This is a genomic window from Brumimicrobium oceani (assembly GCF_003143775.1).
Classification (GTDB): Bacteria; Bacteroidota; Bacteroidia; order Flavobacteriales_D; family Crocinitomicaceae; genus Brumimicrobium; species Brumimicrobium oceani.
Genome location: NZ_QFRJ01000001.1, coordinates 57,672 through 115,342 on the forward strand (window position 1 = coordinate 57,672; position 57,671 = coordinate 115,342).

Genomic DNA, 57,671 nt, shown 5'->3' on the forward strand with positions numbered 1-57,671 from the left:
AAATTGGAATTGAAATGCAATCCTCCAAAAAAAGTTTTATGAAATATGGTGCATTATTAATTTCAAGATATAAAAATACTTAGGATTCATGACACAAGAAATCCGTGATTATCCGTGTTGCTTGCATCTGTGTTCCAGAAACCTTTCTGGATCGCGCCCCATTACAGCACAAACCTATTGCCAGGAAATAGATTTTAAATTATTTCGCTACTGGTAAGGATTCAAACACTACTTTGAAGTCAAAATTAGAGGAAAAGAAAGCAAATTTTGCGTTGAAAGCAGACGATAACAAAAAAAGAGCTTACAAAGAAGGAATAGAATCTGTTGTAGAAAGTGGAATTGTAGAAAGCGCAAAGCAAGTAGTAGCCAAAGAATACGGTATCGTTTTCAAATTAACAGACGAAGTTGCTAGAATGTATGATGAAGCATTTGATATGAATGGATACAATGGAGATGAATCAAACGAACTTCCTTTTGCCTCATCTTTGATCGGTGAAAATGGTGAAATTATCTATGCTTTTCTAGATGCAGATTATAGAAATAGAGCAGAGCCTTTGAGAAATAACTGAGTTTTTGAAAAATAATAAATAACTCAATCCTATAGATAAAAGGAATAGTGACTTAATCTTAACAGGTTCAATTCGGGTTTTTGAATTCCTGTCACCAACATACTGAAAATATTTGGTGACTCCGTAGATGACAAAAAAAATGTTGTTAATTAGTTTTGAGTGGAATTAATGCAAATTAAGAAATGACTAGAAGTATTGGTTTTGGTGGAATTTGATGTCTATTAACAAAAAAAGCCTCTCGAATGAGAGGCTTTAAGTGATCCCGCTGGGATCCACTATAAAACCTCCAAACGGCTTGTTTAATAGGGGTTGGTGACTTCTAAAAAAGAATGACCACCACATAGACCACGTTAAATCACGTGTTAAATGTCTTTATTTGAATGAGCGAATCAACCACAAAGATACTCTTTTTCATATTCATACAAGAATAAATAACACTAAATATTATGATTCTCAAAACAAAACTTCCTCCACCTCATCAACATCCAAACCTAAATATTCAGAACACTCTTTTATGGTAACATACTGCTGTGATTTTTTGAGGTAGTGTTCCTTCATCTTTTTGATGAGCTCTCGCGAATATCGTTCAGACTTTCCAGTGATGATCATGACGTCTTTTGTATGATGTGGATTCACTATGGAGGCTTTAGGTTGGTATATATTTGTAATTGTTTCAAAAAACAACCTTTGTATTTTCTTAATCGTTTAGCTGTTTAGAAAATGTAACTTTAAGTAATTCTCAAACTACGCTTATGGAAACAGAAAACTATACTTCTAGGCAAAAAACTTGCTATAATCGTGGCGATAAAGATGAAGAGTATAGTTACTTAATAGGACCAACATTACCTTTACCTTCTTGGAGTTGGAATGAAAGTGGAAGTTCAATTCAAACAGGATTTGGTTCTTATCAAACACCATTTTATTTGCTAGGAATTGGTTCTTACTCTTCAACCATAAATACTGGACATTGTGAGATGGAGTCTGATCCTTTATACTTTGCTCTGGAAAGACGTGAAAAATGTGAGATAGAAGATGTAAAGATCGAGGAGGTATATCAAAATCAAACGCCATACTGTTCATTTACATATCATGTAATGATCTATAGCTCAGCGAGTACATCGTTTACGGCAACAATCTCTGATGACTTTAATAACGTGACGATTATTCCTTCATCCTTCACAATCAATTCAGGGGTAAACTATCTTCAATTTACTGTGATTCCACAAGGCTCATTCTCGGGTTCAACCAATTGGACAATACAAGGATCTATTTTTATGGATGGACAATATGTACCTTGTATTTATGAGCTAAGAGTTGAAATTCCAAGGTGTGACAATGCGATGTATGGTAGCAGAATGATAAAAGTTGGAGACAGTATAAATCCTCAGCTCGATGATTTATTAACAATCTATCCAAATCCTGCCAAAGAAACGGCAACCGTTTACTATGAAATGTCGTCATCAGAAGGAGACTTAGAAGTTTACGACTTATCTGGACGAAGCGTAGCTAAACACAATTTGCGTTCAGCAAAAGGCGAAGTTTCGTTAGAAACTGGTAAATACCAAGCTGGAGTTTATATTGTTGTCCTTCGACAAAGTAATGGATATACAATGCAGCAAAAGTTAGTTATCGAATAAATAAAACTAAAATATTAACTTAAGTGAGGGTAGGCACTGCCTGCCCTTTTTTAAAAATATAAAACCATGAAAAAAATACTACTCTTAAAGTTCATTTTATTCTCCTCTTTAATCGTTTCAGCACAATGCTACGAAACCTTAACCTTTGGAGGGTCTCATACTATAGGTCAAAAGCCTGATGGAACTTTGTGGGGCTGGGGATTGGGTGCCAATGGTCAATTAATGACAACAAATACTGTAGAAGCTCATCCAATACAATTGGGAGTAGCAACCGATTGGAGTACTATAGAGAATGGTACCGAAAACACTTTTGTTATCAAAAATGATGGGACTTTGTGGGGTTGTGGAAGAAATTTATACGGTAATTTAGGAATAAATTCAACAACACTAACGAATACAATTTTTCAACAAATAACTACAGCCAATAATTGGGTAAAAGTATCTGCATCCGCATATTTTACTTTGGCCTTAAAATCAGATGGCACCATTTGGGCTTGGGGTCAAAATAATGAATATCAACTAGGGAACTCTCCAGCTACTCCAGAACAATTATCTCCTATTCAAGTAGGTACAGATACTGATTGGGTAGAGATTGCAGCGGGTACCAGTTCTACTTCTTTTGCAATTAAGTCAGATGGAACAATATGGGGTTGGGGCTCCAATCCTTCCTCAATTATTGTTATGGGTTCAAGCACCTATACGGTTGCTACTCCAACCCAAGTGGGGACAGATACAGATTGGTTATCTATGAGTGTAGGGTCACAGCACATATTGGCTCAAAAACAAGACAGTACCCTTTGGTCGTGGGGGGGGGGGGTAGGTTTGGGAGCTGGAGGTGCTCCTACTGTAACTAATACACCTCAACAAATCTCTTCTGATAAATGGATATATTTTTCTGCAGGCACAAATACATCCTTTGGCATCCAAGAGAATGGGACACTTTGGGTTTGGGGAGTTAACATAAACGGTCAACTAGGAGATGGAACTTCTACAGACCGTCTAGTTCCAACACAAATAGGAAACGATACCAACTGGTCAACAGTTCAAGCTGGTAAATTTGCAACGACCATGGCTACCAAAATAGATGGTACAGTCTGGTATTGGGGCGGTACTAATTATTACGGACAGTATGGTAATGGTTTAAGTTATGGAACTGCATACTACAATACTCCCACCCAAACCCAAGGAATTTGCGTAACATCAATAACTAGCGGCGGTCCAAACTATACAACTTCAACTATCGGTGGGGTTACAGGAAGCGATGCAAGCGGTGTAGGAACTTCAGTCGGAGATAGCGTTACTTTAGTAGGTGTTGTGCATTGTCAAAATTTCAGCAATACTGGCTATGACATTACACTAATTGATGCCAATAATGATGGAATTACTTTGTATAGTTCAACGGATATAAACGGCTACATCCCTACAGAAGGAGATGAAATTGAAGTAGAAGGAGTGATAGCACAAGTAAATGGGTTAATCCAAATAAAACCTGATAACATTAATGTACTACAACAAGGAGCAACGCTTCAAAGTCCAACACTTACCACAGTTTTAGATGAAACAACAGAGAGTCAGCTGGTAAGACTGGAAAACCTAGAACTTATTAATGGTGAAGCAATGTGGCCAACAGATGGAAACATTGAAGTCTCCAATACAGTTGATACATTTACAGTTCGCGTGACTGCCACATCAACATTAGCAGGAACACCAACACCAGGAACCTATTTTCACTTAACTGGACTTGGAAAACAAGATGATGCTTCAAGCCCTTTTGATAGTGGTTATCAGATTTATCCTTGTGGTGTTGATCCTTATTGTGATATTGATAATTCTACGACATTAAATAATGGAACAATTTCGGTTGTTGATACTGGGCATTCTTACCAATGGATAAATTGTGCAGATAGTTCTGCAATAGCTGGAGAAACAGGAGAAACATTCACTCCAACAGCCAATGGAGATTATGCGGTGATTATTACCCAAGGACCATGTGTGGATACTTCTGCTTGTGTTTTTGTTGATGTGCTGGGATTGGAGGAGGATGAATTGAAAGGAATTTCAGTTTATCCAAATCCAATTACAGATGAGTTGAATGTCAACAACGAAAACGGAGCGTTGATTTCTGTTGAAATGATTGATGCTAAGGGGAGTGTGATTGTGTCTTCACAAGTTGAATCTAAAGAAATTAAATTAAATACTTCGGATTTAAAACCAGGTGTTTATGTGTTGGTGTTGAGGTCTGAGAAGGGTGTAAGGATGATAAAGGTGGTGAAGTGATAATCAATTTTCAATTGTGAATTATCAATGGCAACCGTTAGCTATGAACTTTCGTCTGATCATGGAACACTTGAGGTTTATGACTTAGCAGGAAGAAGTATTACAGAACGTGATATAACTAATGCTCAAGGAGAATTACGTTTGAACACTAGTAGCTATGAAGCGGGAGTGTATGTTGTGGTGGTTCGACAAAAAAATGGCTACACCATGCAACAAAAACTAGTGATCGAATAAATAAACTAATATAAATCCGATATTTTCGGATCGTTGAATCGTAAGTTTGTGAAGTAGTGAAGCCGAAAAGAATCGAATCGTTTCGTTTCTTTTTAAAGCATTCCAACATCTTCACAAATTTACGATTCAGCAAAAAAACAAAATATACAAACATGAAAAAAGTACTACTAATTACATCTTTATTGTTTTTCACCCAAAGCATTTCAGCACAATGTTTTGAAGCCTTAACCTTTTCAGGTGGACATACTTTAGGAATAAAACCAGACGGCACTTTATGGGGGTGGGGACCTGGACATTATGGTCAATTAATGACCGGTAATTCTATTGAAACTTTTCCAGTACAAGTTGGAGTAGCGACGGATTGGGATATTATAGAAAATGGAATTGATAATACCTTTGCCATAAAAAATAATGGCACACTTTGGGGGGGCGGAAGAAATCAATATGGTACTTTGGGAGTTAATTCACCTTTTCAATCCTTCTCCACTTTCCAGCAAATAACCACAGCAAATGATTGGGTCAAAGTTTCTATATCAGACAACTTTACCCTAGCACTAAAATCGAATGGTACTATATGGGCATGGGGCCAGAATGATAACTATCAATTGGGTAACTCCCCAGCTTCACCGGAACAGTTTTCACCCCTGCAGGTGGGAACTGACACCGATTGGGCAGAAATTTCGGCTGGAATAAGTCGAACAGCTTTTGCCATAAAAAATGATGGAACAATTTGGGGGTGGGGGAAAAATCCTTCTTCCATCATAGTTTTAGGTTCTGGAACTGCCAATGTAGCCACCCCAACTCAAGTGGGAACGGACACTGACTGGCGCACTATGAGTGTGGGAGGCGGACATATTTTGGCTCTAAAGATAGATAGCACCCTCTGGTCCTGGGGTGGAGGTACTGGATTGGGAGTTGGTGGAACACCTCCTGTCACTAATACTCCGCAACAAATTTCAACAGATAAATGGGTTAGTTTTTCGGCGGGTGCTGGCAATTCGTATGGAATCAAGGACGATGGAACTTTATGGGCTTGGGGGTATAATGGAAATGGGCGGTTAGGTGATGGTACAACAATTGATCGATTGATACCTGTCCAAATAGGGATAGATAACAATTGGAGCACCATAAAAACTGGTAAGTTTGATGTAACCATGGCTACTAAAACAGATGGAACGGTCTGGTATTGGGGCGGTACAAACTACTATGGGGAATATGGAAATGGAAATAGTTATGGCACAACTTATATAATGACACCCACCCAAACCTTAGGAATTTGTATAACTCCACTAGTTGGCGGTGGTCCAACCTATATTAATTCCGCCATTTCAACTGTAACTTCTACTAATGCCAACGGAGTTGGAACAGCAGTTGGAGATAGCGTAAGATTAATTGGTGTGGTGCATTGTCAAAACTTCAGCAGTTCAGGATATGATATTACACTCATTGATGCAAACAATGATGGAATTACACTTTTTAGCCCAACGTATATAAATGGCTACATTCCCACAGAAGGAGACGAAATTGAAGTAGAAGGAGTGATAACACAAGTCAATGGATTAATTCAAATAAAACCTGATAATATTTCTGTGCTTCAACAAGGAGCTGCGCTTCAAAGTCCAACGCTTACTTCAGTTTTAAATGAAACAACGGAAAGTCAGTTTGTAAGATTAGAAAACCTAGAACTGGTAAACGGTGAAACAATGTGGCCAGCTAATGGAAACATTGAAGTCACCAACACAATTGATACATTTACAGTTTACATTACTGGAGCATCTGCATTAGCAGGAACACCAACACCAGTTATTAATTTTCATTTAACAGGAATAGGAAAACAAGATGATGCTTCAAGTCCTTTCGATAGTGGTTATCAGATTTATCCGTGCGGCGTTGATCCTTATTGTGATATTGATATTTCAACGACTTTAAATAATAACACCATTTCAGTAGTTGATACTGGTCTTGCTTATCAATGGATAAATTGTGCAGATAGTTCAGTTATTGTTGGAGAAACAGGAGAAACATTCACTCCAACAACCAATGGAGATTATGCTGTAATTATCACCCAAGGACCATGTGAGGATACTTCTGCATGTGTTTTTGTTGATGTACTAGGAATTGAAGATAATGAGTTGAATGGTATTTCAGTTTACCCGAATCCAATTACAGATGAGTTAAACATCAATAATGAAAACGGAGCATTGATTTCTGTTGAGATGATTGACGCTAAAGGTAGTGTGGTTGTATCTTCTAAGGCGGCTTCGAAGAGTTTTACTTTTAATACTGGAGAGCTGAACAGTGGAGTTTATATATTGATTGTGAGGTCAGAGGAGGCGGTAAGGACATTTAAGGTGGTGAAATAATAACATAATATATACTTTGTTTTTTTAATAAAAAGTCTCTCATTCGAGGGGCTTTTTTTGTAATATTTGGGAGTCTTCGAGTCTTCAAAACAAAACTTCCTCAACCTCATCAACATCTAAACCTAAATATTCTGAACATTCCTTTATCGTAACATACTGATGTGATTTTTTGAGGTAGTGTTCCTTCATCTTTTTTATGAGCTCTCGCGAATATCGTTCAGACTTTCCAGTGATGATCATGACGTCTTTTGTATGTAGAACGATACGCTTCATTTTTCTTGATGTTTTTTAGTCTTATTTGATTTTAGCCATACACTATCCATACACTATCCATACACTATCCATACATGAGCTATGCTCTTGGTATGGGGTTATTATGGGTGTTTTCTATCTCAAATACAAAATTATAGGAAAATAAAGGATATTAAAAAGGCAAAAACACAGCAAATCAGCACAAAGATTATTGAACGGAAGTGATCCCTTTTATGAAGCATGATGATGAGGTAGTTTTGAAGTATCGATTTCATGTCGCGACGAAATTTGAGGAATGCTGAGAAAGACTCAGCAGGATATTATTGTCAAATTAAAACTATGTAATCATGGCAAGACAAAAAGGAATAATCAAGCTTACGGGTAAGATTGGAGATTTGTCCTTCTACAAGTCGAAAGACGGGTATTTGGCACGTGAGAAAGGTGGTGTTGACGGAGAGAGAATCAAGAATGATCCTGCGTTTGTAAGAACCCGAGAGAACGGAAGTGAGTTCGGGTTGGCAGCAACAGCAGGGAAGACTTTGAGAAATGCTTTCCGTCCGATGATGATGCGTGCAGCAGATAATCGTGTGACTTCAAGATTAACACGATTAATGTCCCAAATTCGCAAGTTGGACACAACGAGCGATCGTGGAAAGAGATCTGTTGGAGTTGCAATCCAAAATCAAGCTGCAAAGGATTTGTTGAAAGGATTCAACTTTAACATTCGTGCAATGTTGAACGCTATCTTGTATCGTCCAATCACATTGGACCAGGCAACTGGAGAAATAGAGATCGCAGATCTTATTCCAGCAAATCACATTGCTGCATCAGCAAATGCAACGCATGTTTCATTTACAGCTGCATGGGCAAATGTAAACTTTAATGATGGTACGTATGAGTTGTCACTTTCAAGTGCAACGAATCTCCCATTGGATAGTGCACAATCGACTGTGACTGTAACTCCGTCAGGAGTGCCAGCTGGAACAGGAACGGATGTTTACATCTTACTTGTCGAGTTTTTCCAAGAAGTTAATGGTACACAATACAGCTTAAACAATGGTGGCTACAACGCCATGAACATTGTAGATGTAGTATAGTGTTAATCTAGTGAAAATTTAAAACCATTAGTATCATGGAAAAGAAGTTAAGAGACAAGTTGAGTTCCGTTGGAAAACGGTACACAAAAAACACTCCTCCATTCTTTAAGAAGCTGCGAACAGCAGGATTGGTATTGGCAGCAATCGGAACTTCGATTGTTGCTGCACCAATTGCGCTTCCAGCAATAGCGGTAACCATAGGCGGGTATTTAATACTTGGCGGAACTGTTATCACAGCTGTAAGTCAAACTGCAGTAAATGAGATTGACTTTGAGGAGTAAAACCGAATTAGCACGAGGCTAATTTGAAGAAAATTATTAAACCGGTGCTTCAGTATATGATCTGGAGGACACAAAATTTAAAAAAATGTCAGAAACAGTAAATGCAAAAGACGAATTGATCTTAGAACTCAAGAAAAAGAAAAGACCAAAATTCAAGGCAGGATCAGAGTTAGCAAGTTCGGTAAACCGAATGGTTGTTGATTGGGATAATGAATTGGATGAGGATGAAAATCTAGAAACTCTTTCGATCTCAATTCACTTGACTTCAGAGCCAGGTGAAGACTAAATAGAATTATTTAGAAAATTAAGCCACCAAGCAATTTGCCTGGTGGCTTTTTTAATTTCAAATAAGATAAATATGGAACATTCAGATGATAACACAACATTAATTGGGACCTTATCAGGAACTATTTTGAGTATAATAGCAACGTTTGATCTTTCTGATATTGTAAAGACTGTGATTTTAGCTGCGGTTGGAGCTACGGTTAGTTTTTTGGTGAGTAGGGGGTTGAAGTGGTTGTGGGGGAAGTGGAGGGAATGATGTGGTTTTGTTGTGAGTTTTCTTGAAATTGGTATCTTGTGAAGAAAAATAACTATAAAACTGTATTTTTACCACTTAAATTAATAAATAGCTTTGATTTTTTTGGTTAAACAATTAATCTACCTGAAAGTACAATGAAAAATGAAATAATTAAACTAATCCAAAACTGGAAAGAAGAAGTATCAAAAGACCTAAGGATTGATGGCGTATTGTTATTCGGTAGCGCTATTTATATGGAAGGGAGGATGTTTAAGCCCAGTAAAAGTGATTTAGATCTTATTGTCTTGATACCTGAAAATGTCCATGACGCTATTGAAAGAAGAAATTGGATAGCAAAACTTAAAACTTACAAAGAAAAATTAGAAAAGGATGCTCTGTTTTTGCTGAAGAAAGAAGATACCAATGAACAAATTGTAAGTATTGTTCCGCTAACAAGAACGGAATTAGATTATAATATTCATAAAGGTGAAACGAGAAATTTTTTTGAAATAAATGAATTTTTAGATATTGATACAGGAACTATATTCAAAGGTTCCGAACAATACACATTCAAAATCTGTGAAAGTGAATTCATTATTCAGGTGCTAAAAAGTGTTCAAAAGGCACGAAACAGCTATCTCACAAATTCTGCAATGGTTGATTATCAAGAATTGGAATGGGAAGGAGAAGATATTATTCCAAAGACGCTTGCTAGAGAAGCTGCAAAAATAGCTTCGTTTTTCGAAGAAAACTGCAATCCTGGAGATGAGCTAAATACGTCATTTGGTTGTGACTTCATTAAGCAAAGTCTTAAGCTAAATAGAAGTGTTGAAGAATACCTAGATTTATATACTTGGATTGACGACAGAAATGGAGGAAGAAGTAATTCTAAAGTAAAAAACACTCTTAGCCAAAAAAGTCATCTATTATTATTTGAATTACTCTACAATTTAACAATCCAAGCTATGCAATTACCGATGAAAAAACATGAAACTCTGGATATAAAATTAACTAACGAATGGCAACTGTTTCTAGAAGATACTGAAATGTTATCTAAAGCACACTCGAGCAAACAATCAGTTTTGTTGAGTGATATTTATGTATCTCCATTACTTAAAGAATTTGATGATTCAAAGGATGAATTAGAAGATATCAGTTTTAGCGAGTTGACTGAAGCCCTGAGTGAGAATAGAAAAATCTTAATTGCGGGTGAAGGTCAATCAGGAAAGACTACATTGTGTAAACGTTTGTTCTCAGAGTTATTTAATCAAGGTTTAGTACCCATTTATCTTTCTGATGGTAAAAATAAATATCTTGGATCTATAGATTCAAAAATTGAGAAATCATTTAACGAACAGTACGGTGAATCTGATATTAAACTATCAGAAATTGAACCGCACAAACTTGTATTAATTTTAGACGATTTTCATTTCGCTAAGCATAAAGAAAAAATTATCGGTCAACTTATAAAGTTTGAAAAACAAATCATAATGGTTGATGATATTTTTGGGTTCAATTTTAAAAATGAGACATTAATGGACCAATATAAGCAATTTAAGATTAATGAGTTCAGTCCTTCTCAACGAAATGAACTAATAAAAAATTGGGTTTTACTTTCTGATAACAATTGGACCACCGACAACGAAATATATCAGGAAATAGATAACAAAACTGAACTTGTTGATTCCGCCTTGGGAAAAATTATCGGTAAAGGAATAATGCCTTCTTACCCCTTTTTTATTTTATCTTTTATTAGTAATTATGATACTGTTAGTAATCCATTAGACCAAAACATCACGTCACAAGGATATTTTTATCAAACCTTAGTATACATTTATCTTAGAAAAGAAAGTGTGAAAAATGACGATTTTGACACTTACTTTAATTTTCTTACAGAATTGGCTTTTTTCTATTTCAAAAAGGAAAAAACGATAATTAATAAAATAGAATTTGAAAAGTATCTTGAGGAGTATAAGTCTAATTTCAATCTTACTATTGGAATAGAAGAAGTAATTCGAAATCTTAGAAATACTAATATTCTTCACTTGGACGGTTTAGGTAATTATTCTTTTAGTTATCCATATTTATATTACTTCTTTGCTGCAAAATATTTTGCTGACAACGCAAATGAGCAATCAAAAAATATTGACAAAATTCTTGGCAATCTGCACATTGATGAATTTGCTTATATCGCAATTTTTATTTCTCATCATGATAAAAATACGACTGTTTTAGATGAAGTTGTTTTGAACGCAATGACTCTATTTGAAAAATATTCACCAGCCACTCTTAGTGCTGATGAACTGAGTTTTTTTGATGAGCGAATAGATGAAGTAGTTCAAGCAGTATTGCCACAGGCAACGGAGTCAGCTGAAAATCATAGAAATGAGGAGTTAAAGAGAAAAGATGAAATTGAAAAGTCTCATTCAACAAGTAAAAAGAATGAAATTGAAAGCGAATTAGAAGATGATGAATTAGCCATTGAGTTACGTAGAAGTATCAAAACAGTAGAAGTAATGGGTAAGATTATAAAAAATCGTGCAGGTTCACTTAAAAAAGATCAGCTAGAATCTATTTTCAAAGAAGGTATGAATGTTCATCTCAGAGTTTTGACATCATTTATAGAATTAATAAAAAATAAGGAATCTCAGAGTTTTGTTGAAGAGTTTATAGCGAGAAGATTAGAGCAGATAATTGATGCAACAGAGACGGAAGAAGAAAAAAAGAAGTTACTGGCAAATGAAGATAAATTAAAGAAAATAGCTAGGAATATATTCTGGAATGTAAACTTCAGTATTATTTACAGTTTTAATAGTAAAATCATTCATTCTTTAGGTTCTAATAAACTAATAAATGTAGTCGAGAATGTTTGTGATTTGGAAAATACTCCAGCCACTTTTATTATTAAACATGGAATTCTAATGTGGTATAATAAAAGCTTACAAATTGATGAAATTTATGATAAAATTGAATCTGATGGGTTTTCTAGAACTGCTAAACGAATAATGGAACATAAAATAGTGAATCATTGTCAAACACACAGCATGGGTTTTAGGGAACATCAAAAAATTGAACAAAGATCAAGAATTCCTAAACGTGTTTTATTAAAAAGAAAATAGTCAGGAGATAACTATTTTACAGGATATAGGACCCATTTGAAATACTAGGATGAACCCAACGGGCCAAACCTTACCCCGTTCGGGTTATTTGAGAATTAGCTACGACCTTCAAGAAATCAACCTCTCACAAAACCGATAAAGCCTTATAAATTTACTTCTCTCTATTCCTGGCGGAGTTTCAGAAATCTTCTGTTTTAGCTTTTCCATTTCTGCAGGAATTTCTTTCCTGGGCATTGATTTTAAAATGCTCTTTGTGCATGCTGGATTAATATGATACATGATATTTGATTTTATGTTCAACCCACCTCATCATTTTTGAGATGGACTGAACGGGTTAATAATTACTGCTTAATTAATTGTTGAACTAGAACTTGTCTTAATTGCTTTAGCGTGTTCTGGATTCGCTTGTAGTTCTCTTCTTGCTGCTCTAATTGTAAAAGTGATGAGACAGTCTTCTTAATTGCTTCGGGCTTGTTATAAGTGATTTTTTGAGCATCCTTAATAATTTTGATGAGGTCATTTTTCCTTATGAAAGGAATCACAGATCCTACTAAAGCAATTTGAAATTGTTTTCCTTGATGCAGGGAGTAAACAATCCAGTACAAGCTTTCTTTTTCACTTTCCGAGTTGCAGCTTATCACAAAGCAATTCGGGCAAGGCTTTTTGAGTGGTTTTCCACTGTTCAATCCTTTATTCAGGATAAAGAAGTGCGGGCCTTTATACACGCCTTTTTGTCGATAGGTAATCATTTTGAAATTAGACATAACTACTTGTTTAAAAATTAAGTGTTGTCTAAGTCGCTTCGCTCCGCCCTTAATTCCAAAAGAAAAAACCAAAGAAAACGACCAAAAAGGCCGAAAAAAAAGGAAAAAAGAAAGCTCATTCCTCAGGGCTAAAAAGCAGGTTTGTCAAGGTTTTTGACGATAAAAAATTTGACTCCTGCAGTTAAGCCAAAAAATGAATGAGCACCTTTTGATAAAAGCAAATGATAGTTAGAATGTAATCACAAAATTATTATTGCAAAACCCGGAGGGCTCGACCTTTACAAAGCTGTGGTTAGCCCTATCTTTGCTTTTATTTTTTTATTTTATTCTCTCAGAGTTAAGGTAGATGCCTTTTTATATCGAAGCTTAGATTTATATCAAAATGGTAAATGAAAGTTCGGAGGTATTACTTTTTTAAATCAAGTGTGGGTGTTTTTTCGTTGTGATGTGGTTCAACAAGCTACCAATCATATATTACTGTAGAAATATAGATTGGAATGGAGTCGAAAAATAAGCCCACTCTTGACTTGGATTATGTTTTAATGGAACGTTAAGCTTAAAGTAGCTGCTGACCTTTTGGGAGGCTGCTGCAGTTAATCGGAAATGCTAGTTGGAAAGCTGAGCTATTGCTTTGTGATAGGAGGCAAGTAATCAGACGAAGGGAAATCTTCTTTCTGTTTCGGAGGTATAAGTTTTTCAAGTGTATGAGTTTTTGAGTTTGCAGAGATATGATTTTGTAAGAGCTAATCAATGACATAAACTTTAATGCACTTTGCAGAAGGAAACACATACTCTTGGCTTCATTAATTTTAAATTGGAAGGAAATGCTAAAATACCTGCTGACTTTTTAGGAAGCTGGTAGTTTTTAGAGAAATGTTAGTCGGAAGCTAAACTCTTTTTACGAAGCTAATAATTATGATTAAAGCATCTTTTTTCTTTGCTAACGCTTAATCGTTTGGAGATAGGCTTTGGTTTGAAATAACTATTAAAATCTCTTTCTTATTAAAACCAACGGCTGATTCGGAGGTAATGTAGGAGTATTCTTTTTGTGCCAATTAACACTGATAATAAAACAGGAAATACAGCCTTGAGCCTCTACCCATTCAAGAACGAAGGATTAATGATTTATTTTTAGATAAAGCATAATTCGGAGGACGCGAGCCGCCTTGCGAGTGGAACGAAGGGGGGAATGGAGAGTGAGAAACAGAGCGATAGCGGAGTGGAGCGCGGGAATGACCTCTGTGCTTTTTGGCACACGAGGGGCGGTTCCAGTTTTTTGACTTCGAAGGGATAATGTTTTACAAGGGTGGGATTGTTTTTTAATTGTAATGTGTTTCGGTAGACTCAATATTATTTTTTTTGTAGAAACTATTAAAATAGAAAGAGACGAAAAACAATCCCACTCTTGACTTGATAAATGTAAGATAGAATGTAAATGCTTAAGTGCTTGCTGACCTTTTTCGGGCAGCTTGCACCTCCTAGGGTAATGCTAAAAAACTGGAATCGCCCTGAAGCCTGAGAGACTAGCAGGCGAGCCAGACAAGACGCTGCGGTGACACCCCATTAATAGGGAGAGGGAGAGTTTGAGGCACGAGAACTTTTCCTCACCTTTAAGGGGTTTGGGGTGGCAAAGTAGCAGCAACTGAATGAGGAGACACCCACAGCGAGAAAAATAAGTGGAATGTGGCGCGCGGAGTTTCCGAGCACGACACAATGGAACGGTAAAAACAAGCCCGGAGTGCAACGGAGCTTTGTATAGGCTTGTTTTTATATTTTTTGAGCAGTGAGGTGTTGACGATTGAAGACCTTATTTCCTGTGCCATACAATCGTCAGTTGGAACCAATTTATGCGAAGCAAGAACCAAAAAATCGTCAGTTGTTGGATAAACCACAAGTTTGGAAACTTGCGGTAGCCTTTGGAAGACTTGCGGTAGCCTTTGGAACGGTGGGGTATTTTATCAAAGAGTAATCTTTATTTTGGAAGGATTACTTTACGCCCCGTGGGAAACGGATAGCTTTTTGAACTGTTTTGCACAGGAACACACTATTACAAAGCGACCTTGGAATGCTCTTGTAATAGTGATGTTTGCGTAGCAAAAACAGGAGAAAACTAGGAGGTGGAGACGGATTAGGCGCAAAATTAAAAACATTCACTATTATCAATTATTTCAATCGATAAATCATAATACTCGGTTCTCATCTCAGTATAACATTGTATTAAAGATATTTTAGCGATGTTAGAAGAGTATTTTGAAATATCCTTAATTATATGCTTGTTTAAAAGATGACCTGTTATTGCCATTACATAGATGATTTTCTTGGTTTTAAATAGATTAATGAAACCTTCTTCTGTAAGACCATTATTTCTTTCTTTTTTTAGAAGTTGTTTAAAAATAGATTTTAGAAAAGTATTTTCATCATCCTTTAGATCGTTCTTTAGTCTTCTTGCTGAGGAGGTAATTTGACTATATAACTCTCTCATTTCGGTCGAAAAACCATATTTAACATGGCACAAGTATATTTTCTCTTTTTCTATATGAAGCACATCAGCCAGCTCAATTGAGTCAACTATTATCCTATCAAGCACCAGATAATTATCTTTTAAATATCGATCATTATAATCAGCTTCATTTTCTCTTTTTTCAAGATCATTCTTCCGCCACTTTTCAGATAGAATAGAGTTATTTAAATTATGATTTGATAAAATTTCTGCAGAACGATTATTCATTTCAACTATAAAGATCTCTCTCAATTTATACCATTTAGAATCAAGAAAAATATATGTTCCTATCTTTTTAAGATGAAGCTCAGAATTTAAATGGTAAAGTAAAGCTGTCCTAAAAATTTTACGACGATTTTTATAGGTAAGTATATATATGTTATAAATTTTGTGCTTAAAAGTGCCAAGATTATTATCGTAATTGTTGACTGAAAGAAACTCTAGTATGATTCGCAGTATGTCAGTTTTATTTGATGTAGTACCAATTTTAATATACTTATCATTATCTTTTTTTAATTTGATAATGTATTCATCAGCACTATAAAACTCCTCTATTTTACCGGGATAACATATTTCGAAGTTAGATAGCTTTCCTTTTATTATGTTTTTTCTTTCATTGAAAAGCAAATTAATTAAACCAGGCTCAAGATTTTTCGCGATAATGTTTTTATCAGTTATTTCTTTATATGAGCTAAAAAAGTCATTTGGATGAATTGTTTCAATATATTCTAAAGTTTCTATTAATAAGCATAACTCTGAAAATGAAAGCTTCTTATTTAAGTTGAAACCAGTGGAAATATTGAGTATAATGTGTGGAGACTTTGATGTGATAAAACTATCAAACAGTAAATCAGCCTTTTCGTTAGAAAGTTTTATTTTGAGCTCGGTTGGTATTTTTCCAAACTTAATATAATCCATTATTCTATAATTATCTTTAAACTGCTCTTGCATGCCAGCTCTTAATCCTGTAACGCCTCTAGTCTTTATAGAAATGATTTCATCTTTTGCAGGGCTCATTATCCTGGAATAGGTATTTAGACCATATGACTGATCTAAATATGGTATTAAATATTTATAAAACGCACCTCCAACAATAGAGAAAATACCAGAGCTAGTGTTGATTAATAAGACTAAGGACGGCATTTTATACTGGAGTGAAAATTCGTTCACATATTCTGTAGGAAAAAATTTTGACCATTCTGATTCTTTATCATCAGATTCAATAACTATTAACTTCCCTTCATTCTCATTAAAAACAATATCTTTCTCTTTATATATTTTTCCATTTGTAACCAAATGAGTTTTTATTTCCTCGTAAACTTTTTTGAAGCTGTATTGAGATTCGATTTTATAGATGGTAGGATTTTGTTTCATATGATTGGTTAATTTATTTTACTAGATAATTTTAAATCCAGAACTTCCTTCATTTGAAATATTTCAGAGTATCTTTCTAAACTTCCAATATTGATTTTGATGGGTTCAACTATTTCATTTTCGACATAAAACCTGAATTCCTTTTGATATTGATACTCTAAAGGCTTTTCAAATACATTTAATTCTTTGCTCTCTTTATTTTTATCATAATAATTTACAAATCCATGATGAAAATTAAACCCTATTCTTGTTAATTCAGTTTCAACTGCCTCTAAAAAATATTTAATATCCTTTATCATTAAACAATGTGTACCAAACCTTTGGTTCCTTTCATCTAATTCAAAAATATCAGGTTGAGAAAAACCATGTGAGGAAATACAATAAAGGGAATAAATATTACCTATAACTTCTTGGTAAGACTCAATTAGATGAACTCTTTTATAGTTAAATTCTTTGGTAATTCCAGGGATTTTAAACTTTCCAGGAAGTGAATTTACTATGCGGGAAGCGCCTTCATATTTATCTCCTCTTAAAAAATCATCATTTGTTTTTCTATGTTGTTCAATTGTGTTGATGAAAACAGTGCCGTTTTCATATAGATCACGAATATTCTTTTCACTACCAAATTTCAAAAACAAAGCTATTTCATGTGTCATAGTTTACAAATGTTTAATTAATTCCTACATCCCTCTTGTCAATTCCTTAGCCTTATCAAGTGTATAAGCCCCATCTACTGGTTTTTGGTCGAATACCATGAAGTAGGCGAAGTTATGGCCAGCTCTCCTAGCTCTAGTTGTGCTTCGGTAAATTTCATTTATAGTTTTTGTTTTTTAAGCAACCAAACTCCTTCTTTTCGACCACCTTCGCGCTCTATGAAGTTTTCTTCTCTTAATTTTTTAATGTAGGTTTGAACAGAACGCTCTGTAACTCCTAAAATTGATCCTATTTCTTCTGCTGTAATTTCAGGATAAATTATTATGAGCTCTAAGGTTAGTATTTGATTAGGAAGTTTCTTTCCTGAAACTTTCCCGAAGCTTTCCCGAAGCTTTCCCGAAGTTATCCCGAAATCCTCCATAAAATAAGTCGTAATTGACTCAAAATTCTCATGTAGAAGATTAATATTTTCTTTGGTTGATGCCTTTCGACGTTCCGAAATTGTTCCAAAATCATATTGTAATTCTGTTAATACAAGTTTTTGTTTTGCTTTAAAGTCAACTACCTGTTCTCCTAATTGGGTATTACCAAGTTGGGTATTAGCGAGTTGATGAGGTTTTTCTAGAATAGCTTTCGGGAAAGTCATTCTTAAAAAGTTTTCAGAAAATTTAAAACATTCCCTTCCATAGTATTCTAAAATTCTAGGTACACCAGAACCCAATTGCTCAACTAAGCCCAGGTCTTTATAAATACGCATTAGTTCTTTATTTCTCGGAACTGAAAACCCTTCAAAGAATTCGTCTTTACTTAATCCATTAGGCAAACCGCCTGTAGAAGTGATTTCTATTCTGTCATCGAAAATCTCAAATTTTGGTGGTACTTCAGTTGTGTAATCATTGTGTACGAATGCATTTAATATCGCTTCTCGCAATGCAATGGATGACCATGGACGTTTGTCTATTCGTTCCGTTGAAGTAATGCTTGTATCGCTTCTGTTTTCAAGTTCTATTTTGTCTAAAACTTGTTTTGTCGCTTTGATTAAAGACTCATACCCGAAATCAGGATTCTCTGCTAAATCTACTCTTGTTAAACCATTGTATTTTGCCAACTTAATTGAAGTACCATTTTCATCTGCCATTAAATAAGCGACATAATTGTATTCACCTTTTTCAGTTAACAGTTCAAGGTTCTTCGCGAAATTTTTATTGAGTGTGATGCCTTTTCCTTCATAATAGATTTTCAGTTGCTCGAAAGTGAGGTCTTGCCGGCTCGATCTAATTTTACCGATTGATGTTTTGGTTCTTTTGGCAAACAATTCATCAATCAATTTTTGAGGCATGGGATCCGCTGCAGTTCCATTACGGATGTAAGCCCCCTTTTCAGACATGCCGTATTTGCGTTTGTAATAGGGCTTTTCTGAACCACTAGCTACAGTAATCTTGATAATGTCTTTGTCGTCTTTTTCCTCCGAACTTATATCAAACAATCCCATGCAGGAAGGAATGATATTGGTTTTTAGACGATCCTTGATTTTGAGCATATCGCCATCTATATCCTCAACGCCTACAACTGTTCCCGTTTTATCAATTCCAATATAAATAAAACCACCTTCATTGTAGTTGAGGAAAGCGATTACTTCTTTCTCCAGGTCAATCTCCTTGGTGAGCTTCTCTTTGAATTCTATGCGGTTTGTTTCGGGCATGGTGTTTTTGTTGTTGCTAATATCGTGATTATATTTTAATTATGTTTGAGTCTCGTTTTTGATGTAATAAATCCTTAATTAATCAAAAAAGTCTTATTTAGATTTTGGTAAGATAGGTTGATTTAATTAAATAAACTTAAAGGTGAAATGAGTTTTTTGAAAATAGATAAAGGATAAGAAAATATCATGGTAGAGTATTAGCATTTGGATCTACATTATTGATTGAAATTAGTCTTATAGGCCTAAAAACACTATTATTGATTAGAAAGTAAATGTAAATAATGGGAACGAGTAAAAAAAAATGTATTGTTTGTAATCAAATTAAAAATGAAACTGAATTTAATCGGGAGCATGTTATTCCTGAAACTATCGGAGGGGTTTATGAAATTAAATCAGTTTGTATATTATGTAATGAAAGATTTGGTAAAAAGATAGACACACCTCTGGTAAATCATAAGGTTATTTTGATCAACAGACATGAGTATAAACTAAAAAGAGGTGGTTACCGAGGTATACCTAATCCTTTTAAAGGTATTTATGTCCAAGATAATGGCGAAAAATATACAGTTAATTTTAATCAAGAAGGAGAGGCTACTGCTGACATACTACCTAAGTTTGAAGATAATGTTCTGGAAAATAATAAGAGGGTTGGAAAATTAACAATTGCTAAAAAAGATATGGATAAAATTCCTAGAATTATAAATCGGGAGTTAATTAATCGTAAATTGTACATGCTCGACAAGATTATGCCTGAACCGATTGAAATTCAGGGTGAAGAACTTGTTTTAATTGAAAGAACGAATAACAATCCCTTAATATTTGGTGCTTTAAAAATTGCTTATGAATTCTGCCATGAAGTTGTCCCGAATTATGTAAATGATGAGTTATCGGAGAAATACAGGAAAGTACTACTTAAACCAATTGACGAAGATAATATTGGTAAATTTTTAATAAAAGATGAAGTTCTTATTAATGCGTTCTTAAATAGGGTTTTAAAAATTGATACAATTGAAAAACATCATCATTTAATATTCCTTACTCCTGTTAAGAATAGAGGGACATTTTGCTTTATAAAGCTATTTCAAATGACTGTTCTTATCAAAATGTCAAAAAAGGAAATGTTAGAGAATGAGGTTATACTATTTAATGATGTAATTCAGGGTAAATGTGGAATGCAGATTCCTGTTAATATTAAGTCTTTTGATGTCAAATTAAAATTGGCCGATGATAAATCAAAACCTAAAGGTGCGTTAACTAATGACAATGGTCAAACCCCAGTATTTAATGAGAAAGGGGAGATATTGTATAATCATTTAGATAAATTGATAGGAGCAGAATATATAGTTCCAAAACGAAATGAGTTCATTTCCAAAAGCATGAAAATTAGACAAGAATTTTCAAATAATAATTTTTATTTAAAAGGAACAGATGAAACGGGTCTTTTGAAAATTGAAGCAATAGAGTTTAAGGTGAGACTTTTAATTTAAAGTGATCTCGTTAATATTTTAGGAAAGTTCTTTTTTTAGTATAAGGACCTTTTTAAGTAATTTGAGTATCTTTAAATTAATCCACGTAAGTTTTAGCATAAAATGAAGTGCCTAATTTTTTGTTTATAAATACACATACCTCATTTGCGACGAATTCATGATAACTTACACTTTGCGAACCATCCTTTTCTCCAATAACATCTAAAGAATACCCATCACCATAACAATATGCTAATCCAAGTTCAATCATTTTCCTTAAGTATTTATCACGGGGATTATAGCAATGAATATTTGCCTCTCCGCACGCATCAGCATAATCCCCGTCTTTCATCTTGGTTAAATGCGTTGTTTTGTGGAATTCTAAGGAAGCCTTCTTTGTAATCGTCGTTTTGGCTTCTTCAATCGTTTCCATAAGCAAACTTAGTTCCTGAGGAGTTAGTGATACAAAATCAACTTTATAATAGGCCTCTGGTGGTAAATCTTCTATTCGATGTGGGTATGGAGAAGTATTAGATATATTCTGTAATAGAAGTAGTGAAATATTTTTAGGATCAAAACTAATACCATATTCATTTCCTTTTGAATCTAATTGAGCCAACACAATATCATGTAATTCATCTGCTTCACTTTGATTGCTTACTATCAAAAGTATTTCACTACAATGACTATCTTCCGAAAAAACATTTAGCGCAGGTACTTCCTCCTGATAAGTTGAGTGATGTTCTCCTATAATGTAATCGGAATCTACTTTTGGCTTTTTTAAGCGCCACTCTCTTTCATGGCTCCAATCTATTTTTTTATCAGAAAGATCAAATGTCACTAAGCGATATTGCTCATTTAAAGGAAGAATAGATGAATGTAAAGTTCTATTAAAATTGTTGTTAGTGGTGTACCTAAAATCTTGATCTTTCGACAAACCATAAATTACAGGACGAGCACCATATTTGTACATTTCTTTTTTTCTAATCGCTATACCATAGGTACTGTTTGAGTCTGAACTTCTTTCTTTTGCATATTCAATAAAGGACTTTAAGGGCATCTCGGTAAAACAAATAACAGGAGAACCTCCGAACAATGTTGTTCTTCCATTTCGAAGGGAATAATTATATCTTATACCACATTCTCTAACAATATTTTTTAAGGACTCAAAAGCTGTTAGCGAACTATGACCAAAGGGTAGTTGGTTGGAGTAGTCTAAATAATACTCTCCTTCTTCTGATTCATCTTCAATGTATATTTCAGTTTGATTTTTGCTTGAAATATCTTTGGTGAAATGGATAAGCCAATCTGTTATATCTTTTCTTTTCATCTCAAATATTTACGACATTCTCGACACCAAACCACTCTTTAGCTTTTGAGATAACTTCTTGGCTTGGGTTGTTAAAAAATACTGCAAGATTTTCTTTTGCTCTGGTACAACATACATAAAATATTTTTTGCGATCTATCCAAAACAGTAGGGGAACCCGCTTCTAAAAACAGATTTTCAAAGTTATAATTATTCCACTTACCATTATCTAGGATAACAAGAACATTATCAAATTCTGCGCCTTTAGTTTTGTGCTGTGTAGAGAATGGTGTTTTACCTTCTAAGTATTCAAACAATTTTTGAAATTCGCTGAATTTTATATTTTTTACTCGATTGTATAAATAAACGTTTTTTTCTTGAAAGTCTTTCAACTTATCATCGATTAAACATATTCCCTTTATATTAGCGTCATTAATAACCTCGTCTATTGTTTTTTCTCCAACATCGATTAGGTGTTCAATATTCTCTTTTAAAACTCTTTTACTTTTAATACTGGTTATCTGAAATCGAAAGTCCGTAACTTTTAAAAATTCATTGTACTTTTTGTTTTGATATAAAGAAATATTTTGTTGGATCTTAAATAAGTGCTTAATTAGACTGTCTCTTTTTGCTCCTTTTTTACTTTTATCTTCCTCATCTTGTTTTTTATCATCCAAAAGTTGATCTTTAGTAAAATATACTTTAGATAACTCTAAATAGTTTAAAGTTTTAGCATAATTATAAAGTTCAGTGTTGTTAGCGATAAAATCCTTCATTCCTTTTGTCGGACTAACGGCTTTTAGGTCTCTTCCTGTTTTGCCATTTTGAAGAATCTCAATTACCTCACCAAAGGTGCTTTCTGAAAAGTCTAGATCAATATCATGTTTTTTAATATAATCTCTAATTCTATCTCTAAATTTCAGAACAAGATCTTTATCATAAACGCTCATTAAGTTCTCAAAACCTGCTTTATCAGCGATTAAATTATGTGTTAAGTTAAGCTCTTTAGTCTCTTTTGCCTCCTTAAAATCCCAATCATGATTTTTAACAAGGTATTCTCTAACACTTTCGACATTATCAGTATTAGAGTGTAAAAACAAGACAGTCCCTTGTTTAACAACACCACTATCCATATTGGGTGCTTTTAAATCCGAAGAAGGGATTTGATTAATGCCGTCTGTTCTAAGCTTATTGGCTAAATCAATCACTTTTTGAGGATTTCTTCTATTTTGTTCTTTTTTTATTTCATCAATAAGGTCATCTTCTTTGTATGCAGCCAAACTTCCTATCCCTTCAGGATAAATTGCTTGCATCGCATCACCAAAAAATCCAATAATATTCTTTTTAGAACTTTTTTTAAAATGATTTAGAAATATCTCTACTACATATTTATTAGTATCTTGATATTCGTCAATAAAAATGAATTTATATTTATCCTTTACTATACTGCTTAATTTAGGATGGGAAGAAAATAGATAGTTCGCTAGAATCAAAAGTTCATCGTGAGAAATTATTCCATCGCGCATTCTAAGAAATTCCTTATATTGAATACCATCATCTAAATTATCAAAATAATTTTCAGGAACAGGGTTTATATCTTTGATTGAAATTTTAGAAACTTCAATATCGTTTGCTAATGACACCAAAGCTTTTTTCAACTCTTTTTGAAAGTGTTTAATATTATCCCACAAAAAGTCGTGAATCGTAGATACATTCAAATTCTTATGGTTTACTCTTTCTTCTATTTCCTTAACAGCTGCATTAGTATATGTCATACAGGCTACTTGAACAGACGGATTTTCTTCTATTACTTGTCGAATAACACTTACTAAAGAATAAGTTTTTCCACTTCCTGCCCCACCACTTAATAGAAAGTTTTTCTCATCATCAATTAAGTTGAAAATATCTTGAACTTCAGTCTCTAATTTTAATCTTTCTTTAACCATAATAAACCGTTTTTTATGTAAGATGGAATATTCCAATTAGAGAAGTTTTCATCACTATGATATAAAATATCTAAGGCAAAATGTGTTTTCTTCTTTACACAACTTTCAGCTAATTGATAGGCATCATTAGTATCAATGTCAAATAATTTGGGATTTTTCAATCCTTGAAAGCTACTTTTGTTTCCCTTAATAAAGTCAAGGTTAATGTGTATGAATGAATCTTCAAAGGTTCTTGCATGGTAAGAATCTTCTTCCTGTTGATAAGAAAGACTTACGATAGCTCCCCCTTGAAGAGAAATCGTTCTATCATCTTCCTGAAAATCTTTAATCTGATCCCATGAAGAGTTTTTTAAGAAGTGTTTAATCGCAGAATTACTAGTATCTGTTCCCTCCCCAACCGAACAAGTACTCCATACATCTTTTCCGTCTTTATAAGTTTTCATTTTAGGATCGATATCCGTAATTATTAAGGTTTTTATTCCCAAAAACTCAATAAAACTTTGAAATATTTGAGAATAAGCTCCAACTTCAATTATTGAAATATTCTGGGACAACAAAGGTAGAAAAGCATCTTCTTCACCTGTATCTTTCAAGCGTTGATCTTCTTCAATATCGATCTTTCTCATAAAGGTTGGTATCAATATTCTTTCAGTATCACCTTCAATCATTATAACTTTATCTGCAAAGAAAATTTCGGCCCTACTTATTGTTAAGTATTGTTTTAAAAATTGATATTGATTTGGAACATTTTCATATTTTTTTATCAGGTCTTTCAAATTTTTCGTATCAACATTATTCTTACTTATAGCTTTTAGATATTTAATATCTTCGAAATCACTGTCTGCTACTATGTGTGATGAATGTGATGTAATAACATATTGAAGCCTTCTATTTATATTATCATCTCTTTTTATTCCTTCACCGAGTAGTTTTTTTATGTTTTTAATGAATACGTACTGCATTTGAGGATGGGTGTGGGCTTCGGGTTCCTCAATAAACAGTAGGTTTATATCAGCAGGCTTTTTATTTTCATCTCTTTTGAATTCCTGTACCAGAATTTCAATTTCAAAAATCATGCTGATTAAGTTCATATAACCTAAACCATTATAATGTTCAGGTAATTGATTGTCATCATGAGTGTAAACAACAGTTGTATTTCCTTCAAGTAACTCCCGATGTTGTAAGGTTGAAATTATTGCTATGTCAGTATCATTAAGCTTAATTCCTCCAAAGTCTTGTACTTTTTTTATTACTTCTTTAAACTGTTCTTTATAAATATCACTTAACGCATCATCAGTTTCAGAAAGCTGATCTTTAAACTTTTCTGTTGCATCTGATTTTTCAGTATTGTCTTCTTGCTTTTTATAAAGAACAGAAGTTTGTTTTGAAAGCGTACTTTCTTTGTCTTTATTTGTTACATCACGTCTTGCACCAATGTACTTAAAATTGACAATTTCTTTTAAACTAATTCCTTCGCTTTCAAGATTAATACAATTGTTTTCGTTCACTCTTTTAGTTTCAACATCATATTCAAAAGAATACTTCAATATATTAAAGTAGTTTCCAATTTCTCTTTTAATAAAGTCTTTTAAGTCTTTAACTTTATACTTCTCGTTTGCATCTTTTTTGACTTTTTCATTGATCACAAAAGTCGAATAATCATCTCTTAATTTTATTAGTTTATCAAAACCTAAAACATAATTAAAGCCAAGCACTACTATGTTATTATCTGGATCTAGGTCCATTAAAACTCTACTTATATTCGAAAGGTCGTCAAGCTCATCATACTCAATAAATAATTTAAGCTTGATTCCTATAGGAAGAAATTCTTCAGTTATGGTGGGTGATTTTATTTGATCTTCTAATTCTTTTTTGAAGTCAATATTAAAGTCATCGTACGAGAACTTACTTTTTTCATTTAAAAACTTATCTAGTACTGAAAGAATTGAAGTTTTACCAGTATTGTTCTTTCCTATCACAAGCGTAAGCTCATCTTCTAAATCCATCGAGAAGTTTTTAAGAAGTCTAAAGTTCTCGATTTCTATTCTAAATATTTTCATAATTTATGGTAGGTTTGATCTTAATTATCGATTATATCTATTTTTTACTATTTCCCTTATCTCTACTCAATTTCAACCTTATCAATCTCCTTCATCAACCTATCTGTCTCCGTCAACGCCACAATAATCTTTTGATAATGAAGTATGTCCTCAAACTCTAACGTTCTATCCTTACGGTCTTTTAACCATTTCTGAGCGGGTTGATAACCTCCGATATAAAACTCCCAGGCCACCAATGGCACATTATCAAAATATTGATCATCATTTATCCAAACGCGACCTGTTGAATCATCAATGGCCTCATACCCGATTTCCGTTTTAGTAAGCTTGCGAGTTACTTTGTTATCTCCACCTATTGGATAGCTTGTAATATAATCTTCTACTTTATCGGATTCTAATAAATGAATTTGACGTATTTCACCACCTAGTTTAACAAGTTGCCAAAAAGTTGCTGCGTCTTTTGGATAGGGTACTCTTGGAAAATCTATTTTTAAGAATTCTTTGTATTTCTCTCTGTAAGTAGGAGAATGTAAAACAGCATAGATATAGTCTAAAATATCTATTGGGGCGAAAGTGTTTTCTTTTGTTTCTTTTTCGTTGGTAAATGTTAAACCTAAATTTAAAGCAATTTGATTTACAATTTCTTGGTTTAGATTAGGTCTTCTATCAGTTTCCTCTTCAATAGTTTGTTGGCCATTTTTAGTAGGATAATAATAAAGAGGAAAAACATAACCGCCACCTCTGTAAAAGACATTATAATCAACTAATGAATTAGTGCAAAATATCAGATTCCATTGCATATGCCCTATAACCTGTCCTTGTCTACCAATAATTAAACCTTCGTTTTTGTGCCCATCAAAATGAAACATTGCTTTTTGAGCTGAACGACTAATAATTTCGGGGTCATAATATGTCCATCTAGAATCAAACGGGCGGTAAACACTTTGTTTAATATGGTCAGTATTAAACTCCTTATCTCTAATAACAGAGGTGATTTTGTAACTACCAGAGTCTTTTATTTTATACTCATCAATAAAATTTTGGTCAAAATCTCCTGTTAAAAGTGAATTAAACCTATTCTTTAAATTTCTTCTGATTGAATCATAAAAAAGATTATCTCTATCCGTTTTAATACCTGAATTTGAAGCATTAAATAGGGTATTTATTTTGAACCCTTTATTATGGCTTTCTTGTTCTGAAAAATCTTTTTCAACGAAGAAAAAATAAGGATCTACAGGATTGAGTTCTTTCCAAGAAATATTTTCTAAATTATGGTCATTAAGAAATTTATATTTTTCTTTTCTTGTTCCATACTGTTCATTATAAAACACAGAATTATTTTGTTTTTTTGTTTTTGAACCTGTTTTAATGAAAATATTTATACTAACACCTTGTTGAATATCAAAAACATTTTCATCATTATCAGCGATTAAATTTACTTCCTTAAGTTTTGCAAAACCGTGCAAATCAAGTATGTAGATTTTGTCAAAACTCTCCATTAAGTTTTTTCTCATTTGACGATGGGTAATCCCATCAATAAAACTATTATTTGAGATGTATGCTAAAACCCCACTTCCATTTTTGTCAATAAAGTGTTGACCATAACGAATAAACTTAATGTAATCATCATCTAAGTTTATTTTTCTTTCGTTTAAATTTTTCTTATAATCTTTTATTAAATTTTGTATCCAATTGCCTTTGTTGGTGCTGCTAACAGCATAAGGAGGATTTCCAATCACACACATCACTGGTGTGTCACGTTTAATATGATTGGCTTCATTGGCTTCGCTACTTAACCAATTGGCAAACAAAGTTCCTGTATCTGGATGATACTCCTCTAAACTATTGGTTAGATAAACTTTTGTTCTTTGATCTCTTGTTGGTTTAAATCCTGTTTCTTTTAATAATAAATCCAATTGCAAATGCGCCATAGCATAACTCGCCATCAATAACTCAAAGCCATTCAAACGAGGGAGTAAATCATTTTCAACATAACTACTCCAAATCCCTTCTTGGCCTTTAAACTTCTTATTCACGTGTTTAATCACTTCCGCTAAGAACGTTCCTGTTCCTGTAGCAGGATCCAGAATTTGAACTTTGTGAACTTCTTTTTCTACTTGTTTATATCCAGTTGTAGAACGTTTGTCAGGGGTTTGCGTATCTATATTTATTTTTGTCTTGGAAGTGTCCGCTAGACCTTGTGGTAAATCAAATTCTGTTTTTAGAATATCATCGACTGCACGAACAATAAAGTTTACAACAGGGGCAGGAGTGTACCAAACACCTCTCGCTTTTCTTAAAGCTGGATCGTACTCTGCCAAGAAAGTTTCATAGAAGTGAATAATTGGGTCTTCCATTTGGGTAGATTTCCCATAATTCTTAAGAATTTCTTCAACGTTACACGCCAAGAATATTTCGGTAAGATTTTCTACAATCCATTTTATCCTATCGTCAATATCAGGTCCTGCAATATACCCAAACAACTTTCTTAAAAAAGGATTTGATTTAGGAATTAATTCAGCAGCTTCTTGTCTGCTAAATGTATTTATAGTTGGATCATGTAAGCGGGCTGCAAACATTCCATAAGCAATTGTCTGCGCATAAACATCAGCAAATCCTTTGGGCGTTATATCGTGAATTAAAATCTCCTTGAAAGCTTGTTTTTGTTCTCGAAGCGTACTGTTTTGATGATTTTCTTCATCGCTTGTTAAAGACTTTTCTATAATGTCAGATAAAAGACGTGCTTTCCCTGCCATCATCTCTGCTAACTTTTTAGGACTTTTAATATTTTGTCCCACATGTACACAGAAATCTTTAAGAAGATTGGTAAACCTTTCAAAATTTTCAGGTAAACCGACTATTCGCTGATCAGTAATTTCGGCAATAGCAATTTTAGTAATAAACTCACCGTCTCGGTATAAGTGAAAATCAAGGTAATCTGTAAATATCAGGTTGTTTAATGATGCTTTGTAGCGGTCAAATTGTTCTTTGTTTACAGACTTCTTTTTTCCTTCAAGGTCTTTGTCACCAATATCCTTAGCTTCAATAAATCCAACAGGAATATCTCTTTTTGTCAAGATATAGTCTGGTGCACCACAGGCTTGTCTTTTAGGTTCATTAGTTGCTCTTACTTCAGGAACTAATGATTCTATCAGATTCTGTAAGTCTCCTCTAAATGTGTGTTCTGTAGCGTTTCCTAATTTGTATCGTTGGTTTAGGTTGTCGATGTAGTTATGTATAGTCATTCTAAAAGTTCATTGGTTTAGTTGAGTAATCATTTTACGAGTTTCGTTAAAAACAATTCCGTGATTAATCAGTTTTTTAAATTAGTTGAAAAAGGTACAGATTTTAATCTAATTTGATGATGTTTGGTGTGAAATAATGTTTTTTGTAATTACTTGAATGGGATTTTGTGGTAGTGAATATGTAAAAGTTGGAGTTGTGGGGTGGGATTCGCCTTAGCACACCCATCTATATCGAATTAGTCCTTTAGTTTGTAAAGTTATTTATCCAACCTATATTTTCAATGTTTGATAATATTTTCTCTCTTGAATTCTTGTACTGGCTGCTGTATCCTTTGAATTGCTTATACGAAGTTTTTAAAGCATTTTTCATTTCAGCGTAATTATGTTCGCATTGCAAGATAAGAGGACCAGATTGTTCTACAAAAGGTAATTCAGGAAACTTTTGATTCAGTTTGTACATAGGGTTGATTATAGTGGAGTATGTGATGTGAGGATAGTTCCTTTCTTTTAATGGAAGTTTTGTCCAGTGACTCCAATACCTCTCTTGATAATCTAGATATTCAATTAAAACTTCGCCTTTTCTTGGAAGGTTATTGTTGATTTCATTCAAAAGTCTTTCATGATAGTTTTGATACTCTTGCAGAAAATAGCGGTATTGATCATGAAACTCTTTATAATTATTTTGTAAATCCAATAGATTTTTCTCTAACTGACTTTCTAAAAACTTTATATTAGATAATGTATCCCATATATTGTGGAATGCTTCTTCTTTTTTAATTCTTTTATTTTTAGAATACCATCTAAATTTGGAGTAAAATGAGTTATGAATTTCATTGAAATCAATAAGGTAAATGATTTCCAAATAAGAAATAGGCTTATGAGTATACTTCCAACCATCTGTGTTCTCAATTGTGATTGTTGGATAGAACTTTTCTGTGTTCCTTTCTTTATCTTTTAAATTATCCGCAACTTTATTAAGTAAGGATGAAAAACGCTGACGAGTGCTTTTTCGTTTTATTAAAATTTTTATGTATTCAAATATAAATTTGCTCAAACCTCCAATTATAAATACAATTAGAGAGATTAAGATTGGGACTGTGATCGTGTTGTCAATGCCTAATGCAGTGTTTATCCATTTTACTATTTCCATAATTTATTTTTACGCTTGTGTTGGTGTATTGTAAATTTAATGCTTTAAGTTCTAAGATGAAAAATCATTATGTTTTTCTAAACCTTATGTCTTTTTGCATAAGGAGTGATAAGATGCTCTGTAATAAATTATGGAACTATTACTACGTTAGCTCTGTGTTTAGCTCCCATTCAGTTATTCCCATTAAATTTAGAATTAGTATCCCACTAATTCTATACAGTAATATATTAGATCTATATAGAAGGTTTGCATCTATTTTATCTATACTACCATGGGTAATGTTATTTCGTAATTCATTTATTTCTTTGATACTAATGGGGAGAGTTGTTGGGTCTATATTTTGACTTTCTAAAAAGGAGGCCAATTGATTTTTCATCGGCTTGTTTTGAAGAAAAGACTGAACATTTCCCCAACGTTTTTTAAATTCTTCATGTTCTTCTGGTTTTATTGTTTCTAAAAGTTGGTTTAGTGCATTCTCTTGTTTTTCTTTTCTTTCCTTTTTCGTCAAAGTAGTCTTGAACTTATCATTAGGCTGTTTTTGTTTATCACAAACCTCAATGATATTGTATCGAATTAAAAAAGCAGATGTATCATCAACCAAGTGTGATTGATTAAACAATGCTACCGCTTTAAAAAGGAGTTGGTGGTTTTTTAAAGTTATCTTTTGCCAACTGGATTGTAGAAAGTTATTGAAATCCCAATGAATCCCAAGGCCCCATAAATTTCCGTCGGCTTCAAATTGTGACTTTCTTTCAATATTTTTAATTGTAATGGTCTTATCTGGTAAGTAAATTTTGCGAAGTATGTAATCTATTTTGGTATGGTGATAAAAGGATGCAAGCATCAAAACTATATCTCCATAAAGGATGGTCTCTTCTTCAGTTATTTCACTGTTATAATTGAATTGAATTTTAGGTTCTTTTGTTATAGTACTAGTTCTGTAATTTTTATTGTCTTTTGAATAAAAATTAAACTCTGGACGAAAAGTGGCCTTCTCTAGTTTGTAAAACTTTTTCGAATCATTCATTCGAACTACCTCAAATTTACCATCATTTTTAAAGAAATTCTTTGGACCTAAATTGCTATAAAATGGACTTACAATATTAAAGCCTTTGTTTTCTAGATAAAATTCAGCTGAATTTTTTCTTTCCTCATTAGCTTCCCTATAAAACTTAACTTTATCAATTTTAACTATGACATATTGCTTTTTACCTTCATAGTAGTTTGAATTAGTTGTAGCACCACAAAATTTAGCTTTTGAAAGATCAACTGCTGTAATGCGTCGGTTTGTATGGTTTGGACTAACTGAAACTTTTATGTAAGAACCAAATGTTTTATGGTCTATTGTTGAGGACCACATGGAAAGTTTATCACCGAAATAACTATCATCGTCAAAAAATATCCGAAGTTCAATTTCATCATTTCTAGAGAATAAATGAGCATGATAGGTTTTATTAACTTCTGTTTTTGCTTTCACAAAATAAGAGTCGAAATCTACATTCGGAAATTCAATATCTAAACAATGGAATTTACTCATTACAAATTAATTTTATTGAAGGTTGAGACTAAGGTGTGATTAATATTTTGAAGGAAACATCTCTTTTCAATAAATCCATAAGAACTTATCGATTTCCTTTAGGTTTGAATTATTTAAAGCGTAATGATCTGAAAATCTATTCAATTTTTTGTGCTATTTTAATAGATATTCATTTATCTCCATAGTTTGAAAATTATCAACAACTCTTGATTTATGAAAAACTCTTTGAATAGGTATAATTTGATTTGCTTGATAATAGTCCTTTGTTTCAGATACTAACTTATCTCTTAAAATCATCATTCTTTCTAACTGTTCAGTCATAATAAGCTTTACATTTAAAGGGTGATTAGAATGCATAGGGAAATATAAATTTTCACCTAGATGAACAAACACGAGATTGTTTTTAGTCGTGTATTCTTCAGGATGATATTTTATAGAAATGTTAATTTTATGACTACCACTATATGAATCAATCCAATGGCTAGCGACAGCTTGAACTTGACAATCGTCTATAATAACGCCATTAGAACTCGATAAAGAATCTAAAATAACTTTTAATATATTGTCTATATCTGGAGAGTTAGGATTTTCATAACGTTCCTGTTCATGAACTTCCCATTGAATTTCAATTTTAAGATCACCTGTAAGGAGATAATTTAATGTACTCGTAATCTTTCTAATTTCACTTTTTAGTAATTCTTTTTTAGCAGGTTTAGATTGCAGTGATACAGGCTCAAAATTAAATGAGAGATTTAGTTCTCCGTATTCAGGTGGTTGATTAATGTTTAATTGTTGTTTTTTCATATGATTGTTATAATTATGCAGTGCTATTTGTGTAAATATACTTAATTCGTTTTTGAATTTAAATATTGAATCAAATTTCAGCAACTAACCACAAAAATTACTATTCCTGTTTTACTTTACTTTAAAGTATTACTTTAGTCTCGATTTAGGTGGTTAGGTTAGGTTTATAAGAGGGAATAGGACGCTCGTTCATTCCCTCTTATTGTTTTAAATAAACTTTTAATATCAACCGCAATATAGATCTGACTCCTTATTTTCTTCCAGTAGCTTTTAGCATTCATTTAAATTATTGCTAATTGTTGTACATTCGTTATATGAAACTTTTTAATCACCTTCAATTTAAATCTGTTTTTGGAGCCAACGTAGGTGGTGTTCTCAATCCATCCACGATTAACGATTCACTATTAAATTTATGGGTAACCGGAGGTGGTGTAAGAAATGAAGTGACGAAAAGTTATTATGATGAAACCATTATTAATGGCCTTCCAACTGTTTTAGCTGCTGATATTCATACACAACGACAACGTATTATTCATGTAACTTATGAAGATGTTTTCGATGGTGATGATCAAACTTTTGAACACGCTACACATTATAGTTATGATATTCATGGAAATGTGAAAACACTCTTACAAGACAATAAAAAAATGGAAGATAATTTCCCAAGTCTTGCTTCCCAACGCTTAAAGCGTATGGATTATTCTTATGATTTATTGAGTGGGAACGTCCACAGAATGAGTGTTCAAAATGGAGCGGATGACCAGTGGCATCACGCCTATACTTATGATTCAGATAACAGAATTAAACAAGTTTATACCAATACCCGAGCACCGTTCACTGAAATGTATGACTTTACTCAGAATAAACAGGAAGAGTTTATTTCTAATTCCGACTGGCAAAACGATGCACAATATTACTATTATGATCATGGCCCTCTAGCCCGTGTAGAAATTGGGCAAAATAACCTGCAAGGAGTAGATTATTATTACAATTTGCAAGGTTGGTTAAAAGGAGTGAATTCTTCTGTTTTAAAAGATGAAAATGATCCTGGAGAAGACAGTGACCCGAATGCTTTAAATGGTTTGTTCGGGAAAGATGTGTTTGGCTTTGGATTGCATTATTATAACGGAGATTATGAAGCGATTGGCGGGGCAACACCGCTTACAAGTGTAAACAATGGAAGTCATGCTGCGCAAAACAGTCATGATTTGTATAATGGAAATATACGATACATGCAAACTGCGATTACCAGTCCACTGGATAGAAAAAAAATGCCAATGTTGAACGCTTACAAATATGATCAGTTGAACCGTTTAATTGAAAGTAGAAGTTATGAAAGTGGCTTGTCATCAAATGAATGGAATCCAACAAACTACGCAAATGAGTATTTCAATGCTTTCACTTTTGATGCTATGGGGAATATTATATATCAAGAACGTCATAAACAAGATGGAACTGAAATTGAAGATTTAACATACCATTATCAAAGAGATGTCGACAGTAATCTAGTGCGTAACCGTTTGTACCACATCAATGATTCTATAGCGAGTACTGTTGATGCTACTGATATTGATGATATGGGAATTTTTTATGATAATAACAATGCAATCAATACAGATAACAATTATTCTTACGATGCTGAAGGACGTTTGGTTAAAGATCGCCAAGAGGAAATCGACACCATTATCTGGACAGTTAGCGGAAAAGTAAAAGAAATCCGTAGAGATTTGGGAAGTGATCATAAAAATGTTATTTTTGACTATGATGCGATGGGAAACAGAATCGCAAAACACATTTACGATAATGAAACACAGATGCTAGAAAAAAGTACATATTACATTTTAGATGCTCAAGGCAATCAAATGAGTATGTATGAACATGATGTAGAATCTACAAGTGTTGATTATTACCTTGCAGAAAGAAACATCTACGGAAGTTCTCGTTTAGGAACAACCCGTGACACAATCAATATGTTCTTGCCAAATACCCTGCCTAGTTATGGAGTTGTTGGAAATAGAAATTACGAAATGAGTAATCATTTGGGTAATGTTTTGGCGGTTGTGAATGATGTGATTTATCCATTAAGTAGCGATAATGTAAATATCAAGAGTTATGAAACTGGTCTTTTACAAGTTTCTGATTATAGTCCGTTCGGAGTGCAATTGGATGGAAGGACAATTTCTAACGGGGACTACCGTTATGGGTTCCAAGGTCAGGAAATGGATGACGAGATTAAGGGCGAAGGAAATAGCGTAAACTACAAATATCGTATGCACGACCCAAGGGTCGGGAGGTTCTTTGCGGTGGATCCGTTGGTAAGAGAGTATCCTTATTTAACACCTTATCAGTTTAGTTCAAATCAACCAATTCATGCACCTGAGTTAGAAGGGAAAGAGAGTGCAAAAGAATTAGGAATGTATCTTTTGAGTCCTTATGATGGTGAATTTGTATCTGAAAATTCGGATAAAGCTCTTAAAGGTGCAAGTCGTTCAGGTTTAATTGGTCAAAGGGATGGTTTAGCTGATGCATTTAGACATGCATTTTGGAATGCTTTGAATACTAGGGATATCCCTTACATGAAAGCGAAAGCATTTGCTGATGCGCACGAGGAGGCTAGTGAACATGAAAATGATTCAAAGGCTTCAAGTATGGATTATTCAAATAATTACTATGGCCGACAATTAGGTGTAAAATTAAAAGGTAAAACTGATTTGGAAGTTGCAGAAGCTGTTCTTGAAGGTCTTGAAAATGGTGATTTAAAAGTTATTAGGGGAGATATATTCACATTTATAAGTCCTGTTAATGGTAAGTCTATTAATGCTTTTGTTGCAACAGATGATAAAGGAAATCCTATTATTGGTGAAAAAGACCCATGGAATAAAGCACTTCAGGATGCGGGTTATACTACCAATACTGATTTAAATGAAAAGAAAATTATTAAATCTAATGAGACTCAGTTTTCGACGGATTCAAATTTAGAAGGAGAAGATGTTGAATATGAAGATTAGTTTATTGTTATGTATTGTTCTAGTTTCCTTGACCACTTGCGTGGGAGGTGGTAAGGAATGTGTTATTTATCTACCAACAGGTGATAAATATTTATCACCAAAAATAAAAGAATTTTCCCCCACTACATTAACAGAAACTGGATATGTTTTTAACTTAAATATACCTTCTTTGGGTATCGATAAAGCTAAGTTGAATCCTTTTTTTTCTAATAAAGGCTTGGCGGGTGGTGATATAAAATTAGATGAGATGTATTCAGAGGATCTGCTTTTAGAATATATTTCATTAGTAACAGATAGTTCAATATTTAAAACAAAAGAAGTTATAGATTCTTTATATTCTTTAAATCACTTGGCATGGTTTTCAGCTTTTAAAATTGATAAGAAAGAGAATGAAATAAGTTATTTCAGTGAAAAAGGTTTAGTTATAAAATTGGAGAAATTAAGAAACAAATCAATTTTGATAAAATTTTACTGTAGATAGTAATGAACCAGTGCACACTCCCCCCGCTACTCCCGAGACAAAAGCATACAAAGACCTTCGATACAACGAAGGTCTTAAAATAGAGTTGATTTCAAATTCTATTAATAGAATACTTAAAAAAGTATAAATTAGTGGTGCTGAAATAGAAATCAGTTTTTAGATTCTAGAGAAAATAATAAAGCCAATAGTATAAAAAGGACTGTTATTTAACTTTTAGTTACAAACTCCACAATTCACTCTTCTGTTTTGAGTAATTCTATCCTTTTTGGCATCTAGCTTTTGATTTTTGAAATCAAGGGCTACTCCCGAGATAAAAGCGAATAAACCACTTCGTTGTAACGAAGTTTGTTGAAAAGCAGGGTGTTACGTAATGTAGGGGGATGGCAATAAAATTGAAGAAAAGATGTTCTTTGAAATAGAAAAGAGAAAGATAATTAAGGTTAAGTAGAAAAATGGTTGAGCATTTTAAAATACTATAGAGACCTTTCTAAAACGTAGTTTCTTAACTTTTACAAACATTAATGCCACAGTTCACTGATTTGTTTTGTTGGATTCTATTCTTCTTAGCTTCGAGTTTTTGCTGTTTAAAATCAAGGTTTATACTTTCGGAAGTATAACATTCCATAGGAGTTAAGCCGAGCAAAGATCCGTGAGGACGAACCGTATTGTAATCATTGATAATTTCTTCAAGACATAAAATCAAAGCTTCTATTGTACCAGGAAGTTTTTTCCTCAAATAACGTTTGATAATTTTATTTACAGCTTCCACAGCAGAATTAGAAAACTTGACATCTTTTAAAGCAAGTAGTTTAATGATATCAGGTGTTTCTATGTTAGTAAGGAAATCCTCCACTAATAAATTATGGTTTTCTCCTCCGCCATCAGTTATAAGAGAAGTTGTTTGTAAATCAGGGTGGTGTTTACAAATTGTTTTGATTGCTTTGTTAAGCGCGGTTTTTGCATTTTCTCCATCTTTTTTCAGGCTTACATTCCAACCAAGTATGGTTTTTGAGAAATTATCACAAACAAGAATTATAGCTGCTTTGATGCCATTAGGTAATGGCCAAAAAGTAGTGTCTATGTGAATAAATTCATTAGGTTTTGTTGTAATAATTGGGTTGAAATTTTCTTCAGATGACTTTCTCCATTTGCGTTTTAAACTAAGTAGATTAGTGTATTTGTAAAATGTACTCAGTGAAATAAAGAGACTGTTATTTCTTATTGCATGGTAGTAAATGGATGCAGCAGGCCAACATTCAAAATCTGGGTTTTTAAACAAGGATTTTATAGTCTCAACTTCATTTGCAGCTAATTGCAGAGGATGTCTTTTGAAACAAAGACTTGATGGAGAGATACCACACTTTACCTTTTCTTTGTTTGACCAACTATAAAAAGTATTAGGAGAAATAGATAGGAGTTTGAAGACCGTTTTTCTAGGAAATGTTTCAAACAATTGTTGAATACAATTCATTGTTATTTGTTTATGCTCTTCAGTCTTTGTTAAGATTGGTGTAACTATGCATGATAACTGCATCCAAATTTTAGTAATTAAAAACACCAATTGTTTTAACCTTTTATGTTTCTGGAAGATTTCAAACTGCTCCATTGCATCTCTTTGAAGAACACCTACCTCATGTCCAATATAGTCCGAATAGTTTATGTTTCTCCAAGTAGAAACTGTTGAATAGGGGATAGTTTTTCTTATTTTATACGGGATTAAATGTTCTTTGTTTTGGATATAGAGCCAGATTAAAAAAGAGTCGTATTTGTTACGTTGCATAAAGTAAGTTTCATATTAAATACAATTTTATTAAAAATTATTCTCTATCCAAATCTTTAATAGCATTTTAAGAGCCTGTGTTGGATAGACATTCCTCATAACCCCAACAACATCTCAATCAACCCCTCTTGCGGAGCAATATCCAACTTCCATTTATTGACATTCGCATGTGACCATACGCCAGGACTATCATTGCACATTTTCGTTCCAATAAATTCAAAAGCTTTAACTCCTTCCTTTCGGATGAGGTTTGGTAAACCTTCTCGAACATCAATATTATGTTCATTTGCTAATTTGAGTAGCAATTCCTTGAGAGATTTGAGTTGTTCGATAGAATACTTGTGAAAGTAGTTATAACCTCTAAATTCATTCTCTAATTCAACAACTTGTTCTGGATCTACTTCTTGGCCAACGTAAGTGAAAAAGCTATTTTTAGCTTTGTGAACGTATTTTGGTTTATTGTCCTCTGTTTTTTCAAAGTAACCTTTGGTAAGTGCTCCAAAGCTGCATAGTTCTATTCCAATGCTTTCACGATGTAGCGGTTGGTTACCGATTCCAAGGTGCCAAGCCCAGCCATTATTTGGAATTGCATGGAGTATTTTACCATCGTGATCTGAATTGTCATTGTGGATTGATTGGCCACCAATCACAAATTCAGTTGCAATGTTTTTTTCTGAATTTTCGTTCCAGGTATCAATCACCCGGTAAGGGTTTTGCCAACCTGCAGTATGATGTAGAAATATCCATTTCTTTTGGGTTGGTTTAGTATGCGTTTTCTTGTAGGGTAGGAAGTAGGGTGTGTACAAGTCTGTTTTTTCTTCGAGCGAATGGTGGATTAATTCCCAACCATCGTAGAGTAAAGACCAAGTGATTGGTCCTACGATTCCATCATCTTCGATGTTTTGAGATTGTTGGAAGTTGAGAACGGCAAGTTGTGTTGCTGGTCCGAATATTCCATCGGGTAAGATGTTGAGGAGGATTTGAAGTTGTGTTACTTCTTGGCCACGTGAGTGGAGTTTTATTGTTTTCATATTTTAGTTATCAAGTTTGTTAGTTTTCAAGTTTTCAAGTTGTGGTTTGGACTTCGCTCAACCACCTTTGTTCTTACTTTCGTTTATCAACTGTTTCAGCTGGGAATGATATCAAATTGAACATTTCTCGGAGGCGTGAACGAACTCGTTTGCCATATAATTCTTCAAGTTCATCAGCATTGAGATTAGTAGTAGCATGGGTTACAATTTGATAATTCCTCAATAAATCATAGCGTTGGAGAAGAATTTCACCGATGGTGTTGCACTCGTTGCCATAGAACTTACTGTTGCTTTCTACTCCCAAATCATCAATGAAAAGTGGGGTGTGTTTTTTGCCATATCGATTAATTATTTCAACACCTTCTCGCTGATACTCGAGTGCTATGTCTCGAGAAGATTTGATGTTGTAAAGCTGTTCTTTGAAAAGAAATACGCGCAACAAATTCATGATTGATGTTTTGCCTGATCCAATTGGACCAATGAGCAAGATTCCTTTGTTGAGGTCAATGTTGTATTTCTTGCATTGGCGATCTTCATGAATCATGTAAATGATCAAACGATGAAGTGTAACAACATCTGAACGATGAATTTTAAATTCCTCACCGTATTTTGACTTGCCGAGGAATTGGATGTATCGAAGTGTTTTTTTAAAATTGAAAACACGTTGATTGTTAACTATTTTGTATGGTTTTTCCATGATTTGTTTTTTTAAAGTGGGATATCGTAATCTTTGTTTTCGTTGACGTGAAGGCGTTGTTGTGCTGGACTTCTGCTTTGTGCTTGGTACTTTTCATCTCGTGTGATCCAGTTCCGAGCTGCGGCTTTCCAATTTTTCATTTTAGCTTTCCCACCAACCAACCATCCATTGGATTCAAAATGATTGAAAAACATTTCAGCAACTTGGTAGGAAGATTTATTCTCGTGAAAAAATGTTTTTACTTCTTTGAGTTCCGGAGGAACGAATCTTTTGCGTGTGGAGGGCAATTTCAAATCGCCCTTACTCGCTTTTTTGGATTTGGACGAATCCGATGATGGCAAATCGTTTTTATTGGGTGAATTCAATTCAACCCTACTGGCTTTTTTGGGCGAATGGAATTCGTCCTTACTTCCTTTTTCAAAAAAAGAAGATTCATCATTTTTAAATTGAGAGGTGGAGGAGAGGAAATTTTTATTTCCCTCTCTCTTTAGTTTGTAATGTTTATTATGTTTATACTGTTTAATACTGTTTATAGAAGATACCACTACTTGTCCCACAAGTCGGCCTGGTACTTGTCCCAGAACTAGACCCAGTAGTTGTTCACCTACTTGTCCACCTACTTGTCCTTGTACTTGTCCTTGTACTTGTCCCTTTTTTGTACTAGTGTTGGACATGTTGTTTTTATTACTTTTTTTGGACTTCTCATTGGCAAAAAAATCTACCATTTTTATTAAACTTCCTTTAAGCGGATTATTTGAAGGGAAATACTCTATGTAACCCCATTCATCAAGTTGATTAATACAACGATGATAGGTTGTTTTAGATCCAACTTTAGAAACCCTCATTACATCAGATCTGTTAATTGAAACAGGGTTTTTAAATCTATTTAAATTCCAGAAAGAAAATAATGATATATACAGACTCACATGAGTAGAACTCAGACGATCATCGTCTGAAAATCTACTTATTGCCTCAGTGAGATGAGAAATGTAATTTACATTTTGCATATCTACACATTTTGCTTGTTATCATCAATGATGTTAAGGATGTCCTGTTTATCATAGAAAATTACTCCTCCAACTTTTGAGAAAGGGAGTGTACCATTCACGCGCATATTTTGTAAAGTTCCTGGAGAGATGCCCAGCATGCGTTGAACCTGATGAGATTTTAGAAGAACGATATCATTTAACTGATTGTGATTTTTTAAATGGTCCTTTAGCATGGTTCCTACTGATTCAACAAAAAACTCTTTTAATTCTTGCAGGTCTTCCTGCGTTACAATTGAAATATTCATAAGATATTTGGTTTTAAGATTCAGTACAAATAGAAGTAATACTTATGGTATCTTGGGGGTGCAAGGGGGTGCAGATTTAGTTGCATCCCTTTGCATTTATTGAGATAGGACATGAAAAAAATATTTTATATTTTTTTCATTTAATAGAAAGAATATTGATTTACCTATCTTTGTGGTGAAGAAAAGAGAAATAGTATTGTAGTGTAAACTATTTTTGGGTAACGAAATCGCCAAATTTTAATCCCCCATGAAAATAGACTTTACGCTCATGCCAAAAGGCGTGGGCTGATGTTTATTGGGGGAAGGCTTTGGCGAGCCTACGTTATCGATGAACTTTTGGCTCACGCTCATATTGCGAGCCTCAAAACCTTAAAGGATGAAAGCTATCTTAAAAAGATATAAGCTAACAGATGAGGAAATAAATACGGTTGTCGTATTTATGCTGCTCTATGGATATAAATCTGTGGATGATTTATTAAATACTGAATCCAAAGAGCTTGTTAAGCATAAAGATTGGAATGAAGAAATTGCGGCGTGCATTCTTAAAATGAAAGATTTTAAGGCATAATCAATCAAGATTTTTATTAATGTTGTTAAGTGCTTGGATTAATCTAGTTTTTATACTTTCTATAACCACAGGGTCTTTATCATAAAAGTAATTTCTTAATTGACTTGTCGAAATATTTTCAGTGTTTTCGGTTCTTAAACAATTCGACCCAATTCTAGCTAATTCAGAATAAGATTCAGAACTGACAATTCCAGAGTCATTTAAAGTTTTAAGTAAAACAGATACTTCGGGAACGGATAATGTTGTCTTTAGTTTCAAAATGTTTTCTTCATTTACGGTTTGATTATTTATTTCAATATGTTTTATAATATTTTCGAGCTCAATTTCTATCCATTCTAAAAGCACCTGATCAATTTCCTTTGATTTTGGATCATACGTTAAATCAATAGTTGGGAAACATTGAATGATTGCATTTCTTTTATCTAATAAGTAAGTTCGTTTATCATTTCCATTAATTGTAGACTCTAATTGTAGTCGAATTTCATCCGTTATGAATTTAATGAATTTCAAGTTGTTGAATCTGTTTGAAATAAGAAGGAAGATGATGTCTTCTGTAGTATTCTTTCTCTTTTCATAAATAAGAAAGTGGTTTGTTAACCCGTTGATGTACTTTATGAAATAATCTAATTCATGATATGTTAAACGATTTTCATTATCAATGTCAGTTATCCTATTTAGTTGATGTTCAATAATATTTATTAGCGTTAGATTGACCTTTTCATTTTTAAGATGTTTTTTAATAATTTTTATTTTGTGATCGAACTTATTTTCATTTATTATTTCAGAGTAATATGGAACCTGGAATGTCTTATTGATTTGGATATGATAGTTTTCATATAAGTAATTCAGAAGATTAATTATGGAAGAGTAAATAAGTAGAAAGTAATCCTGATTATTATAAGAACTCTTCACTCTAAAACTCAACAGATTATTTTTAATCGTATATGTTTTGCTTAGTTCTTTTAGGTAAAGCATTAGAGTCTTTTGAACTTTAGTAATAAGTTTTTTAAAATCAATTTCATCAAGTTCAAAATCTAATAGTTTGATTCTGCTTTTTAAATCAAAAGAACTCTTTTTGAGAACTTGGTAATAATAACAGTACTTAGATCTGTCATAATTTATTTCATTCCAACTAGAATTTCTACAAACACCTATTGATTGGATATTTTTTTCTGACTTAGAAATTGTGAATTGAATATTATCAGTTTTGGGACTTAATTCATCTAAAATTTTCTGAATAATAACTTCATCTAAATCATTTTCAAAATTTATATTTTCTTGTGAAAAGTAGTCTTTTTTCAAAGGATGAGCATTTGAAATTGATACTTTTTCAACCACTTCAAATCTGTTTTTTAGAAACTTAACTTTGATTATCTCAAGGTCTTCACAAGAACTGAAAGTGCTTTCTAGATGGTTGATAATTAGTTTTTTATTTTTATTATCTAAGTTAGGGGGAGCTAAATCCCCATAGATAAAATCATCATAGATTTGTAGTAGAAAGTAACATTGATGCATAGTGGCGAAATTTATGTTGACATACTAAGGTAGTATAATTAACATTATTTAAAAGTAAATAATATTTAATTTAATTAAACTACTAGTGATAAATACACCAATTTTAAAATAAATACCAAGCTTTAAAGCTTGGTATTTTAGTAATAACTTATTTATCCAATTTTAAGTTTATCTGAATTATCCATTTGATTTTCATTCGAAACTTTAGTATTGTTTCCAAACAACTTTTCTTTCAGGTTTCGCATGTCTTCAGACACTTTTTGTTCAATAACTTTTGCGTAAACTTGAGTGGTTCTAATGGAGGAGTGTCCAAGCATTTTACTCACAGTTTCAATGGGTACGCCATTGGCTAAAGTTACTGTAGTCGCAAAAGTATGTCTAGCAATATGAGACGTAATTTTCTTCTCAATTCCACAAATGTCAGCGAGTTCCTTGAGGTATGCATTATAACATTGATTACTATTTACAGGAAGTAATTTATTTTCAGCAATACAATATTCGTTATCACGGTACTTTTTAATTATGTCTAAAGCTACTGGTAGGAGGGGAACACTTTCTTTGACGCCAGTTTTTTGTCGTTCAGTAGATAACCAGTATTCACCATCAATTCCTTTACTTATTGAGTTATAATCGAATTTGTAAATATCAGAATAGGCAAAGCCGGTGTAACAACAAAAGACGAAAACATCACGAACTTGATCAATACGGGGAATTGAAATGTTTTTAGATCTTAACATGTGTAATTCATCTTGAGTTAAGACTTCTCTTTTTGGAGCCACGTAGCTGCAGCGGAAATTATTAAAAGGATTAGATGGAATCCAATCAAGTCCAACGGCCATGTTCATTATCTTCTTGAGATTCTTAATGTATTTATGAGCGGTATTGATTTGGAGTTTCCCACGCGTTAAAAGATAATGTTCGAATTCTGTTACAAATCGAAGACGTAGTTCTGGCAACGGCATGTCTTTAGCTTTGTATTGATGTTTCATGAAGGCACGCACTTTGTTTTTTGTGATGTTGTATCGCTCTAGTGTCTTTTTCACTACTTGACCAATCTTGACTTGCTCTTCCATTTTTGTATTGTGGTAGTTGAAGGCCTCAAGAATAGTTTTGTGATTGATTTGAGTTTTTACTGATTTACCACTTAAAACAGCCTTAATTTTCTTCGCACTAATTTCTTCTTCAGATGCCAACAGTTTATTGAAAATTTCAAGTACTTTGCCTCTCAACATGTCCAAATATCCATTTATTTGAATGGCATTTTTCTTCCTGTCTTTTACTCTTTGCGCTTTAGCGTTCCAGGAACTTTCTTCAATAAATCGATTGGTCGAAAGTTCGGCTCTTTTACCGTCTACAGTTATTCTCATGTAGATTGGAATTTCGCCTAGTTTGTTTTTTCTTGTCTTTTGTCCCCAGAATAAAATTGAAAAGGAATTCATTTGTGATTCATTCATCATTGAAATAGTTTTGTTAAACATTAGTTTCTTTGGTGAATCTCAAAACCTATATGTCTACATCAATTGCAACGACTGGAATCTGGCCCAATTCGGTTAACAAAACTACAACAAAAGTTTGTTAACCGAATTGTTGTAATAAAGTTTGTTATTTGATGGTGAATGATGTTATTCTGAATGTGGTCAGTTTTAGCTAAACCATTATATTTAGTGGGTTTTAACAAAAAAAGCCTCTCGAATGAGAGGCTTTTAGTGATCCCGCTGGGGTTCGAACCCAGGACCCTTACATTAAAAGTGTAATGCTCTACCAGCTGAGCTACGGAATCTAATATTAATATGTCAAATCTTCTGCGACTTGTCCCGATACTTCGGGAAGCTACGGAATCATATTTCAACTAAAAATCTTAACTTCTTAAGAGGTCACAAAATTACTATTATTGTTGAAAAACTCACTATCAAAAGAGATAAAAATCAGTAAAGTTTTCCGTTCTCTATAAAGTGACAAACAATAATTCAAAGTTGTTAAAATAAAAAACCAACCTGTTGTTACAAATTGGTTTTTATTTGGTGATCCCGCTGGGGTTCGAACCCAGGACCCTTACATTAAAAGTGTAATGCTCTACCAGCTGAGCTACGGAATCATTGATGTCAATTCAATCCTTTTTATATCTAATCCAAAAACCGCTGTTTTTGTTTATTTATATCGTGATTGCGGGTGCAAATATACTGGCATTATTTAGACTGACAAGTGTAAAATTGATTTTTTTTGAATTTAAATTTTGATTTATATTGAACTCGTTGATTTTTAAGTAATAGTAAGCCTAAAATATTTTAGAATGATTTAAAAGAATTTATCAAATAGGAATCTTTAAATTTGCTTTATGCAGAATAATCGAATATTTTTAATTGGTTTTATGGGAGTAGGGAAGACTTCAATAGGGAAGAGGCTAGCCAATAAGCTGAATATTCCTTTTGTAGACCTAGATCAAGAAATTGAAAAGAAATTTAAAATAAGTATCAATGAGTTCTTTTCAAAATATGGTGAGCTAAGTTTTAGAAAGGAGGAAACGAAAATGCTTCTGGATACTATTCATGAATTCCAAAATGCCATTATATCTGTTGGTGGTGGTCTACCTTGTTTTAATCAGAATATGAAAACAATGAATAACAACGGGGTAACATGCTATTTGCATAGACCTCCAAAGGAATTATTTCATCGCTTGGTGAATAGTAAATCGGAACGCCCACTGCTGAAAGACCTGAATGATGATCAATTATTGGAATTTATTGAAAATAAAGTGGAGGAAAGAGAAGCCTTTTATAATCAGGCAAAGATTGTCTTCAATAGAGATGAGCAAGAGCTAGATTCAATGATTAAAGTTTTGAAACCTTTAATATAAAACTAAAACTCCTGAATTAAAATCCAGTCATAGGCATCCTTCGCTTTTTTGAAAATCTTTATATTCGGAACTTCATGCCGTTTAACCAGTTGTCCAAGCAGTAACTGCATAGGTAATGAGTTTACAACAAGCGAAATCACGTTTTCAAAGTTGTTTTCTGTTAGGTAGTATTCACACGCTTCATCATTAGGAAGTGCTAAACTACCAGTAGTATCAATTATCGTTTTATAGGGTTTTCCTCCTGATTCAACAGCTAAATATCGTTTTTGATTCCTTGCTTCTTCCAAATCAAATGCTGTAGAAGTGTTTTTAAGCTTAAACACGAATATTCCATTTTCATCTTTCGTTATCCTTGCAACAGGACTGTCATATTCATTTTTGGTCTGCATTGATCTGGTTTTTTAATAGTGTGACCAAATATAGATTTAAATAAATTAGAAAAATACTTTTTCCAATACTATTTTTAATTTATTTTAAAATTCACTAAAAACATTTTACGTAGACGAATGGTTGTTTTGTTGTGCTTAAATGGTATTTCTGTTCCGTGAATGGTTTTTTAAAATTTTATAGTTTTATCTTCGTTTATCAGTTAAACTCCTTGTTTTATTTTTAAATTTCTAAGACAAAAACAAGCGCTTACTCTATTTTTTTGCTGAATAATTGCTGTTAAATTGAATGGTTTTATTCATGAAAAACAAAGCACAACAATAAAATACTGGATAACAAAAAAGCCTTGAATTAGATTTTGATTTCAATCAAAATCTAATTCAAGGCTCAATATGATCGTTGGTTGCTTACCTCACCTGACCATCACCAAAAACATAGTATTTATTGGTAGTCAATTGCTTTAATCCAAGTGGACCTCTGTGGTGTAATTTATCTGTACTAATCGCCAGTTCGGCTCCAACGCCCATGGCTCCTCCATCGGTAAATCTAGATGATGCGTTTTGATAAACCGCAGCACTGTCTATTTGTTCCATGAACATTAATGCCTCGTTTTTATCTTCTGTCATTATAATTGAAGAGTGTTTTCCAGAATGCTCATTAATTTTTTCTATGGCCTCTTCCTTACTTTCCACTGTACCAATCAAGATTTTCATGGCGAGAAACTCTTCTTTCCATACGTCTTCATTTTCCATTACTTCCTTATCGGAAAGAACGGATTTTGTTTTTTCGTCAACTATGATTTCTACGCCTGCTTTTGTTAAAACAGCATCTAAGTCCTTTAGTTTTTCTTCGTATGCTTCTATATTTCTATCAATAAGGATGTTGTCTAAAGCATTACAAGCGGATGTTTTATCTGTTTTTGCGTTCAACATCACAGTTATGGTTTTCGCCCAATCAGCCTGTGGAGATATATACATAAAGTTGTTTCCTCTTCCAGAAATTAAAACGGCACATTTCGCATGTTGCTTTACAAAATCGATTAATCTTTCTCCACCTCTTGGTACAATCAAGTCTAGTTTTTCAGTCGGATTTCTTAAGAATTCTTGTGTTTCCTCACGATTCATCTCCAACATTTTTATCCAGTCTTTATCTAAACCGTTTGCTTCAAGTGCTTCATGCCAACATTTCACCAATACCTTATTACTGTGGTATGCTTCACGTCCACCTTTAAGTAAAATTTTGTTATTCGCTTTAAATGCTAAAACAGCAGCTTCAATTGTAACATCCGGACGAGATTCATAAATTATCATTATCGTTCCAAATGGATCCGTTTTATTAATTACTTCTAAACCATTTTCTAGTTTAAGTTCAGAAATCTTCTTTCCTACCGGGTCTTCTTGACCTTTTACCTGACGAATAGCGGTAATCATTCCGTCAATTTTATCTTGATCTACAACCAAGCGGTCATACAATGCTTGGTCATCTCTTTCAAAAGCATCTAAATCTTTTTTATTCTCTTCGAGAATTTCATCTCTCTTTTTATCGATAATATCTATCATCGATTGTAAAACATTATTCTTTTTGTCTGTATCTAAAAATTTCATTTCTGTTGTTGTTTTTTTTGTAATTATTTGTTTTTGAATGTATCAATAAATATAATTGTCAATATGAATGGAAATCCTCCAAGGAAACGGACGATTTACAAATCGTCCCTACATTGTATCTTCGATCAATGTAATCTTGTAGAAATTTTTCCAATTCGCAATTAAACTAAACGAATTTCGTTCCCACTTCTTTACCTTCCAAAATGTCAATAATAATATTGTCCTCTTTTCCGTTGGCAATATATGTTGGTATGTTTTTGTTGGCTGTAGACTTCGCAATTTTTAACTTAGATCCCATTCCACCGCGGCCTTCACCTTCACCTTTTTCTGATGCTTGAACATATTTCTCAACGTTTTCATCTCCTTCAACATGGTGTAAAAGTTCAGATTCATCATCGTCTGGATGACCAGTGTAAAGTCCGTCAGTGTCTGTCAACATAATTAACATGTCAGCATCTACGAGTTCTGCCACTAAACTTGCCAATTCATCATTGTCAGAAAACATCGACATGGTTAAAGAAACCGCATCATCTTCATTGGCTATTGGCACAATTCCCTCATTCAATAAAGCTTCGTAACAATTAATCATGTTGTCTCTATATTCACCAGGTGCAAAATCTCTTTTTGTGGCCAAGACTTGTGCGCAATTAATTCCAAAATCATGAAACATCGAATAATAATGTCTCATTAAACGCGGTTGACCTACAGAAGAAAAAATCTGTCTTCTCGTTGTTGGGTCAATTGCAGAACAATCTCCTAAAACTTCTTTCCCCGCAATTGCAGAACCAGAAGAAACCAAAATTGTGATGATGTCTCGTTCATACAAATACGCAATTTGTCGAACAAGATTTTTTAAAATTGGACCAACAATTCTGTTGTTTTTATTGGTCATTACATTTGTTCCTACTTTTATTACTACTCTTTTCTTAAATTCTTCCAAACCTTTATTTATAATTATTTAATTTTATTTATGTTGATAAGCTTTTAATAGCTTTTTTATTCAGGGTCTTTACCCAATTCTACAGCTCTATTAAATGCAGCATAAGCGGCTTCTTTAATTAACTCTCTCACATTATTGTCGTCCATTGAATCCAATGCTGCTTGCGTTGTTCCTCCTTTCGAAGCAACTCTGTCCATCCATTTTTGAGGTGAAATATCTCCCTCGTTAAATAAGGTAACCGCACCCTCAAAAGTTGAACTCACCAATATTTTTGAATCATTTTCAGAGAATCCCATTTTTCTTGCTGCTTCTAGCATAGAATTCATAAAATAGAAAACATAAGCTGGACCACTTCCTGAAATTCCTGTTGATTTGTCAATAAAGCTCTCTGTTTCCACATGAATAGAGGCTCCAGTTGTATCAAGTAGATTTCTAACCATCAATAATTCAACTCTTGATACATCGTGTGATTCGGTGAATGAAGTAACACCTTTCCCTACTTTTGCAGGAAGATTAGGCATTGTTCTTACCACTTTTGATACACCTAAATTTTCTTTAATAAAATCAATTGTTACTCCAGCCATCAACGAAACAAATAATTGCTGATCATTAACCATGTCTTTCATTTTGTCGAATAAATCCACACAGTGATATGGTTTTACCGCAATAAAAATGATGTCTGCTGTAGGAAGGCAGTCTTCAATATTGTCATAGACTTCAAAATCAGGATTTTGTTCTAATTTTGCAAGTGTATCAGGGTTTAAGTCCTGAATCATTAATTTTCTCCGGTTCAATAACGGGGATTGTGACATTCCTTCAGAATAGGTTAAACCCATATTTCCGCCACCGATTACTAATAATTTCATGTATTCTATTATTTATGTTTATATATGTAATTCCTTTTGTGCAACAATTGTTCTAATCTCCATTAATCTGTATTTATGCCTGATTTCTTAAGTGTAAACATGCGCAAAGACAGTGTAGTCAATGATTTGGATGAGTGTGTCAATGTATCATGATATTCTGTCATGGTTAAAATAATTGTGTTTTCCCTTAAACTAAAACAATTTTCAAGCTAGTTAGTTACGGAAGCGAACTAATATCACAATAAATCTTAATTGTGTTGAAATACGCAACCCGCTCTATCTAATTAGTAATAGTAAATGGTCAAGTATTATTATGAGCCTATTCCGTCTACATTTTCAAGTTGTCTTGTCTTTTGCTATTTTGTTAATGTGCTGGAGGAGCATTCCGCTGGTCGCTCTCCAATCACAAAACAAAATTTAGCCAAAGTCTTCACCAAGCTTTCCACCTCCGCCGGGGCTTAAAAACGAAAAACCAAGCATTTCCCCTGTACAAACAGAGTTTTCAAAATGGGTCTACATTTTTTTACTTGGTCTACATACTTGAATTTTCAGTTTTGAATTGAGTATATTCGCAACGTGAAAAAATTCTTAATTATACAGACCGCTTTTTTAGGAGATGTGATACTTTGCACTCCAATAATATCAGAGCTAAACCGAATTTATCCGGATGCAAAAATTGATGTGGTAGTCCGAAAAGGAAACGAGTCTTTGTTGACCAATAACCCAAAGATTAATCACGTTTACGTTTGGAATAAGAATGAAGGAAAATACAAAAGCTTAATCGCAATTATTCGTTCAATAAGAAAGCAGAAATATGATGAAGTAATTACGCTGCAGCGATATACAAATGCTGGACTAATGACCCGATTTGCAAGAGCTAAAAGTAAAATAGGATTTGATAAAAACGCCTTTTCTAAAATGTACTCTAAGACAGTTCCTCATTCTTTGGAAGATGGAACACATGAAGTGGAGAGGAATTTAAAAACAATTGCACATCACGGAGCAAAATCTTTAATCCGTCCAGAGTTATTTCCTTCATCTTCAGATCGTGAAGCTATCGCTGAATTCAGCAGTAAGAAATACTATTGTTTGGCCCCTGCATCTGTATGGGAAACTAAAAAAATACCCACATCAAAATGGACGGAACTTATTGAGTTGTTGATTCAAAAAGGGGAGGTGAAGTTACTTGGTGGACCAACAGACTTTGAATTATGTGCAGATCTTCAACAGGAATTCCCAAAAGGCGTTCACAATTTGGCTGGAAAACTAACACTGTTGCAAAGCGCTGCTTTAATGGAAAATGCAGAAATGAATTATGTAAATGATTCAGGACCTTTGCACATCGCTTCTGCTATGAATGCGCCAACGCGAGCTTTCTTCTGTTCAACAATTCCTCAATTTGGATTTGGTCCTTTGGCGGAAGATTCTAAAATTTTAGAAACTAAAAACAAATTAGATTGTCGACCTTGTGGTTTTCATGGTCATAAAAAATGTCCACTCGGTCATTTTGATTGTGGACATACAATTGAAATATCAGAGGAAAGTATTCGATAGAGAAAATGAAGTTTGTCAATAAAAAAAATGGGACAACTAAAGCAGATGTCCCATTTTTTAATTATGGTGGAGTTTAATCGTTAACGACTTGCACAAAACCGTGCTCCTCATAATTCTGTCCTTTTATGGTACTAAAGTTAGCCTTGTAAAAATAAGTTCCATCACTTACTTTGTTGCCTGATTTATTTGTACCATCCCAAATAAAGTCTGGCTCAGAGTATGTTTTAACTACTGTTCCCCATCTATTGAGAATCACAATTTCAAACTCAGTAATGGTCTCATAAGCGGCGATATAGTTAATATAGAATCCGTCATTTACACCATCATTATTTGGTGTGAATACATTAGGGATTTCTAAAATAACTTCTGGATATTCCACTCTAATTTCCAAGCTATATGTATTGGTACACCCTTCTGGACTGGTACCTGTGTGCGAAACATTATAGAGTCCTGCATCTTCAAATGAGTTGTATATGGTATCATTCAGCTCAATTGTTGTATTACCATCTTGGAAATCCCAGTAGTTATCAACTAAACCAGAAATATCTGTTAAGAAAGTAACATCTAAAACAGGTTCTCCAAATATTGGATCCGCCGTAAAAGAAACATCTGGAGCAGGATTTACAAACACAGTCTGCGTTGAATTACTGATACATGCACCGTTTATATCTTCTACAATTAGCGTAACATCATAGTCACCACTTCCTTCAAAAATAAAAGTCGTGTCTTCAGCATAGATGGTATCCGTGTCGTTAGTAAACACCCAATGAGAATTTTCATAATTCCCCAAGGAAGTGTTTGTAAATTCGACCTCTTCCCCTTGACAAGCTTGCGTATAGTCAAAGTTAGCAAAAGGTGAAGGTTCTATAAAGAAGGTTATGGTGGTATCTCCTGTACATCCAAATTCTGTTTCAACGGTTAGTTTTACATTATATGTACCTACTCCTGAGAATAAATGACTTGGATTTTGGTCTGTAGATGTTGCACCTTGGTTATTGAAATTCCAGTTCCATGTATCCACAGTGAATCCTGGAGGCAATAGCGTGGAGTCTATAAAGTTTGTTGGTGCACCTTGACAAAGTGGCGATGCAGAGAAATTAACCTCTGGATTAGGGTGCATTCCAAAATCTATGGTATCTGATGCTGTACAACCAGGATAAGTTCCATCAACAATATCTACATAGTAAATATTTGTAGTGGCGTTCTCTATAGTATTGTCAGTATCTCCGTTATTCCATAAGAAATCATAAGTTCCAGTTCCACCTGTTGGGTTAGATACAATATCTATATCCGTGTAACCACAGAACGAAGTGTCATTTGGTAAGTTTGGATACATTACAGCATGCATATCTATTGATGCATAACAAGTATCTTGAAATCCATCTGTGAAAATCACATTATAAGTTTCAGTGTTCTGAGTGATACAGATATTCGTATCAGCAGGGTTAGTTGTACCATCAACATTCCAGTCGTAATAATAAGAGTTACATAGGTTTCCTAAAATCGCTACATTGTCAATTCCCCAGTGGTCATTGGAAGCAGAGGTTGGATCATCCGATTGCCAACGAAATAATGTGCTTGTTGTTTGCGCAGCTGGAGGAATAGAAAAACAATAGTTTGCCCATTGATAGTAAGGTCCTGATTTGTTATTTGTTGGTTGGAAATAAAAGATAGTTACCCAACTTGCTCCATTGTTTATTGAATATTGAAAGTAAACACCTTCATTGGGTTGGTCTGGATCTTCACAGTGAGGACCGCCGTCATCTCCTGCAAAATCTAAATCAAAACAAACATCACCACCACATGTAAGGTCAAATGCAACTGATGTTAAAGTTCTTGGTGGTGGAACATTCCCCCACCATAATGCTGGTGATCCATCGAGCGTTGGTCCACATGGGTTTCCAAACATAACATTGTTTGTGGTTGACCAACCAGAAGACAGTCCATTATTGAAATCTTCATATTGTAATGTGTCTTGCGCAATTCCTACAGCAGTTAAATCGAAACATTCTGCACAATCAACGGAGTCAGAGGCTGTTTGAATTGTTACGGAACATTGGGAATAGGACCAAAAGGCGAGGAATACAAAAATTGCTGTGTATAATAGTTTCATCGTTGTAGTTTTTAGTATTTTGTAGAAATTGATTCGAATTTGAATTGAGCGTCAGAGGCTTTTTGACCACTATTTCCAATTAAGAATTCTTTGAAAAGGGTAAGTTCTCTTTTTGAACGGTAGTCTCCTTTTATACTTTCACCAGGTTTTAAAGTTATTGGTTCAAATTGATCATGCGAAAGTGAATTTTTTAATACTCCATTTTCATCCTTGTAATTGAAAACAGGCTTAAATGTCACATCACTATTTGAGGTGTTCTTAATGTATAGAACATAGTATTCTAGAAATATATCGTTTACTTTATCAGTTAGTTGTTCAACTTTCACGTTGTACTTTAGCTTGTCATCTGAGCCCGAATAAACAGATTGCTGAGCGAACATAGCTATTGTAAACAGCGTGGAAATTGATAGAAGGATTAGTTTTTGCATAATAGTGTTTTTTTAAAATTAAAATGGTTCAATAAATATAACTAAAATAATTGGAGTAACAATTCCAATTTCATTCATGGGATTAACTCCTTCTTAAAAGACTGAAGACTTTGAAAAAGGTTGCATCAGTTTTATGATAGATTTAAAAATTTTCGGGTAGGTTGTCAGTTAGTTTGGGTTTAACGAGGTCATTAAAAGTTTGGGTAACCCGTTTTAATTGATGACTCGAAGACAATGTTTTGGTTATCAATATTAAGTTGTAAGTTATACAGGGAAGAGAATTTGCTACTACATTCTGTGACTTAAAAGGAAAGTTCTGTTAAAAATAAAGCACCCGCTGAATTTTGTTCAACGGGTGCTCAGTAGTTTTTGAAATTATTTTCGAACCAATGGCCGAATTAGATTTTCCAAGCCGTTCACTTTAATTTCATACATTAACTGCATTTGGTTTCCCAACTTTCCTTTTGGAAATCCTTTTGAATTGTACCAAACATAGTAAGGCTCTGGAATTTCAACAAGAAGAAGCCCCTTGAATTTTCCAAAGGGCATTCTCATATTTGCTAAATCAATTAATTCTTGTTGATTATTCATCTTAAATTTCGGAGATTAAGCAGTTTTCTTTGGTGTTTCTTTTAATACTTCCAAAAGGAATCCCCAGAATTTTTGTACTGAACTAATCTGGCAGCATTCGTCTGGAGAGTGTGCATGGCGAATATTTGGCCCGAAAGAAATCATATCTACATTAGGTAGGTGAGTTCCTAAGATTCCACATTCCAATCCTGCGTGACAAGCCATAACATTTGGCTTCTCGTTGAAACGTTTTTCATACATTTCACGCATGGTTTTTAAGATGGAAGAATCTGGGTTGGGCTCCCATCCAGGATAATCTCCGGATTGCTCAACATCAGCTCCTAGCAAATCAAACACACTGCGAATTGTTCTTGCAACATCATCTTTCGTTGTTTCAACAGAGCTTCGCTGTAAGGATTTTGATTCGAAAGTTCCATCTTTAATGATTACTTGTGCCAATGAACTCGATGTTTCAACAAGGTTATCAAAGTTTAAACTCATTTTAAATACACCATTAAAAACCGCGTTTAAAGCAGCTAAGATTGCATTCTTGTCATGATTTGCAAGCATTTTTGCTGGTGTTTCAGTTTTCGAAACGCTTAAATCTATCTTCGTTTCTACTGGAGAATATTCTGTTGCGAAAACTGCAGCCATTGAGGCTACATAATCCTCAAATTTCGAAGTCACTGAATGTGCTACTGAAACTGTGGCTTTTGCTTCTCGTGGAATAGCATTACGTAAACCTCCGCCATTCATGTCGTGTAAAATCAATTCAACTGGCGATTCGATTAGTAAGCGCGCCATCATTTTGTTGGCATTTCCTCTTCCTTTATCGATGTCCATTCCTGAGTGACCGCCCATTAAACCTTTCAATTCAACTATATAAGTGGTTACATCTGAAATAGAATCTACTTCTTCATATTCGTAAGTTGTATTGGTGTCAATTCCTCCAGCACAGCCAATACTGATTTCGTCGTCATCTTCTGTATCGAGGTTTAATAAAATTGTTCCTTCGTAAAATGATGGGTCCAATTCTTTTGCTCCTGTCATTCCTGTTTCTTCATCCACAGTAAACATTGCTTCTAAAGCTGGGTGTGGAATGTCAGAACTGGCTAAAAGCCCCATGATTGCTGCAACACCAATTCCATTATCCGCGCCTAATGTTGTTCCGTCAGCTTTTACCCAATCTCCGTCAACAATCATTTTAATTCCTTCTTTGTCGAAGTCGAAATCTGTTGCGTTATTTTTTTGGTGAACCATATCTACATGCGATTGCAAAATCACCGTTTGACGGTCTTCCATTCCTTCTGTAGCTGGTTTTTTAATTATAATGTTCCCAACTTTATCCGTTTCTGTTTTTAATCCCAGTTTGTTTCCAAAATCAACCATGAATTGGATTACGCGTTCTTCTTTTTTACTTGGTCGGGGTACTGCGTTTAAATCTGCAAAATTCTCCCAAATTTCTTTAGGTTCTAATGCTCTTACTTCGTTTGACATGTTTTTTTTATTTTTTTATTTAGTTTTCAAGTTTGTTAGTTTTCAAGTTGTCAAGTTTTTTAGTTGGTTAGTTATCGAGTTGTTTAGTTTTCAAGTTTGTTAGTTTTCAAGTTGTCAAGTTTTTTAGTTTTCAAGTTTGTTAGTTTTTAAGTTTGTTAGTTTTTAAGTTCTTTTTTTATCGGGGTTTTCGCTTAAGTGTTTTATGAAACCTGAAATAAGACGTATGGCATCTAGGCTTAGTTTATGAAGCTTTTCGAATTGTTCATTGGAAATGTAGTTAAATTCTTTTGCTAGATAGAGCATTGAACGTACTTCTCCGCATGAGCCTTTGGCAATATATAGATAACGTATGAAAACTCTGTTTGTTTGACTTTCGTATCCTTCCGCTATGTTATTCATTACTGAAACTGCTGCGCGCTGGATTTGATCCTTAAAACCATAGTCCTTGTTGTCTGAGAAATTTTTGTAGACTCCTATGCTTAGCTCTTTTGCTTTTTGCCATCCTTGGATTTCTTCAAATTCGTAAATTCTCATTTTATTTTATTTAGTTTTTTAGTTTTCAAGTTGGTTAGTTGGTTAGTTTTCAAGTTATTTAGTTATTTAGTTTTCAAGTTTTTAAGTATTCAAGTTGTCAAGTTTTCACGTTGTTTAGGTTTACATTTTTTAACTAGGTTATACTAAACCACTTGAAAACTTGACTACTTTTTTAACTTGAAAACTTGAATACTATTCTAATCTACTGTTAACTTTCTGTATTTTAGTCTTTTTGGGGTGTGATCTCCTAAGCGTTTCTTTTTGTTTTCTTCGTATTCAGAGAAACTTCCTTCGAATGAGTATATTTTTGAATCTCCTTCAAAGGCCAATATGTGGGTACAAATTCTGTCTAGGAACCATCTGTCGTGAGAAATTACAACTACACAACCGGCAAAGTTCATTATTCCTTCTTCTAAAGCACGAAGCGTATTAATGTCGATGTCGTTGGTTGGCTCATCCAATAATAAAACGTTGGCTTCTGTTTTTAGTGTCAAGGCTAGGTGTAAACGATTTCGCTCACCACCTGATAAAACTCCAACTTTCTTGTTTTGGTCCGAACCAGAGAACGCAAACTTTGAAATGTAAGCCCTAGCGTTCACTTTTTGGTCTCCAATTTCCATTAAATCTGTTCCGCCCGATACCACTTCATAAATGGTTTTTTCGGGATCCAAATCTTCATGTGCTTGGTCAACGTAACCTAATTCTACAGTTTCACCAACTTTAAATTCTCCAGCATCGGGCTCTAATTCTCCCATAATCATTTTGAAAATGGTTGTTTTACCCGCACCGTTTGGTCCCACAATTCCAACAATTCCGTTAGGAGGGAGGCTGAAATTCAAATCGTCATACAAGAGTTTGTCTCCAAAAGATTTAGCAACTCCAACTGCATCAATAACATTGCTTCCTAATCGTGGTCCGTTTGGAATTGGGATTTCTAAGTTGATTTCTTTAGCCTTAGAATCCTCAGACATTAATTTATCGTAGTTACTTAAACGCGCTTTGTTTTTAGCATGACGTCCTTTCGGATTCATTCTTACCCATTCCAACTCGCTGTCTAGCATTTTCTTGCGCTTAGAGGCTTGTTTGTCCTC

48 protein-coding genes and 2 tRNA genes (1 of these 50 only partly in view) are annotated in these 57,671 nt (G+C 33.7%); 17 read left to right on the forward strand and 33 right to left on the reverse strand.

Going from position 1 to position 57,671, the window contains the following annotated elements:
* Positions 1-233 precede the first annotated feature (233 nt).
* Positions 234-569, forward strand: coding sequence for a hypothetical protein (locus tag DIT68_RS00265; RefSeq protein WP_199223358.1), 336 nt, complete (start codon positions 234-236; stop codon positions 567-569).
* A gap of 453 nt (positions 570-1,022) precedes the next feature.
* Here DIT68_RS00265 and DIT68_RS00270 read toward each other — a convergent pair whose 3' ends face one another.
* Entirely contained in the window at positions 1,023-1,205 is a 183-nt protein-coding gene (locus tag DIT68_RS00270; RefSeq protein ID WP_146194073.1) for a hypothetical protein, read from the reverse strand.
* Between the two features lie 116 nt (positions 1,206-1,321).
* Here DIT68_RS00270 and DIT68_RS00275 point away from each other — a divergent pair, with 116 nt between their 5' ends.
* The 4 genes from DIT68_RS00275 (at position 1,322) to DIT68_RS00290 (ending at position 7,080) form a co-directional block, all read left to right on the forward strand.
* Positions 1,322-2,206 carry a T9SS type A sorting domain-containing protein gene (locus DIT68_RS00275; RefSeq protein WP_109357818.1) on the forward strand — a complete coding sequence of 295 codons (885 nt, stop codon included), beginning with the start codon at positions 1,322-1,324 and terminating at the stop codon, positions 2,204-2,206.
* Between the two features lie 66 nt (positions 2,207-2,272).
* Complete coding sequence (locus DIT68_RS00280; protein WP_109357819.1) at positions 2,273-4,483, forward strand: RCC1 domain-containing protein; 2,211 nt, start codon at positions 2,273-2,275, stop codon at positions 4,481-4,483.
* Between the two features lie 27 nt (positions 4,484-4,510).
* A complete protein-coding gene (locus DIT68_RS00285; RefSeq protein WP_109357820.1) occupies positions 4,511-4,717 on the forward strand; it encodes a T9SS type A sorting domain-containing protein in 207 nt (68 codons plus the stop codon).
* A gap of 152 nt (positions 4,718-4,869) precedes the next feature.
* Entirely contained in the window at positions 4,870-7,080 is a 2,211-nt protein-coding gene (locus tag DIT68_RS00290) for a T9SS type A sorting domain-containing protein (RefSeq protein ID WP_109357821.1), read from the forward strand.
* Positions 7,081-7,164: 84 nt separating this feature from the next.
* Here the strand turns inward: DIT68_RS00290 and DIT68_RS00295 are convergent, their stop codons facing one another.
* Positions 7,165-7,353 (reverse strand): hypothetical protein, encoded by a 189-nt coding sequence (locus tag DIT68_RS00295; RefSeq protein ID WP_107037811.1) that lies wholly within the window; start codon positions 7,351-7,353, stop codon positions 7,165-7,167.
* A gap of 326 nt (positions 7,354-7,679) precedes the next feature.
* On the opposite strand from DIT68_RS00295, the gene DIT68_RS00300 reads away from it, so the two are divergent.
* From DIT68_RS00300 to DIT68_RS00320, 5 genes are all read left to right on the forward strand, one after another.
* Positions 7,680-8,429 carry a hypothetical protein gene (locus DIT68_RS00300; protein ID WP_109357822.1) on the forward strand — a complete coding sequence of 250 codons (750 nt, stop codon included), beginning with the start codon at positions 7,680-7,682 and terminating at the stop codon, positions 8,427-8,429.
* A gap of 35 nt (positions 8,430-8,464) precedes the next feature.
* Positions 8,465-8,710: a hypothetical protein gene (locus tag DIT68_RS00305; protein WP_109357823.1), complete on the forward strand. Its 246-nt coding sequence runs from the start codon at positions 8,465-8,467 to the stop codon at positions 8,708-8,710.
* An 85-nt stretch (positions 8,711-8,795) separates the two neighbouring features.
* A complete protein-coding gene (locus DIT68_RS00310; protein WP_109357824.1) occupies positions 8,796-8,996 on the forward strand; it encodes a hypothetical protein in 201 nt (66 codons plus the stop codon).
* Between the two features lie 72 nt (positions 8,997-9,068).
* Entirely contained in the window at positions 9,069-9,251 is a 183-nt protein-coding gene (locus DIT68_RS00315; protein WP_109357825.1) for a hypothetical protein, read from the forward strand.
* A 134-nt stretch (positions 9,252-9,385) separates the two neighbouring features.
* Positions 9,386-12,349: an NACHT domain-containing protein gene (locus tag DIT68_RS00320; protein WP_109357826.1), complete on the forward strand. Its 2,964-nt coding sequence runs from the start codon at positions 9,386-9,388 to the stop codon at positions 12,347-12,349.
* A 108-nt stretch (positions 12,350-12,457) separates the two neighbouring features.
* On the opposite strand, the gene DIT68_RS16460 is transcribed toward DIT68_RS00320, so the two are convergent.
* The gene (locus tag DIT68_RS16460; protein ID WP_233244123.1) at positions 12,458-12,628 is read right to left on the reverse strand and encodes a hypothetical protein; all 171 of its coding nucleotides are present in this window, start codon (positions 12,626-12,628) and stop codon (positions 12,458-12,460) included.
* A 62-nt stretch (positions 12,629-12,690) separates the two neighbouring features.
* Complete coding sequence (locus tag DIT68_RS00325; RefSeq protein ID WP_146194074.1) at positions 12,691-13,113, reverse strand: DUF6943 family protein; 423 nt, start codon at positions 13,111-13,113, stop codon at positions 12,691-12,693.
* A gap of 1,798 nt (positions 13,114-14,911) precedes the next feature.
* Between DIT68_RS00325 and DIT68_RS16225 the strand changes: the two genes are divergently transcribed.
* A complete protein-coding gene (locus DIT68_RS16225; RefSeq protein WP_158276076.1) occupies positions 14,912-15,082 on the forward strand; it encodes a hypothetical protein in 171 nt (56 codons plus the stop codon).
* Positions 15,083-15,253: 171 nt separating this feature from the next.
* Here the strand turns inward: DIT68_RS16225 and DIT68_RS00330 are convergent, their stop codons facing one another.
* The 3 genes from DIT68_RS00330 to DIT68_RS00340 all read right to left on the reverse strand — a co-directional run bounded on the left by DIT68_RS00330 (position 15,254) and on the right by DIT68_RS00340 (position 19,343).
* Positions 15,254-16,987 carry a TIGR04141 family sporadically distributed protein gene (locus DIT68_RS00330; RefSeq protein WP_109357828.1) on the reverse strand — a complete coding sequence of 578 codons (1,734 nt, stop codon included), beginning with the start codon at positions 16,985-16,987 and terminating at the stop codon, positions 15,254-15,256.
* 8 nt (positions 16,988-16,995) lie between these two features.
* Positions 16,996-17,643, reverse strand: a complete 648-nt coding sequence (locus tag DIT68_RS00335) for a hypothetical protein (RefSeq protein WP_109357829.1) — start codon at positions 17,641-17,643, stop codon at positions 16,996-16,998.
* 158 nt (positions 17,644-17,801) lie between these two features.
* Positions 17,802-19,343, reverse strand: a complete 1,542-nt coding sequence (locus DIT68_RS00340) for an RNA-binding domain-containing protein (protein ID WP_109357830.1) — start codon at positions 19,341-19,343, stop codon at positions 17,802-17,804.
* Between the two features lie 281 nt (positions 19,344-19,624).
* Between DIT68_RS00340 and DIT68_RS00345 the strand changes: the two genes are divergently transcribed.
* Complete coding sequence (locus DIT68_RS00345) at positions 19,625-20,830, forward strand: HNH endonuclease (protein ID WP_109357831.1); 1,206 nt, start codon at positions 19,625-19,627, stop codon at positions 20,828-20,830.
* A 76-nt stretch (positions 20,831-20,906) separates the two neighbouring features.
* Here the strand turns inward: DIT68_RS00345 and DIT68_RS00350 are convergent, their stop codons facing one another.
* The 7 genes from DIT68_RS00350 to DIT68_RS00380 form a co-directional block, all read right to left on the reverse strand.
* On the reverse strand, positions 20,907-22,139 hold the full coding sequence (locus DIT68_RS00350) for a hypothetical protein (RefSeq protein WP_109357832.1): 1,233 nt from the start codon (positions 22,137-22,139) through the stop codon (positions 20,907-20,909).
* Between the two features lies 1 nt (position 22,140).
* A complete protein-coding gene (locus DIT68_RS00355; RefSeq protein WP_109357833.1) occupies positions 22,141-24,063 on the reverse strand; it encodes a UvrD-helicase domain-containing protein in 1,923 nt (640 codons plus the stop codon).
* On the reverse strand, positions 24,045-26,123 hold the full coding sequence (locus DIT68_RS00360) for an ATP-dependent nuclease (protein ID WP_109357834.1): 2,079 nt from the start codon (positions 26,121-26,123) through the stop codon (positions 24,045-24,047). Before DIT68_RS00360 ends, DIT68_RS00355 begins: the two co-directional genes overlap by 19 nt.
* 62 nt (positions 26,124-26,185) lie before the next feature.
* The gene (locus tag DIT68_RS00365) at positions 26,186-29,368 is read right to left on the reverse strand and encodes a type ISP restriction/modification enzyme (RefSeq protein WP_109357835.1); all 3,183 of its coding nucleotides are present in this window, start codon (positions 29,366-29,368) and stop codon (positions 26,186-26,188) included.
* Positions 29,369-29,612: 244 nt separating this feature from the next.
* Positions 29,613-30,518, reverse strand: a complete 906-nt coding sequence (locus tag DIT68_RS00370; RefSeq protein ID WP_109357836.1) for a nucleotide exchange factor GrpE — start codon at positions 30,516-30,518, stop codon at positions 29,613-29,615.
* A gap of 142 nt (positions 30,519-30,660) precedes the next feature.
* A complete protein-coding gene (locus tag DIT68_RS00375; protein WP_109357837.1) occupies positions 30,661-32,055 on the reverse strand; it encodes a hypothetical protein in 1,395 nt (464 codons plus the stop codon).
* A 153-nt stretch (positions 32,056-32,208) separates the two neighbouring features.
* The gene (locus DIT68_RS00380; protein WP_109357838.1) at positions 32,209-32,859 is read right to left on the reverse strand and encodes a RusA family crossover junction endodeoxyribonuclease; all 651 of its coding nucleotides are present in this window, start codon (positions 32,857-32,859) and stop codon (positions 32,209-32,211) included.
* A gap of 314 nt (positions 32,860-33,173) precedes the next feature.
* On the opposite strand from DIT68_RS00380, the gene DIT68_RS00385 reads away from it, so the two are divergent.
* On the forward strand, positions 33,174-35,867 hold the full coding sequence (locus DIT68_RS00385; protein WP_109357839.1) for an RHS repeat domain-containing protein: 2,694 nt from the start codon (positions 33,174-33,176) through the stop codon (positions 35,865-35,867).
* Complete coding sequence (locus DIT68_RS00390) at positions 35,857-36,348, forward strand: hypothetical protein (protein ID WP_146194075.1); 492 nt, start codon at positions 35,857-35,859, stop codon at positions 36,346-36,348. The genes DIT68_RS00385 and DIT68_RS00390 overlap by 11 nt, the downstream gene beginning before the upstream one ends.
* 502 nt (positions 36,349-36,850) lie before the next feature.
* On the opposite strand, the gene DIT68_RS00395 is transcribed toward DIT68_RS00390, so the two are convergent.
* The 5 genes from DIT68_RS00395 to DIT68_RS00415 form a co-directional block, all read right to left on the reverse strand.
* Positions 36,851-38,128 carry an integrase core domain-containing protein gene (locus DIT68_RS00395; RefSeq protein WP_109357841.1) on the reverse strand — a complete coding sequence of 426 codons (1,278 nt, stop codon included), beginning with the start codon at positions 38,126-38,128 and terminating at the stop codon, positions 36,851-36,853.
* Between the two features lie 95 nt (positions 38,129-38,223).
* Positions 38,224-39,159 carry a peptidoglycan recognition protein family protein gene (locus DIT68_RS00400; RefSeq protein WP_109357842.1) on the reverse strand — a complete coding sequence of 312 codons (936 nt, stop codon included), beginning with the start codon at positions 39,157-39,159 and terminating at the stop codon, positions 38,224-38,226.
* Positions 39,160-39,232: 73 nt separating this feature from the next.
* Complete coding sequence (locus tag DIT68_RS00405; RefSeq protein WP_233244125.1) at positions 39,233-39,856, reverse strand: AAA family ATPase; 624 nt, start codon at positions 39,854-39,856, stop codon at positions 39,233-39,235.
* An 11-nt stretch (positions 39,857-39,867) separates the two neighbouring features.
* Entirely contained in the window at positions 39,868-40,863 is a 996-nt protein-coding gene (locus DIT68_RS00410) for a hypothetical protein (protein WP_109357844.1), read from the reverse strand.
* Positions 40,864-40,865: 2 nt separating this feature from the next.
* A complete protein-coding gene (locus DIT68_RS00415) occupies positions 40,866-41,150 on the reverse strand; it encodes a helix-turn-helix domain-containing protein (RefSeq protein WP_109357845.1) in 285 nt (94 codons plus the stop codon).
* 376 nt (positions 41,151-41,526) lie between these two features.
* On the opposite strand from DIT68_RS00415, the gene DIT68_RS00420 reads away from it, so the two are divergent.
* On the forward strand, positions 41,527-41,718 hold the full coding sequence (locus tag DIT68_RS00420) for a hypothetical protein (RefSeq protein WP_109357846.1): 192 nt from the start codon (positions 41,527-41,529) through the stop codon (positions 41,716-41,718).
* Here DIT68_RS00420 and DIT68_RS00425 read toward each other — a convergent pair whose 3' ends face one another.
* The 4 genes from DIT68_RS00425 to DIT68_RS00440 all read right to left on the reverse strand — a co-directional run bounded on the left by DIT68_RS00425 (position 41,719) and on the right by DIT68_RS00440 (position 45,328).
* Positions 41,719-43,056 carry a hypothetical protein gene (locus DIT68_RS00425; RefSeq protein WP_146194076.1) on the reverse strand — a complete coding sequence of 446 codons (1,338 nt, stop codon included), beginning with the start codon at positions 43,054-43,056 and terminating at the stop codon, positions 41,719-41,721.
* 329 nt (positions 43,057-43,385) lie between these two features.
* A complete protein-coding gene (locus DIT68_RS00430; RefSeq protein ID WP_233244126.1) occupies positions 43,386-44,690 on the reverse strand; it encodes a site-specific integrase in 1,305 nt (434 codons plus the stop codon).
* Between the two features lie 250 nt (positions 44,691-44,940).
* Positions 44,941-45,013, reverse strand: a tRNA-Lys gene (locus DIT68_RS00435).
* Between the two features lie 239 nt (positions 45,014-45,252).
* Positions 45,253-45,328 (reverse strand) — tRNA-Lys (locus DIT68_RS00440).
* Between the two features lie 240 nt (positions 45,329-45,568).
* On the opposite strand from DIT68_RS00440, the gene DIT68_RS00445 reads away from it, so the two are divergent.
* Positions 45,569-46,087 (forward strand): shikimate kinase, encoded by a 519-nt coding sequence (locus DIT68_RS00445; RefSeq protein ID WP_109357848.1) that lies wholly within the window; start codon positions 45,569-45,571, stop codon positions 46,085-46,087.
* Positions 46,088-46,089: 2 nt separating this feature from the next.
* Here DIT68_RS00445 and DIT68_RS00450 read toward each other — a convergent pair whose 3' ends face one another.
* From DIT68_RS00450 to proC, 4 genes are all read right to left on the reverse strand, one after another.
* Positions 46,090-46,476, reverse strand: coding sequence for a hypothetical protein (locus DIT68_RS00450; protein WP_109357849.1), 387 nt, complete (start codon positions 46,474-46,476; stop codon positions 46,090-46,092).
* 405 nt (positions 46,477-46,881) lie between these two features.
* Positions 46,882-48,078: a glutamate-5-semialdehyde dehydrogenase gene (locus DIT68_RS00455; protein WP_109357850.1), complete on the reverse strand. Its 1,197-nt coding sequence runs from the start codon at positions 48,076-48,078 to the stop codon at positions 46,882-46,884.
* 166 nt (positions 48,079-48,244) lie between these two features.
* Positions 48,245-49,018, reverse strand: a complete 774-nt coding sequence (gene proB / locus DIT68_RS00460; protein ID WP_109357851.1) for a glutamate 5-kinase — start codon at positions 49,016-49,018, stop codon at positions 48,245-48,247.
* 56 nt (positions 49,019-49,074) lie between these two features.
* Complete coding sequence (gene proC, locus DIT68_RS00465) at positions 49,075-49,884, reverse strand: pyrroline-5-carboxylate reductase (RefSeq protein ID WP_109357852.1); 810 nt, start codon at positions 49,882-49,884, stop codon at positions 49,075-49,077.
* 576 nt (positions 49,885-50,460) lie between these two features.
* On the opposite strand from proC, the gene DIT68_RS00470 reads away from it, so the two are divergent.
* A complete protein-coding gene (locus DIT68_RS00470; protein ID WP_109357853.1) occupies positions 50,461-51,438 on the forward strand; it encodes a glycosyltransferase family 9 protein in 978 nt (325 codons plus the stop codon).
* 73 nt (positions 51,439-51,511) lie between these two features.
* Here DIT68_RS00470 and DIT68_RS00475 read toward each other — a convergent pair whose 3' ends face one another.
* The 6 genes from DIT68_RS00475 to ettA all read right to left on the reverse strand — a co-directional run.
* Positions 51,512-53,551, reverse strand: a complete 2,040-nt coding sequence (locus DIT68_RS00475; RefSeq protein ID WP_109357854.1) for a PKD domain-containing protein — start codon at positions 53,549-53,551, stop codon at positions 51,512-51,514.
* A gap of 11 nt (positions 53,552-53,562) precedes the next feature.
* Complete coding sequence (locus DIT68_RS00480; protein ID WP_146194077.1) at positions 53,563-53,979, reverse strand: hypothetical protein; 417 nt, start codon at positions 53,977-53,979, stop codon at positions 53,563-53,565.
* A 375-nt stretch (positions 53,980-54,354) separates the two neighbouring features.
* Positions 54,355-54,570: a DUF3820 family protein gene (locus tag DIT68_RS00485; RefSeq protein ID WP_109357856.1), complete on the reverse strand. Its 216-nt coding sequence runs from the start codon at positions 54,568-54,570 to the stop codon at positions 54,355-54,357.
* A gap of 15 nt (positions 54,571-54,585) precedes the next feature.
* On the reverse strand, positions 54,586-56,046 hold the full coding sequence (locus DIT68_RS00490; RefSeq protein WP_109357857.1) for an aminoacyl-histidine dipeptidase: 1,461 nt from the start codon (positions 56,044-56,046) through the stop codon (positions 54,586-54,588).
* A 162-nt stretch (positions 56,047-56,208) separates the two neighbouring features.
* Positions 56,209-56,580 carry a four helix bundle protein gene (locus tag DIT68_RS00495; protein WP_109357858.1) on the reverse strand — a complete coding sequence of 124 codons (372 nt, stop codon included), beginning with the start codon at positions 56,578-56,580 and terminating at the stop codon, positions 56,209-56,211.
* A gap of 197 nt (positions 56,581-56,777) precedes the next feature.
* Positions 56,778-57,671, reverse strand: the 3' portion of a protein-coding gene (gene ettA / locus DIT68_RS00500) for an energy-dependent translational throttle protein EttA (RefSeq protein ID WP_109357859.1). 795 nt of this gene lie beyond the right edge of the window; the window shows 894 of its 1,689 coding nt (coding positions 796-1,689); its start codon lies off the right edge, out of view — the gene reads right to left on this strand; its stop codon occupies positions 56,778-56,780.

Bases quoted from the DNA above. Each gene is read 5' to 3' on its own strand.
- DIT68_RS00420 (WP_109357846.1), top strand. From the start codon at position 41,527: ATGAAAGCTATCTTAAAAAGATATAAGCTAACAGATGAGGAAATAAAT.
- DIT68_RS00345 (WP_109357831.1), top strand. From the start codon at position 19,625: ATGGGAACGAGTAAAAAAAAATGTATTGTTTGTAATCAAATTAAAAAT.
- DIT68_RS00305 (WP_109357823.1), top strand. From the start codon at position 8,465: ATGGAAAAGAAGTTAAGAGACAAGTTGAGTTCCGTTGGAAAACGGTAC.
- DIT68_RS00360 (WP_109357834.1), bottom strand. From the start codon at position 26,123: ATGAAAATATTTAGAATAGAAATCGAGAACTTTAGACTTCTTAAAAAC.
- DIT68_RS00370 (WP_109357836.1), bottom strand. From the start codon at position 30,518: ATGGAAATAGTAAAATGGATAAACACTGCATTAGGCATTGACAACACG.
- DIT68_RS00330 (WP_109357828.1), bottom strand. From the start codon at position 16,987: ATGAAACAAAATCCTACCATCTATAAAATCGAATCTCAATACAGCTTC.
- DIT68_RS00445 (WP_109357848.1), top strand. From the start codon at position 45,569: ATGCAGAATAATCGAATATTTTTAATTGGTTTTATGGGAGTAGGGAAG.
- DIT68_RS00325 (WP_146194074.1), bottom strand. From the start codon at position 13,113: ATGTCTAATTTCAAAATGATTACCTATCGACAAAAAGGCGTGTATAAA.
- DIT68_RS00475 (WP_109357854.1), bottom strand. From the start codon at position 53,551: ATGAAACTATTATACACAGCAATTTTTGTATTCCTCGCCTTTTGGTCC.
- DIT68_RS00280 (WP_109357819.1), top strand. From the start codon at position 2,273: ATGAAAAAAATACTACTCTTAAAGTTCATTTTATTCTCCTCTTTAATC.
- DIT68_RS00455 (WP_109357850.1), bottom strand. From the start codon at position 48,078: ATGAAATTTTTAGATACAGACAAAAAGAATAATGTTTTACAATCGATG.
- DIT68_RS00290 (WP_109357821.1), top strand. From the start codon at position 4,870: ATGAAAAAAGTACTACTAATTACATCTTTATTGTTTTTCACCCAAAGC.
- DIT68_RS00300 (WP_109357822.1), top strand. From the start codon at position 7,680: ATGGCAAGACAAAAAGGAATAATCAAGCTTACGGGTAAGATTGGAGAT.
- DIT68_RS00415 (WP_109357845.1), bottom strand. From the start codon at position 41,150: ATGAATATTTCAATTGTAACGCAGGAAGACCTGCAAGAATTAAAAGAG.
- DIT68_RS00395 (WP_109357841.1), bottom strand. From the start codon at position 38,128: ATGCAACGTAACAAATACGACTCTTTTTTAATCTGGCTCTATATCCAA.
- DIT68_RS00485 (WP_109357856.1), bottom strand. From the start codon at position 54,570: ATGAATAATCAACAAGAATTAATTGATTTAGCAAATATGAGAATGCCC.
- proC (WP_109357852.1), bottom strand. From the start codon at position 49,884: ATGAAATTATTAGTAATCGGTGGCGGAAATATGGGTTTAACCTATTCT.
- DIT68_RS00275 (WP_109357818.1), top strand. From the start codon at position 1,322: ATGGAAACAGAAAACTATACTTCTAGGCAAAAAACTTGCTATAATCGT.
- DIT68_RS00320 (WP_109357826.1), top strand. From the start codon at position 9,386: ATGAAAAATGAAATAATTAAACTAATCCAAAACTGGAAAGAAGAAGTA.
- DIT68_RS00350 (WP_109357832.1), bottom strand. From the start codon at position 22,139: ATGAAAAGAAAAGATATAACAGATTGGCTTATCCATTTCACCAAAGAT.
- DIT68_RS00340 (WP_109357830.1), bottom strand. From the start codon at position 19,343: ATGCCCGAAACAAACCGCATAGAATTCAAAGAGAAGCTCACCAAGGAG.
- DIT68_RS00385 (WP_109357839.1), top strand. From the start codon at position 33,174: ATGAAACTTTTTAATCACCTTCAATTTAAATCTGTTTTTGGAGCCAAC.
- DIT68_RS00490 (WP_109357857.1), bottom strand. From the start codon at position 56,046: ATGTCAAACGAAGTAAGAGCATTAGAACCTAAAGAAATTTGGGAGAAT.
- DIT68_RS00285 (WP_109357820.1), top strand. From the start codon at position 4,511: ATGGCAACCGTTAGCTATGAACTTTCGTCTGATCATGGAACACTTGAG.
- DIT68_RS00400 (WP_109357842.1), bottom strand. From the start codon at position 39,159: ATGAAAACAATAAAACTCCACTCACGTGGCCAAGAAGTAACACAACTT.
- DIT68_RS00310 (WP_109357824.1), top strand. From the start codon at position 8,796: ATGTCAGAAACAGTAAATGCAAAAGACGAATTGATCTTAGAACTCAAG.
- DIT68_RS00315 (WP_109357825.1), top strand. From the start codon at position 9,069: ATGGAACATTCAGATGATAACACAACATTAATTGGGACCTTATCAGGA.
- DIT68_RS00295 (WP_107037811.1), bottom strand. From the start codon at position 7,353: ATGAAGCGTATCGTTCTACATACAAAAGACGTCATGATCATCACTGGA.
- DIT68_RS00390 (WP_146194075.1), top strand. From the start codon at position 35,857: ATGAAGATTAGTTTATTGTTATGTATTGTTCTAGTTTCCTTGACCACT.
- DIT68_RS00495 (WP_109357858.1), bottom strand. From the start codon at position 56,580: ATGAGAATTTACGAATTTGAAGAAATCCAAGGATGGCAAAAAGCAAAA.
- DIT68_RS16460 (WP_233244123.1), bottom strand. From the start codon at position 12,628: ATGTATCATATTAATCCAGCATGCACAAAGAGCATTTTAAAATCAATG.
- DIT68_RS00335 (WP_109357829.1), bottom strand. From the start codon at position 17,643: ATGACACATGAAATAGCTTTGTTTTTGAAATTTGGTAGTGAAAAGAAT.
- DIT68_RS00375 (WP_109357837.1), bottom strand. From the start codon at position 32,055: ATGAGTAAATTCCATTGTTTAGATATTGAATTTCCGAATGTAGATTTC.
- DIT68_RS00355 (WP_109357833.1), bottom strand. From the start codon at position 24,063: ATGGTTAAAGAAAGATTAAAATTAGAGACTGAAGTTCAAGATATTTTC.
- DIT68_RS00430 (WP_233244126.1), bottom strand. From the start codon at position 44,690: ATGATGAATGAATCACAAATGAATTCCTTTTCAATTTTATTCTGGGGA.
- DIT68_RS00450 (WP_109357849.1), bottom strand. From the start codon at position 46,476: ATGCAGACCAAAAATGAATATGACAGTCCTGTTGCAAGGATAACGAAA.
- DIT68_RS00480 (WP_146194077.1), bottom strand. From the start codon at position 53,979: ATGCAAAAACTAATCCTTCTATCAATTTCCACGCTGTTTACAATAGCT.
- DIT68_RS00405 (WP_233244125.1), bottom strand. From the start codon at position 39,856: ATGGAAAAACCATACAAAATAGTTAACAATCAACGTGTTTTCAATTTT.
- DIT68_RS00410 (WP_109357844.1), bottom strand. From the start codon at position 40,863: ATGCAAAATGTAAATTACATTTCTCATCTCACTGAGGCAATAAGTAGA.
- DIT68_RS00365 (WP_109357835.1), bottom strand. From the start codon at position 29,368: ATGACTATACATAACTACATCGACAACCTAAACCAACGATACAAATTA.
- DIT68_RS00380 (WP_109357838.1), bottom strand. From the start codon at position 32,859: ATGAAAAAACAACAATTAAACATTAATCAACCACCTGAATACGGAGAA.